Raw genomic sequence first — 57671 nt, forward strand, 5'->3', positions numbered from 1 at the left:
CGGCACCCTGCCAGCGCGTCGCCTGCCAGGACCGGCCGGTCGCGGCCGCGACGTCGGCCAGGGCGGCCCGAATGCCGGCCAGCGCCGCCGCGGTGTCGGGGGTTCCGGTGCCGACCGTCGCCTGCAGCTCGCGAAGGGATGCGGTCAGACCGGCCACCAGGGCGCTCGCCACCGGTTACGTTCCGATTCGCGAAATACTCTGTCCGACATGATGTTCGGCGGAGTCGTACGCTTTCGCCGCGCTGCCCGCCACGTGCCTCGCCGCCGCACATCGCTCGGCCAGTTCGGTGGCATGGCGGGCCTCCTGCAAGAGAGCGTCGTTGAGCGCAGCGAGAAACCCCGCCCCGACCGTGCCGAACGCGTCGGCCGCCACCCTCGAGGCCAGCAGGTTGGCCGCCACCGAGGTGAGGTCGTCGGCGTGAGCCCGCTGGGCGACGCTGAGCTCGTGAATGTCGGATGTATCGGCGATCACGGGAGGTATGACGTCGGCCAGACCGGTCAGGTTCCATTAGGGTTCGCCGCATGGACGTCCGCGTTGTCGATCACCCCCTCGCCGCCGCTCGGCTGACCACGCTGCGCGACGAGCGCACCGACAACGCCGGTTTCCGATCGGCGTTGTGCGACCTCGCGTTGATGCTCGTCTACGAGGCCACCCGCGACGCCGCGTCGACGCCCGTGCCGATCCGCACGCCGATGGCCGAGACCGTCGGCTCACGCCTGGCGTCACCCCCGCTGTTGGTGCCGGTGCTCCGGGCGGGTCTCGGGATGGTCGAGAAGGCGCACCAGCTGATCCCCGAGGCGAAGGTGGGCTTCGTCGGCATGGCCCGCGACGAGGAGACCGCCCTGCCCACCCCGTACCTGGAGTCGCTTCCCGACGATCTCAGCGCCACGCCGGTGCTGGTGCTCGACCCCATGCTCGCCACCGGGGGCTCGATGGCGCACACCCTGGGTCTGCTGCACGACCGCAACGCGGTCGACGTCACCGCGGTGTGCGTGGTGTGCGCACCGGAAGGCATTGCGGCACTTGAGAAGGTGTCGCCGAACCTGAAGTTGTACACCGCCGCCATCGACGACGGTCTCAACGAGGTGTCCTACATCATGCCCGGACTGGGAGACGCGGGGGACCGTCAGTTCGGGCCGCGCTGAAGCAGGCCGACCACGTCGTCCCGGAGGGCGGCGAGCATCGCGGCGGCATCCGCCCGGGCGGCGGTGACGTCGTCGCGCGGTGACAGTCGAATCTCCAGATACGCCTTGACCTTCGGCTCCGTCCCCGACGGACGGACGGCGACGCGTACCGACTCGCCGGTGTAGATCAGCGCGTCCGTGCGGTCGCGTCCGGAGCGCGTCAGCAGGTCGGTCACCGCCACCGGTTCGTCGGCGAGCCGAGTGGGGGGATGGGCACGAAGGCGCTCGACGAGGGCCGCGTCCGCAGGCACCGACACCGCGGCGGTGGTGTGCACGCCGTGCCGACGGGCGAGTACGTCCAGCGCGTCGGGCACGGTGCGGCCCTCGTCGCGGAGCACCGACACCAGGTCGCAGACGAGCACGGCGGCGCTGATCCCGTCCTTGTCGCGGACGGCACCGGGGTCGACGCAGTGGCCGATCGCCTCCTCGTAGGCGTAGACCAGCGTGCAGCCCGGAAGGTCCTCGTCGGCGCGCGCCAGCCACTTGAACCCGGTCAGGGTCTCGGCGTGCCGCGCGCCGTGGTGCGCGGCGATGGCGGCCAACATGCGCGACGACACCACGGTGCTGGCGACCATGCTGGCCGCCGTCACCTCGCCGGGATCGATCTGCGACAGGATGTAATCGCCTAGCAGCCAACCCGTTTCGTCGCCGGAGAGCATCCGCCACCCGGTCGGTGTCGGAATGCCGACGGCACACCTGTCGGCGTCGGGGTCCAGGGCGATCGCGACGTCGGCGTCCACGTCGGCCGCGAGGGCCAGCAGCAGATCGGTGGCCCCGGGCTCCTCTGGGTTGGGGAAGTCCACCGTCGGAAAGTCGGGGTCGGGGGAGTACTGCTCGGTGACGACGTGGACGTCGTCGAAGCCCGCCTCCCGCAGTGTCAGAAGAGCGGGCTCCCCGCCGACGCCGTGCATCGGCGTCAGGGCGATCCGGACGTTGCCGGTGCCCCGCCGCACGCTCGAGGCTCGGCGGACGTAGTCCCCGATTAGGTCGGTGGTGGCCGGCGCGACCTCGGTGCGGGCGACGTCGGCAGGAGCCTCGGCCATGGCCGCTTCGATCTCGCGGTCGGTGGGCGGGACGATCTGCAGGCCGCCGTCGAGGTACACCTTGTAGCCGTTGTCCGACGGCGGGTTGTGCGACGCCGTGATCTGCACCCCGGCCACGGCGGTGAAGCGCCGGACGCCAAAGGCGACGACCGGCGTTGGCGCGGGATCGGGCAGCAGGACGACGGAGAAGCCCGCGGCGGCAAGCACTTCGGCGGTCGCCAAGGCGAAGTCGTCGGAGTTGTGGCGGGCGTCGCGGCCCACCACGACCGTCGACCCGCCGAGGCCGCGGTCGTTGAGGACCGTCGCCAGCGCCCACGTCGCCGACGTCACCGTCTCGACGTTCATGCCTCCCGGCCCCGGGCGCATCGGTCCGCGAAGCCCGGCGGTACCGAAGGTGAGACGTTGCGGGGAGGGTTCGGCCATGGGGCTCATTGTGCCGTCACCACCAGGCGTCATCGCTCTTCGCGCAAGCGCTCATCGGGTCTCACGCTCTTCGCGCAAGCGCTCATCGCCGTCGGCGAGCTTGCGCAGTACCGGCGCCACCAGCATCAGCAGGTTGAACTCCAACTCGGTCAGCGATTCGCGCATGGCGGAGTTGAGCCACTCGTCGCGCTCGGCCCGGTCCTGCTCGAGGAGGCGCATGCCGTCGTCCGTCACCTCGATCAGCTGGCGGCGTCGATCGTCGTCGTCGGTTCGGCGAGCCACCAGGCCGCGTGCCTCCAGATGGTTGATGCCGTCGGTCAGCGATTGCACGCGGACGTGCATGCGGGTGGCGAGCTCGGCCGGGGTCGTGACGCCGGCCCGGCTCACCTCGCCGAGGACCTGCTGCTGGCTCAGCGTCAGGCCGTTGTCGCTGCGGTGGCGGCGAAGCTGGCGGGTCAGGGCCATGATGGATTCCCGCAGCTCGGTCGCATTAGCGGTACTGGAGCGCATTACCAAGTTATACCTTGGCATTGGCCAATCTACTGCCAGGTTGAGATCATGAAATCACAAGCGCATACTTGTCTTCATGTGGAAGTGGGTGCTGCTCGTCGCGGTCACGGTCGCGGTGACCGTGCCGCTGGATCTGATCGGTGTTCCCTCCGCGGCGCTGTTCGCCGCGCTGATCGTCGGCATCGTTCTGGCGCTCGTCTCCCTCGCGCCGGCGGGCGTCCCCCGCAAGGCGGGCATCGCGGCCCAGGGCGTGCTGGGCGTCTACATCGGCACGATGGTCCACCGCGACGCGCTCACGGCACTCGGGTCGGACTGGCCGATCGTCCTCGGCGTTGCGGTGTCCACGCTGGTGCTCAGCATCGGCGCGGGCGCACTGTTGGGCTTGCACCGCGACATGAGCCCGCTCACCGGATCGCTGGCCCTGGTGGCCGGCGGTGCCTCCGGACTCGTCGCGATCGCCCGTGAACTCGGCGGCGACGATCGCGTCGTCGCCGTGGTGCAGTACCTGCGGGTGGCGTTGATCACCGCGTCGATGCCCGTCGTGGTCACCGTCGTCTATCACGCCGAGAAGTCCGGGCACGCCGCCGCGCCGGCCACCCAAGGCGACTCGGCGCCGTGGTACCTGAGCATCGCGATGCTGGTGGTGATCGTCCTCGTCGGGGCCACCGCCGGCCGGCTCGCCCGAATGCCGGGATCGGGGCTGCTCGGTCCCATGGCCGTCACCATCGCCCTCGAACTGACCGGGACGTCGTTCGGGCTCGCGGTGCCAATGGCCCTGGTGCAGCTCGGCTACGCGGTGATCGGGTGGCAGGCCGGTGTCGCGTTCACCCGCGAATCCATGCGTGCGATCGGTCGTGCCCTACCGGCGGCCCTGAGCCTCATCGTCGTGCTCAACGTGGCGTGCGCGGGACTTGGCGTCCTCCTGGCCCACGTCACCGGCATCAGCATGCTCGAGGGCTATCTGTCGACGAGTCCCGGTGGCATCTATGCCGTGCTGGCCACGGCCGTCGAGACCGGCTCGAACGTCACGTTCATCGTCGCCGCGCAAGTCGTGCGGGTGCTGCTGATGCTGTTCGCCGCGCCGCTGATCGCCCGCGGACTGTCGAAGCTCACGCAGCGTCCTCACACGCGCGCGAGCACCTCCGACAGCAGGGAACCCATCCGCGTCGCCGACTGACGGCCCGCGTCGAGCACCTCGGCGTGGCTCAACGGCGCACCGGTCATGCCTGCCGCCAGGTTCGTCACCAGCGAGACGCCGAGCACTTCGGCGCCGCCCGCGCGCGCGGCGATCGTCTCGTGCACCGTCGACATGCCCACCATGTCGGCGCCGAGCGTCCGCAGCATCCGGATCTCCGCCGGTGTCTCGTAGTGCGGGCCGGGCAACCCCGCGTACACGCCCTCGGCCAGGGACGGGTCGACCTCGCGGGCGAGCGCCCGAAGGCGGGGCGAGTACGCGTCGATGAGGTCGACGAACTGCGCACCCACCAGGGGCGAGCGCGCCGTCAGGTTGAGGTGATCGCTTATCAGCACCGGCTGGCCCACCGCGTGATCCTCGCGTAGTCCGCCCGCCGCGTTGGTGAGCACCACGCTGCGTACGCCCGCCGCGCAGGCCGTCCGCACCGGATGCACGACGTGCCGCAGGTCGTGTCCCTCGTAGGCGTGGATCCGGCCGAGCAGCACCAGGACTCGCGTGCTTCCGACCGTCACCGCCAGCGCCTGGCCGCCGTGACCCGCCGCCGACGGCGGGGTGAAGCCTGGCAGCTCGGCCATCGGCACGACCGCCGACGGGTCGCCGAGCTCGGCGGCGGCCGGCGCCCATCCCGAACCGAGGACGACGGCGACGTCGAACGCGTCGACGCCGGTGCGGACCAGCAGTGCGGCCGCGGCCTCGTCGGCCAGGGACTGTGGGTCGCTCGCTGCAGTGGTCACGGCGGGAAAGCGTACCGGCGGACAGGGCGACGGCGCCGAGACTGCGCCCACTGCGGAGAAGTGCGAGTAGCCGTCGCGGTGAGCGCAGTCTCGGCGTCACGGTCGGTGATGAGCGCTTGCGCGAAGAACAAACGGTCGGTGATGAGCGCTTGCGCGAAGAACAAACGGTCGGTGATGAGCGCTTGCGCGAAGAACAAACGGTCGGTGACTTGCGCGAAGAACAAACGGTCGGTGAGATACTGCTCCGATGCCAACCGCCACAGCGTCGACGATCGTCGAGGACGTCGTGCAGCGACGTCGTGGCGACCTCGTCGAGCTGTCCCACTCGATCCACGCCGAGCCGGAGTTGGCATTCGCCGAGCACCGCAGCTGCGCCAAGACCCAGGCGCTGGTCACCGAACGTGGCTTCGAGGTCACGCCCGGGGTGGCGGGGCTGGACACCGCGTTCCGCGCCGTCTTCGGCAGCGGCTCACTGGTCGTCGGCATCTGCGCGGAATACGACGCGCTGCCCGGCATCGGCCACGCCTGCGGACACAACATCATCGCGGCCTCCGCGGTCGGCACGGCCCTGGCGCTCGCCGAGGTCGCCGACCAGCTGGACCTGACCGTCGTCCTGCTCGGCACCCCCGCGGAGGAGGCCGGTGGCGGCAAGGCGCTCATGCTGGAGGCCGGCGTCTTCGACGACGTCGTGGCGACGGTGATGCTGCACGCCGGGCCGATCGACATCGCCCGCGCGCGCTCGCTGGCACTGTCCCAGGTGGCCGTGGAGTACCTCGGCCGCGAAGCCCATGCCGCCGTTGCGCCCTATCTGGGCCTGAACGCCGCCGACGCGATCACGGTGTCGCAGGTGGCGATCGGGCTGCTGCGTCAGCAGCTTGCGCCGGGTCAGATGGTGCACGGCATCGTGACCGACGGCGGCCAGGCCACCAACGTGATTCCGGCGCGCACCGAGATGCATTACACGATGCGGGCCAACGACTCCGGATCGCTGCAGGAGCTCGAGGCCAGGATGTCGGACTGCTTCTTGTCCGGTGCGGTGGCCACGGGCTGCGGTCATCAGGTCGAGTCAACCGAACCGTCCTACCTCGAGCTGACGCCCGACAAATGGCTTGCCGACGTCTTCCGCGCCGAGATGGTGCGTGTGGGCAGGACGCCCGTCGCCGCGGAGTTCGAGGCGGCGCTTCCGCTGGGCAGTACCGACATGGGTAACGTCACGCAGTTCATGCCGGGCATCCATCCGATCGTCGGCATCGACGCCGACGGCGCTTCCATCCATCAGCAGGCGTTCGCGGCGGCTGCCGCCGGACCGAGCGCCGACAAGGCCGTCATCGAGGGAGCCGTCATGCTGGCCCGCACCGTCGTGGAGCTCGCCGAGACACCCGCCGAGCGCGACAGGGTGCTCGAGCTCAAGGCGGGGCGGGCTCGCTCGTGAGCATTCAGGATTCGACCAACGCGTGGCTGGCGGCTCACTACGACGAGCTGGTGGCCTGGCGACGACACATCCATCAGCACCCCGAGCTGGGGCGCCAGGAGTTCGACACCACGCAGTTCGTGGCGTCGCGGCTGGCCGACGCCGGTCTGAACCCCAAGGTGCTGCCGGGCGGCACCGGCCTGACGTGTGACTTCGGGCCCGAGCACGCCCCGCGAATCGCACTGCGCGCCGACATGGACGCGCTGCCGATGGCCGAGCGGACGGGGTTGTCGTTCGCGTCCGTGACGCCGGGCGTCACACACGCCTGTGGTCACGACGGTCACACGGCGGTGCTGCTGGGCGCGGGGCTGGCGCTGGCGTCGGTCCCGGAACTCCCCGTCGGGGTGCGACTGTTGTTCCAGCCGGCCGAGGAGTTGATGCCCGGCGGCGCCATCGACGCGATCGCCGCCGGCGCCCTGAACGGGGTGTCGCGGATCTTCGCGCTGCACTGTGACCCTCGTCTGGAGGTCGGCAAGGTCGCCATCCGCCCGGGACCGATCACCTCGGCGGCCGACCAGGTCGAGATCACGTTGCACTCACCGGGCGGCCACACGTCGCGTCCGCATCTGACCGGCGATCTGGTGTACGCGCTGGGCACCCTGATCACGGGCGTCCCCGGTGTCCTGTCGCGGCGGGTGGACCCGCGCAACAGCACCGTCATGGTGTGGGGCGCGGTCAACGCGGGCGTCGCGGCCAACGCCATCCCGCAGACGGGCAGCATCGCGGGCACCATTCGCACCGCGAGTCGCGAAGCCTGGGTAGCGATGGAAGAGCTTGTCCGCGAGATCGTTTCGTCGCTGCTGGCCCCCCTGCAGGTGCAGTACAGCGTGCACTACCGCCGCGGCGTGCCGCCGGTGGTCAACGAGTCGGTCTCGACGCGGATCTTCACCCACGCCATCGAGGCCATCAGCCCCGACGCCCTGACGGACACTCGCCAGTCCGGTGGCGGAGAGGACTTCTCCTGGTATCTCGAGGACGTCCCCGGCGCCATGGCCCGACTCGGCGTGTGGCCGGGCGTCGGCCCCCAACTCGACCTGCATCAGCCGACCTTCGACCTCGACGAGAGGGCGCTGGGCGTGGGCGTTCGGGTGTTCGCCAACATCATCGAGCAGAGCGTCGGACTCACCGACGGCTAGCGCTTGGCTACGTGCCGGGGCCGATGTTGCGTGCCGGCCGGGTGCGCAGATCGTGTACGTATTCCGGTGGTGCGCCTGCGATCTCGGCCGCCTCGGACATCACGCCGAGGTAGCGGGCCGAGGGAATCCCGCCCTCCCAGGCGTCGACGACGTAGAGCCAGGCCAGCACCGGATCGGTGCTGGTGTCGGAGGATTCGCGGTGCACCCGGCAACGGATCTTCTTGTGGAAGCCGAGCTCCGAGCCCTCCCACCGGTCGAGGTTCTCCTCGTCTTCCTTGGTCATGTCGTACAGGACGACGAAGACCTTCGACAGGGGATCCTCGACGAGGGTCGCCAGGGCTCCCTCCCAGCTGAGATCCTCGCCACCAAAGGTCAGTCGCCACCCATGTATCCACCCCGTCCCCGCCATCGGCGAGTGGGGTGCACGCTGCAACATCTGCTCCGGATGCATGTTCGATCCGTAGGCGGCGTAGATCGGCACGGCGGTAAGCCTAAGGGGTCGATCTACGCCCAGTCGGTTAACCACCGGGTTGAGTTGGACACAGCAGACTAGGTTGGTCCCGTGGCTACCCGCATCGTGATCATCGGCGGCGGGCCCGCCGGGTATGAGGCTGCACTCGTCGCCGCGGGCCGCGGCCCCGACGTCGCGCAGGTCACCATCGTCGACTCCGACGGCATCGGCGGCGCTTGCGTGCTGTGGGACTGCGTCCCCTCGAAGACGTTCATCGCCTCGACCGGCGTGCGCACCGAGCTGCGGCGTGCCGACGGACTCGGCTTCGACATCAAGATCGAGGACGCCAAGATCTCGCTGCCGCAGATCCACAACCGGGTGAAGACGCTGGCCCGGTCACAGTCCGCCGACATCGGCTCCAACCTGCTGCGCGAAGGCGTGTCGATCGTGCACGGTCGCGGCGAGCTGGTCGACGACATCCCCGGCATGGCGCACCACCGGGTGAAGGTCACCACCCCGGACGGCAAGGTCGGCGTGCTGAAGGCCGACGTCGTGTTGATCGCGACCGGCGCCCGTCCCCGCGTCCTGCCCAACGCCGCACCCGACGGCGAGCGAATCCTGAACTGGCGTCAGCTCTACGACCTCTCCGAGCTGCCCGAGCATCTGGTCATCGTTGGCTCGGGCGTCACCGGGGCCGAGTTCTGCAGCGCCTACACCGAGTTGGGCGTCAAGGTCACCGTGGTGGCCAGCCGCGACCAGATCCTCCCGCACGAGGACTCCGACGCCGCCGCCGTGCTCGAGGAGACCTTCAACGAACGTGGCGTGAAGCTGGTCAAGAACGCTCGGGCGGACTCGGTGACCCGTTCTGGCAACGGCGTCGTGGTGGCAATGGCCGACGGCCGCAAGGTCGAGGGCAGCCACGCGCTGATGACGGTGGGCTCGGTCCCCAACACCGAAGGCCTCGGCCTGGAGAAGGTGGGGATCGAACTGAGCCAGGGCAACTACCTGTCGGTGGATCGCGTGTCGCGCACGTCGGCGGCCGGCATCTACGCCGCGGGCGACTGCACCGGGTTGCTGCCGCTGGCCTCGGTGGCTGCGATGCAGGGCCGCATCGCGATGTATCACGCGCTGGGGGAGGGCGTGTCGCCGATCCGGCTGCGCACCGTCGCGGCGGCCGTGTTCACCAGGCCGGAGATCGCCGCGGTCGGCGTCCCGCAGACCGCGATCGACAACGGGACGGTCCCGGCCCGCACGCTGATGTTGCCGCTGACCACGAACGCCAGGGCGAAGATGTCGCTGCTGCGCCGCGGCTTCGTGAAGATCTTCTGCCGCCCGGCCACCGGTGTCGTCATCGGCGGCGTGGTGGTCGCACCCATCGCCTCGGAACTGATCCTGCCGATCGCGCTCGCCGTCCAGAACCGGATCTCGGTGACCGACCTCGCGCAGACGTTGTCCGTGTATCCGTCGCTGTCCGGGTCGACGGTCGAGGCGGCTCGGCGGTTGATGGCTCACGACGATCTGGACTGAAGGCACGTAGGCTCGGAACCGTACCCCTACCGACGAGTAACGAGAAGGTGCATGGCCGTGAGCGACGCTCGTGAGCGAACCATCGGCGCAGTCGACCCGATCCCCGGTCCTGGCAACGGCCAGACCCTCCTCGGCCCCGAGTGGCGAGCTCAGGCGTGGGAACGTCTCGGCAGCGAGCAGTTCGACGTCGTAGTCATCGGCGGTGGCGTCGTGGGCGCAGGGGCGGCACTCGATGCCGCCACCCGTGGGCTGAAGGTGGCGCTCGTCGAGGCTCGCGACTTCGCCTCCGGCACGTCGAGCCGCTCCTCGAAGATGTTCCACGGCGGTCTCCGGTACCTGGAGCAACTCGAGTTCGGACTGGTCCGCGAGGCCTTGCACGAACGCGAGCTGTCCCTGACGACGCTGGCCCCTCACCTCGTCAAGCCGTTGCCGTTCCTGTTCCCGCTCACCCGACGTCTATGGGAGCGGCCCTACGTGGCGGCGGGCATCTTCCTCTACGACCAGCTGGGCGGCGCCAAGTCGGTGCCGGCCCAGAAGCATCTGCTCAAGGGCGGTGCGCTGCGCCTGGCGCCCGGCTTGAAGCGCAGTTCGCTGATCGGCGGAATCCGCTACTACGACACCGTGGTCGACGACGCCCGGCACACGATGATGGTGGCCCGGACCGCGGCTCACTACGGCGCGGTGGTGCGAACCTCGACGCAGGTCGTGTCGCTGTTGCGCGAGGGCGACAGGGTCACCGGTGTGCGCGTGCGCGACTCGGAGGACGGTGCGTCGACCGAGGTTCGCGGACACGTCGTCGTCAACGCCACCGGCGTCTGGACCGACGAGATTCAAGCCCTGTCCAAGGAGCGCGGCCGATTCCGCGTGCGGGCGTCGAAGGGCGTGCACATCGTGGTGCCGCGGGATCGCATCGTCAGCGAGGTCGCGATCATCCTGCGCACCGAGAAGTCAGTACTCTTCGTGATTCCGTGGGGCACGCACTGGATCATCGGCACCACCGACACCGACTGGAACCTCGACCTGGCGCATCCCGCTGCCACCAAGGCCGACATCGACTACATCCTCGGGACGGTCAACACCGTGCTGGCGACGCCGCTGAACCACGACGACATCGACGGTGTCTACGCCGGCCTCCGTCCGTTGTTGGCGGGGGAGAGCGAGGAGACCTCCAAGCTCTCGCGCGAGCACGCCGTCGCGACGCCGTCGCCCGGCCTCGTCGCGATCGCCGGCGGCAAGTACACCACCTACCGGGTGATGGGCGAGGACGCCATCGACGCGGCCAGCGTCTTCGTCCCGACCCGGGTGGCGCCGTCGATCACCGAGAAGGTGCCGCTGATGGGGGCCGACGGCTACTTCGCCCTGATCAACCAAACCGAGCACGTCGGCGCGCACTACGATCTGCACCCGTACCGCGTCCGGCATCTGCTGGACCGCTACGGTTCGCTGATCGGCGAGGTGCTGGCGATGGCGGAGGGTCGACCAGAACTGTTGGCGCCCATCACCGAAGCGCCGGTGTACCTCAAGGTCGAGGCCTACTACGCGGCGGCGGCCGAAGGTGCGCTGCACCTCGAGGACATCCTGGCGCGACGCATGCGCATCTCCATCGAGTACCCGCACCGCGGGGTCGACTGCGCCCGTGAGGTCGCCGAAGTCGTTGCCCCCGTGCTGGGGTGGAGCGCTGAGGACGTGGACCGCGAGGTGAACACGTATCGGGCCCGTGTCGAAGCCGAGGTGGTGTCGCAGACTCGTCCCGACGACGAGTCGGCCGACGCACTGCGTGCCGCCGCGCCCGAGGCGCGAGCCGAGATCCTCGAGCCCGTGCCCTTGACGTGAGACAACCTGCGCCCCTTCCGGTTCGGGACGGTCTCGGACCGGTGCGGGTGCGGTTGCGCGGCGGTGCCGTGCTCGTCGAACTGGCCAACCGGTTCGGTGAGGCTGCGGCGGCGAAAGTGCTTGCCGGAGAGGTGGTCTGCGCCGACGGAACCGTCGTCGGCGCGGCGACGGTCCTGCCCCCGAATGCGGACGTCTACCTGTACCGCGACCTGCCCGACGAGGTCCCCGTCCCGTTCGACGTTCCCGTGCTGTATCGAGACGAGAACGTCGTCGTCGTCGACAAGCCACACTTCTTGGCGACCATGCCGCGGGGCGGACACGTCGCCGAGACGGCGCTGGTGCGGCTGCGGCGCTCGCTCGACCTGCCGGAGCTCTCGCCGGCACATCGACTGGACCGGTTGACCGCGGGGGTGCTGCTGTTCACGGTGCGCCGTGAGGTCCGCGGCGCCTATCAGACGATGTTCGCGCGCGGCGAAGTGAGCAAGAGTTATCTGGCCCGGGCGCCGGTCGATCCGTCGCTGGCGTTACCCGTGGTGGTTCGTAGTCGAATCATCAAGGAACGCAGCCGATTGCAGGCGTTCGAGGAACCTGGCGAGCCGAACTCCGAGACGCTGGTCGAGCTGATTTCCGGCGACGGACTGTACCGGTTGACGCCGCGTACCGGCCGCACCCACCAGCTGCGGGTGCACATGGCGTCGCTGGGGTTGCCCATCGACGGTGACCCGTTGTACCCCGAGGTGCTCGACGTCGCGCCGGACGACTTCACGCGGCCGTTGCAACTGCTGGCCCAGCGCCTAGAGTTCGACGACCCGGTGACGAAGGTGCGCCGATCGTTCGAGAGCGCCCGGACGCTCTGACGCGACGTGTTCTACTGACCGTCGTGGATCGCACTGCATTCGACGCACTCTTCGACATGACCGGCCGCACCGTCATCGTGACGGGCGGCACCAGAGGCATCGGGCTCGCACTGGCGGAGGGCTTCGTGCTTGCCGGCGCGAACGTCGTGGTGGCCAGCCGCAAGGCAGCCGCCTGCGAGGAGTCGGCGGCCCACCTGCGCAGCCTCGGCGGCCGGTCGATCGGCGTACCCGTCCACGCGGGCGACGTCGACGGCCTCGACATCCTGGTCGACAGCACGCTCGCCGAGTTTGGCGGCGTCGACGTCGTGGTGAACAACGCCGCCAACGCGCTGGCTCAACCGCTCGGCGAGATGACCGTAGAGGCCTGGGCGAAGTCCAACGACGTCAACGTGCGCGGCCCCGTCTTTCTGACGCAGAAGGCGTTGCCGCACTTGAAGAAGAGCGACCACGCCGCGGTACTCAACATCGTGTCGGTCGGTGCCTTCGGCTTCGCCGCCGACCTGTCGATGTACGCGGCGGGCAAGGCGGCGCTGATGTCGTACACCCGCTCGATGGCCGCGGCCTTCGTCGGTGACGGCATCCGGGTCAACGCCATTGCGCCCGGCCCGGTCGACACCGACATGATGCGCAACAATCCGCAGGAAGCGATCGACGGCATGACCCGCGGCACGCTGATGAAGCGGTTGGGGACCCCCGACGAGTTGGTCGGCGCCGCTTTGCTGTTGTGTTCGGACGCAGGCAGTTACATGACCGGAACGATGATCATCGTCGACGGCGGTGGAACCCCCCGCTGACGGGACCCCGTCCTCGGCGCGAGCGTGCGTGTCTGCACGCCACACGCCGGGTGAAAGCCGCACTTTGCGCACGCTCGTGGGGCGACTAAAACCCTTGTGCTACCTCGGTGTGGTGTGTCCGCTAGGACAGCTGACCGCGTGCTCACGTCGCGGGCGGTCGCATCGACGGTCCGGGTTCCCCTCGTGCGACCGCCCGTCACGATGTGCGCTGCGGATCTCTCCGGCCGAAGGTGGTGTCCCGGTTCCCTTCTTGAGACCGTCCCATGGGAATGTGCGCTTGGCGGAGCTCTCCGTCGAAGGGTAGGTGTGTCCGCCTTTGAGCGAATTGGCGTTGGCTGAATTCCCCTGCGTCACATGAGTTTCACTAGCCACAGCCCGGATTTCTTGTCGGTGGTTCGTACTAATGTTCGAGTATGAGTTCGGATCGGGTCACCGCGGCGGTCGCCTCGCTGATGGCCGCCGTCACCGAACTCGCCGACCTGAATTGTGACCAGTTCACCCACCTCGAATTGGTGGAGTTGCTGGGGGAACTGGAAACGGTGACCTGGCAGCTGCCGACGGTGGGGCATCGGGTGATCGCCCGGCTGCAACGCGAAGCCTCCCCGGTGAAGCTCGGGGTGAAGTCGTTGGGGTCGGTGCTGACGCAGCGGTTGCGGATCTCGGGCAAGGAGGTCCGGCGCCGGCTCAGTGAGGCCGAGGATCTCGGGCCGCGGACCACGCTCAACGGGCAGCCGTTGGACCCGAAGCTGGCCCCTACCGCCACTGCGCAGCAGTCCGGGGCGATCGGACCGGAACACGTGGCGGAGATTCGGTCGTTTCTGGGCAAGCTGCCGACGTGGGTGGACCCCGAGGTTCGGGAGCTCTCGGAGAAGACGTTGGTGCACATCGGATCCTCCACGGGGCCTGAGGAGGTGAAGAAGGTCGCCGAGAAGCTGGCCGCCGCGATCGACCAGGACGGACCCGAACCCGACGACCGGGACCGGGCGCGGAAACGATTGTTGACGATCGGACCCCAGCAGGCCGACGGGATGAGCCGCATCACCGGGCTCCTGGACCCCGAAGCGAGGGCGACCCTGGAGCCTATCCTCGCCAAGCTCGCCGCCCCCGGCATGTGCAACCCGGAGGACTGCGAACCCAGAACCTCCGGCACGCCCTCACAGGAGCAGGTCGACGCCGATGACCGCAGCGTCGGGCAACGCACCCACGACGCCCTCATCGCCATCGGACGGTCGGTGTTGAGTTCGGGCGAGTTGGGTCAGCACAACGGGTTGCCGGTCACCGTCATCGTCACCACCACCCTGCAAGACCTGGAAGCCGCCCGCGGCAGCGGTGTCACCGGTGGTGGCAGCCTGTTGCCGATGGCCGATCTGATTCGGATGGCGTCTCACGCCCATCACTACTTGGCGGTGTTCGACAAACATACGAACGAAGCCCTCTACCTCGGCCGCACCAAACGCCTCGCCTCAGCGGGACAACGGATCGTGCTCCACGCGCGGGACCGTGGGTGCACCAAACCCGGCTGCACGGTGCCTGGGTACGGGACGCAGGTGCACCATATGACCGGGTGGGCCAAGGACGGGCAGACCAACATCGACGACGTCACCTTCGCCTGCGGTGGGGACAACCGCCTCGCCGAACACGGCTGGACGGTCCAACTCCGCGACGGTGTGGTGGAGTGGATCCCACCCCCGCAACTCGACGTCGGGCAAGCCCGAATCAACTACCTCCACCACCCCGAACGACTGTTGGTCACATCCGACGGCTGACGTCGTCGAGGAAGTCGACGAGGTGGTCGGCCATCACGCCACCTGAGCTGTGCCCGACCCCGGGTACCAGGTGCAGTCGGGCGGCCGGCCACTTCTGCGCGAGCTGCCAGGGAATCTCCGACGGGCAACTCAGGTCGAGGCGGCCGTGGATCAGCACCGCCGGCAGGTGGGTGATGCGCCCGACGTTGCGCAGCAGCTCCCCGTCGGGCAGCCAGGCGGCGTGCCGCCAATAGTGGGTCACCAAGCGCGCAAAGCATATTCGGTATGCGGGGTCACCGTAGCGGGCCGGCGGCGGGCGGGTTCCGTCGACGTCGACGTGGCTGGCCTCCCAATCGCACCAGTCCCGGGCCGCCTTCTCGCGCACCCGCACATCCGGGTCCGCGAGCAGGCGGGCATAGCCGTCGGCGAGGCTGCCGCCCCGGTCCTCCTCGGGCAGTTGATCGCGAAAGCGCGACCACGCTTCGGGGAAGAGTCGGCCCACGGCCCGGGTGATCCACTCGACTTCGGCTGGCCCGGTAGTGGTTACGGCCGTCAGCGCGAGGGCGGTGACGCGGTCGGGATGCCGCTCGGCATAGGCCAGCGACAGCGTCGTGCCCCAGGACCAGCCTGCGAGCAACCAGCGTTCCACCCCGAGGTGCTCCCTGAGCTGCTCCATGTCCGCGAGCAGATGATGAGTCGTATTGGTCGCCAAGTCCACCGCGGCATCGGCGGCATGGGGCGTGCTGCGGCCGCATCCGCGTTGGTCGAAGGCGATGATGCGGTATCGCTCGGGATCGAACGACCGCCGCATCCCCGGCACGCACCCCGACCCGGGACCGCCGTGTACGAGCAGAGCTGGTGCGCCATCGGGGTTTCCGGATGTCTCCCAATGGATCTGGTTGCCGTCACCCACCTCCAGCAGTCCCGACGCGTAGGGTTCGACGGGCGGATGGGCGGCCATCAGCTCTTCCTGTGGTTCGTGAAGTCAGAAGTCGCCGCCGTCAGTTCACCGGTAGTGGTCGACAGGGCCTGGCTGCGGTTCTCCAGGTGAAACGCCGCCTGGAGGGCGGGTGCCTCGAGGTTCGCCCACAACACTTGCTTGGTCGACTCATGGCCGAACATGCCGTAATTGCATAGGGTTTCGGCAATGATCAGTGCCTCGTCCAGATCGAGGCCCGAGCAGAATCCGCGGGCTGCCCCGGTCATGACCGCGACGTCGGGGCGCGGGCGGCTCAACTCGAGATGCGGCATGGTGCTCAACCCTATTCGCGGTCCTCAGTCGCTACTGTGCCATCCGCTGATCCCCACGATGATCATCCGTAGCTGCTTGACCGCGGTGTGGCGGATCTCGTCGAGCGCGGCCTGATCGGGCGCGTCTTCGATGGCCTCGGCGATCACGATCATCGAGTTCACGAACAGGCTGGACAGGATGTTGAGGTCTTCGGCACTCCACGCGTTCAGGCCCGGAAAGCGGGTGAGGTCGATGGCCAGTTCCGAGGTGATCAGTCGAATTTCGGTGCGGATGGCGTACCGCAGCACGGTGACGCCACTGTTGCGTTCGCGGGCGATGAATCGCCAGTGCTCACGGCGTTCGGCGACGCCTGCGACCAGGATGTCGACCGTCGACTCGATCACTCGGCTGGGGTCGAGCTTGCCGGCTCGGGCGCCGCGCAGCATGTCGCGCAGGGCGCGGAACGATTCGTCGATGAGGACGAGGCCGAGCGCCTCCATGGAGTCGAAGTGCCGGTAGAAGGCGGCGGGCACGATGCCGGCCTCGCGGGTCACCTCGCGCAGGCTCAACGCGCTGAAACTGCGTTCCTCGAGCAGCCGCAGTGCGCCGGCCACGATCGCGCGGCGGGTGGCTTCCTTGCGTTCTTCGCGGGTCAGCGTGTCCCGGGAGCGAGAGGACCCCGACCGTCCCGACCGGGAAGATCGTGAACTGGGCGTACGTTCGTTCACCGTTGTGAAACCTACCACAACCTGGTCAAAGCTATTGACGGTGCCGTCCGAAGAAGCGCACGGTGTACACATGTTCACTCAAACGAAGACGCTGAGCCTGCGGGACCGGTTGTTGCGGTCGCCGCTCGTCGACCTGCTCACCGGACCCCACGGCGTCGATCGCTACACGGAGCTCGTCGAGCCCACGTGGACGTTGGGGGACTGCCGCGCCAAGGTGGTCGCGGTCCGCAGGCAGACGCCCCGCAGTGTGACCCTCTTGCTCGAACCCAACGCGGCCTTCGCGGCCGGTCCCGCTCTTCGCGCCGGGCAGCACGTCAACCTCACGGTCGAGGTCAACGGACGTCGTCAGGTCCGCTGCTACTCACCTGCCAACGCCGAGGGGGACCGGCTCGTCGAACTGACCATCGGCGTGCACGACGCCGGTGTCGTGTCCCAGCACCTCTTCCGCAATGCCAGGCCCGGCATGGTCGTCGGACTCGACGTCGTCGGCGGTGACTTCACGCTGCCGATGGAGCGTCCCCGCAACGTCCTTTTCGTGTCCGGCGGCAGCGGGATCACCCCGGTGCTGTCGATGCTGCGGACCTTGATCCGCGAAGACGAGGATCGCGACGTCACCTTCATCCACTACGCCCGCACCCCCGAGGAGGCGTGCTATCGCGCCGAGCTGGCCGATGTCTCGGGTGTTCGGATCCTGCACGGTTACTCGCGGACGTCCGGGGCCGGTGATCTGACCGGTTACTTCGGACCGGAGCACCTCGTCGACGCGCCGACTCCGGATGCGGTGTTCGTCTGCGGGCCGCCCGCGCTGGTCGACGCCGTCCGCGCGCACTATCCGGACGCGAGCTTCGAGAGCTTCGTGCCCCCGGTGTTCGAGGTTCCGGCGGAGGCGTCCGGAGGAACCGTGGCATTCGCCGACAGCGGCGTCGAGGTGACCGACGACGGACGCTCGCTGCTCGAACAGGCCGAGGCCGCGGGGCTTTCGCCGCAGAGCGGATGCCGGATGGGCATCTGCCACACCTGCACCCGTCGCAAGACCAACGGCGCGGTCAAGAACCGCATCACCGGCGCCGTCTCGGCGGCCGACGAGGAGGACGTGCAGATCTGCGTCTCCGTCCCCGTCGGTGACGTCGAACTAGCCCTTTAATCCAATCCCACCGAGAAGGAGATCGCCATGACCGCCATGCTCGAGAAGCCCACCGCCGACATCGAGGCCGACGTCGCAGACGTACTGCCCGCACCCATCCGGCAGGCCATCACCAAGGTCGTCGGCGGCAAGCCCGTCACGATGACCCCGGAGATGGCCGACGCCTTCGGCGCCGAGCTCGACGCCCTGCGCGAGCGCGTCGTCGCCGACCTTGGCGAGCGCGACGCCACCTACATCCGCCGAGTCATCAAGGCGCAGCGTGCCCTCGAGGTCGGCGGCCGGGCGATGCTGTTCGCCGGCGTCCTCCCGCCCGCCTGGATCGCGGGCACCGCGATGCTGGCCGTGTCGAAGATCCTCGACAACATGGAGATCGGCCACAACATCATGCACGGGCAGTACGACTGGATGGGCGATCCCGCGCTCGCCGGCCGCAACTTCGAGTGGGACTCGGCCTGCCCCAGCGACCAGTGGCGCCACTCGCACAACTACATGCACCACACCTACACGAACATCGTGGACATGGATCGCGACATCGGCTACGGCATCCTGCGGATGAGCGAGGACCAGCGGTGGACGCCGTACTACTACGGCAACCCCGTCTACGCGTTCCTGCTGATGGTGCTGTTCCAGTACGGCGTCGCGCTGCACGAGCTGGAGACCGAGCGCATCCGCTCCGGTGAGATCAGCATCGCCGACAAGCGCGAAACGCTCATCGGCATCTGGCGCAAGGTCAGGCGCCAGACGCTGAAGGACTACGTGGCCTTCCCGCTGCTGGCCGGTCCGTTCGCGCCGTGGGTGTTCACGGGCAACCTGACTGCCAACCTGATTCGCAACATCTGGTCCTACGCGATCATCTTCTGCGGTCACTTCCCGGACGGGACACAGGAATTTACCAAGGAGGAGACCGCGAACGAGACTCGCGGCATGTGGTACTTCCGGCAGATCCTCGGCTCGGCCAACCTGACCGGCGGAAAGCTGTTCCACGTGATGAGCGGCAACCTGTCCTTCCAGATCGAGCACCATCTGTTCCCCGACATCCCCGCGTTCCGGCATGCCGAGATCTCGCAGGAGGTCCAGGAGATCTGCGAGCGATACGGCATTCCCTACAACAAGGGTCCGCTGCCGCAGCAGTTCGCCACCGTCGTGCGCAAGATCTGCAAGCTCGCGCTGCCCTGGAACTAGCCGCGCGAAGGGGCGGTGGCGTAGCGCCGGCGCAACCGCTTCTCGCTGCGCGGATTGACTGCAGCCAAACCGATTTCGCCGCCGTAGTGAGCGAGCACCCGGGGATCCATCACCCGGCGCCACAGCGGCGGGAGGCCCGCCAGTATCAGCATTGCGGCATAGCCGGCGGGCAGTTGGGGAGCCTCGTCGTCATGGCGCAGTGCTTGGTACCTGCGCGAGGGGTGTGCGTGGTGATCGGAGTGTCGCTGCAGATGAAACAGGAGCAGGTTGGCGACCACGGTGTTGTTGTTCCAGCTGTGTGAGGGACGCACACGTTCGTAGTGTCCGTCGGGACGCCGCTGCCGCCGCAGCCCGTAGTGCTCGATGTAGTTGATCGCCTCCAGCAGGGCAACCCCGACGATGGCCTGGCCCAGCAGCCACGGCAACACGCCGGGTCCAAAGGCGACGGCGAGCGCACCGAACAGCGCGGCCGTCACGAGCCAGGCGTGGAGCGCGTCGTTGCGAATGTTCCACACGGAGAGTCCCAGCCGTGCCAAGCGCTTGCGTTCCAGCTGCCACGCGGACCGCACACCGCCCGTCACCGACCGGGGAATGAAGGCCCACAGACTCTCTCCCATCCGCGAGCTTGCCGGGTCCCCGGCAGTGGCGACGTTGATGTGGTGTCCCCGGTTGTGCGCGACGAAGAAGTGTCCGTAGCAGGCCTGGGCGAGTGCGATCTTGCTGAGCCGCTGCTCGACCCTGGCTCGCTGATGGCCCAATTCATGCGCGGCGTTGATGGCGATGCCGCCGATCCCGCCGATCGTGATCATCAAACCGACGCGGTCGACGGTGGCGAGGGTGACTCCGCCGCCGCCGCTCCACAGCCAGCAGGCCAGCACCAAGGACACGTACTGGATCGGTAGGTACAGGTAGGTGGCCCACCGGTAGAAGCGGTCGTTCTCAAGGCGCGCCAGCGCGCTGTCGGGCGGGTTCTCGGAGTCCGGGCCCACTGCGTAGTCGAGTACGGGGAGTACGCAGAACGTCAGAATGGGGCCGAGGTACCAGAACACCCCGACACCGGTCGTGTATGCACCCAGCCACGCCAGTGGAAACACCGCGGGGACCACTAGGCCGAGCAGCCACAGGTGCCGTTTCGGGTCTCGCCAGGGCGCCATCGCACGTGCTGCCTCACCGGGTTGGCTAGCCAGCCGATGGTACGTCATGCCACCCCCCCGATCACATTGCGATTCGCGTGGCTAGTTAACTTACGTTTGCGTGGATAGTAGCTTAAGGTCGTGTACGTGCTCGGGTATCCGCTCGGTATTCACGCACTGACCGTTGCCGCAATCGGCCGCGTGCCGTCGACGGTGGGTGCTGTCTTGAACGAGGGCGGTTGCGCTGCAAGCAATTACATCTTCTCGCCGATGTAGTAGGCGCAGGTGACGCCGTCTCGTGGCCCTGCCGAGTGGGAATGCCCGGGTTTCCGAACTAAAGGTATGAATTGATCATGAATAAATATCGTGTTATCGGACAGCTAACACAGCAGCGCAATAGCACGTCGTCAGGTCGGGCCGAGGACATGAATTGCCGGGCGTTGCTCGCGGGTGCCATTCACGGGGTGGGTCGGAATCGTCGGGCGTTCCTGGCACGGCCGGCCCAGTGACTGCTTTTTCTCGTCGTCGTTTCCTCTATGGCACCGCGGCCGCTGCGGCGGCGGGAGTCGGCGCGGTGGCATGCGGCACGAAGCAGGATCAACCACCGCCGGTCCCGCGCGACCACCACTCGGCCATCGTCGTCGGCAGCGGCTACGGCGGCGGGGTGTCGGCGCTGCGCCTCGGGCTCGCGGGGGTCGACACCTTGATCCTGGAAAAGGGCCGGCACTTCGACACTCCGGACGCGGACGGCAAGCGCTTCTCCAGAATGGTGCCGCCCGACACCCGTGCGAGCTGGTTCACCGTCGTCCCCCCGAGCCTGGTTCCCTCGTTCCAGGGCATCTCGGTCGCAGACGTCGTCAAGCAGGTCCCGTCACCGCAGCCGGTTCAGGCCGGGGTGTGCGAGAACCTTACGTTTGGCGCTCACAACGTTTTTCGCGGGGTCGGGGTCGGAGGTGGCTCGTTGATCAACGCCGCGATCGCAGCCGTGCCGACTCCGGGACAGCTTCAGGAGGCGTTTCCCGACATCGCCCCCGCAGAGTTTCTCGACACGTACATCCCGCGGGCCAGGGACACGCTGCGAATCAGTTACCGAGACATGGACTGGTTCGAACAGACGCCGTGGTTCCAGTTCGCGCGGACCGGACGGCAGTACGCAGCGGCGGCCGGATACGGGGTCGACTACAACGGAAGCGCCTATTCCTTCGACTACATGCTGCAGGAAGAGGCCGGTACCGTTCCGCGTTCGGCCTTCGACCTCGAACAGCAGTATGGAAACAACCACGGCAGGTTGGGCAGCGTCGACGTGACCTACGTCGCCGCGGCGCTCGCGACGGGAAAGGTCACCCTGAGCCCACTGACCGAGGTGACCGGCATCCGGCGCGAGGCTGGCGGCGAATGGGTGGTGTCGACCCGAAGGATCGACCGGTGGGGCAAGGAGCTCGAGCGACGTGAATTGGGTTGCGACAAGCTGTTCTTGAGCGCGGGTGTGCTGGGCACCAATACGATCCTGATGCGCGCCAGGGAGTCCGGCGGGTTGAACGATCTCAGCGAGGAGATCGGGCGCGGGTATGGCAACAACGGCGACGTCATGGTGGCCCACCACCTTCAGGACACCGACCCGTCCGGGGCTCAGCAGTCCTCGCTGGGGATGATCAACCTCGACGGCCGCGACGATCCGGACAACCCGGTGTACGCGAGCATGTTCTCCATCCCGCTGCCCGTCGAGACGCACACACTGGGTTACTACGTCATGGTCAAGACGGGCGATCGCGCCACCATGTCCTACGACGCGACGTCCGACTCGATCGACGTCGACTGGCCGCAATCGCACACCGACAACCTGGTGGGGCGGGCTCAGACGGTGTTCGACAAGGTGACTCAGGCCAACGGCGTCGAGTACCGCGATGACGTGTTCGACGGCAAGGTCTTCGCGCCGAACACCGTGCACCCACTCGGCGGTTGTGTCCGCGGTGCTGCGACGGATGCCTTCGGCAGGGTGAAGAACTACGACAACCTGTACGTGAACGACGCTTCGCAGCTACCCGGGTACCTCGGGTGCAATCCCTACATGACGATCACGGCTCTCGCCGAACGCAACATCGAAGGCGTCCTGCAAGGGCGTACGTGATCGGCGTCGTCCCTCACGTCTGGCAGACCGGGCACCAGAACGAGATCCGCTCGGTGCCGGTGACCTGAGCGCGGTCGGATTCGATCGTCGTCCCGCAGCGCCGGCACGGCCGTCCGACGCGACCGTAGATCCACAGGTCGGCACCCGATCTGGTGTTGCCGGTGGTGGTGCGGTTGACCCGGGAACGATTCAGCCACAACATGTCCCGGGCCCGCTGCACGATCCGCAGCGGATCCTTCACCGCGCTCACCGGTGAACTGGGCAGGCGCCCCGACACGAAGCACAGTTCGTTGGCATAGACGTTGCCGACGCCCGCCATCACCCGTTGGTCCAGCAGTGCCTCGGCCAACGGGCGATCCGGATCCGCCATCAGGTTCGCTGCGGCCGTCCTCGGTTCCCAGTCGTCGCCCAGCAGGTCCGGACCCAGATGGGCGACGGAGTCCATGTCGAGGTCGCGCCGCAAGACCTCCAGCACTCCGAGGTCGACGCCGGCGGCCCGAGAGTCCGCGGTTTCCAGGATGATCCGCACCTTGTGCTGAGGCACGCGGCGGATCTGACCGTCCAGCAGCCATGCGCCGTCCATCTTCAGGTGGGAGTGGATGCTCGCATCTCCCACGCGGATGAACAGGTGCTTGCCGCGACTGAGCACCTCGTCGACCACCTGGCCGGTGAGATCCACGGTGGCGAACTTGGGCACCCGCACGTCACACCGCGTCAGCGTCTTGCCGACCAGGGCGGTCCGCAACTTGTCCGCGGCGCGGAAGACGGTGTCACCTTCTGGCATGGGCTGAAACCTACCCGCATCGCGCTGTGTTACACCCGCGTGTCGGCGGTGAGGTCCGGATAACCGAAACGTATTCCTGCGATGACCATTCGGAAACGTGCGGCTTCTCTAATGGGACCAAGCCGATCACGTCCGGCCTGCCGGCAGCGTCGCCGAGTTCCCGAAGAATCTCACCGCAAGAATCCTGGAGTCCGCCATGTCGTTTGACGATTCGATCGCCGAGAAGATCAAGACCTCCCTCGCCGAAATCCCGCACCCGTCGTTGCCCAAGGGGTCCAACATCTACGGCGGCACCAAGATCTTCCCCGACTACCAGGCCGAGGAGGGCGAGAGCTACTTCACGCTGGTGCACGGGATCGCCCACGAATCGTCGGTCAGCTTCGTCGCCGTGCTGCAGGCCACCAGGGCGCTGCGCAAGGGCTTCGAGTCCGCCCTCTACTTCTACGGGCCCGGTTCGATCAACTGCCTGGCCACCCGCGGCTTCCCGAAGACCGGCGACTCGGGGTTCCCCGGCGAGCAGAACATCAACGACTCGCTGGCGACCTTCATCGCCGAGGGCGGCACGGTGTTCTGCTGCCGGTTCGGTCTCGCGCTGCACGGCGGACGCGAAGAGGACCTGATCGAGGGCGTCATCCCGGCGCACCCGCTCGACGTTCAGGACGCGCTCATCTACTACGCGCGCAAGGGCGCGATCGTCAACTCCACCTACATGGTCTAGGCGGCTCGCGATGACGAAACTCGCAGCGGTCGCGGCGAACTTCACCCGCGACCTGGAACAGAACTACGCGCTGATCGACTCGCTGGCGCGGGAGGCCCGGGACGCGGGCGTGGATTTCATGGTGTTGCCCGAGGCCGCCATCGGCGGGTACCTCTCGTCGCTGGGCAACCACGGCGACACGGTGAAGACGACGAACCGGTCACTGCCGCCGGCCATCCGCGTCGACGGCCCCGAGATCGCCAGGGTGCAGCAGATCGTCGGCGACCTGGTGGTCGCCATCGGATTCTGCGAACTGGACGCCGACGGCGAAACCCGATACAACGCAGCGGCGGTGCTCGACGGCAGCCGGGTGTACGGCACCTACCGCAAGGTTCACCAACCCCTCGGTGAGGGCATGTCGTACTCGGCGGGCTCCGACTACGACGTGTTCGACACGCCGGTCGGCCGGGTGGGGCTGCAGATCTGCTACGACAAGGCCTTCCCCGAAGCCGCTCGCATCATGGCGCTCAAGGGCGCCCAGATCATCGCCAGCCTGTCGGCGTGGCCGGCGGCTCGAACGGCGACCGCGGAGAACCTGCAGGACGACCGGTGGACGTATCGGTTCAACCTGTTCGACGCGGCCCGAGCGCTGGACAACCAGGTGTTCTGGATCGCCTCCAACCAGAGTGGCACGTTCGGCTCACTGCGGTACGTGGGCAACGCGAAGGTAGTCGACCCTGGTGGAAACGTGCTCGCCACAACGCTTCTCGGCAGCGGAATGGCGGTCGCCGACGTCGACGTCGACGGAACGTTCCGCGCCATGCGGGCGGGCATGTTCCATCTGCGCGATCGCAGGCCCGACGTCTACGGACCGGTCGCCGCGGCCGACGGCGTCGACCAGTGGCAGGAGCTGGCCCATGCCTGAGATGACGTTCGACGTGCGATGGCCCGACGGGCGGGTGCAGCGTTGCTACTCGCCGAGCCTGGTGATGCACGACTACCTGACCTCCGGCTCGGACTACACCGTGGCGGACTTCGTCGACCGGTCTGCCACGGCGTTGCACGAGGCCAGTGAACGCGTGCGCGCGAAGTTCGGTTTCGCGTGCACCTCGGCCGCCTCCACCACGGAGCACATCCTCGCCGCGGCAACGGAATTCCCCGGTGACGCGACGATCCGCGTCGTCGGCATGCACCCAGGACTGGAGACGACGTCATGACGGGAGAACACGTCGCCGTCGCGGTCGTCGGCGGCGGTCAAGCCGGCCTGTCGGTGAGCTGGTATCTGCTCAAGGCGGGCGTCGACCACGTGGTGCTGGAGGCGCAGACCCCGGTGCACGCCTGGGCGGACACCCGCTGGGACAACTTCACCCTGGTGACGCCCAACTGGCACTGCACGTTGCCGGGTTACGCCTACGACGGTGCCGACCCCGACGGGTTCATGACCCGTGACGAGGTCGTGGCCTGGCTGGACGGCTGGCTGCAGACCTTCGAGCCGCCGCTGCGCACGCACACCCGCGTCACAACGTTGCGTCGGCGTGCCGCAGGCGGTTTCGAGCTGACCCTGGACACCGCGGCGGGCCAGCAGACGCTCACCTGTGATCACGCGGTCGTGGCCACCGGCGGCTATCCCATCCCCGTCCTGCCGGCGTTCGCGGCGTCGCTGGACGGCTCGATCACCCAGATCCACTCCGAGCAGTACCGCAATGCGGACCAGCTCCCCGAGGGGGCGGTGCTGGTCGTCGGCACCGGCCAGTCCGGCGCCCAGATCGCCGAGGACCTCCACCTGGAGGGCCGCCAGGTGCACCTCGCGGTCGGCAGCGCCCCGCGGGTCGCCCGGTTCTACCGCGGTCGTGACTGCATGACCTGGCTGGCCGACATGGGGCTCTACGACAAGCCCGCCCCCGAGTATCCCGGCGGCAAGGCGGCCATCGAGAAGACCAACCACTACGTCACCGGTCGCGACGGTGGGCGCGACATCGACCTGCGCCGCTTCGCCGCCGAGGGGATGCGGCTCTACGGCACGCTCGGCGGCGGCAAGGACGCCCGGCTGACCTTCGAGCCGTCGTTGCGAGGTGCCCTCGACAAGGCCGACGCGACCTACAACTCGATCTGCGCCGACATCGACGCGTTCATCGAGCGCGAGGGAATCGACGCCCCGCCGGCCACCCGATACACCCCGGTGTGGGGGCCCGATGCCGAGGTCACCGAGCTCGACCTTGCCGCCGCTGGCGTCACCAGCATCGTCTGGGCGATCGGCTACCGGCCCGACTACCGCTGGATCGAGGCCAGCGCCTTCGACGGCGCCGGACGGCCGATGCAGAACCGGGGTGTCACCGAAGTCGAGGGCCTGACCTTCGTGGGCCTGCCGTGGATGCACACGTGGGGTTCCGGTCGGTTCCTCGGCGTCGACCGCGACGCCAGGCACATTGCCGAGACGATCATCGACGATCTTCGACACCAGAACGCGCCGCGGCTCGCCGTGGCCCGCTGAGAACGAGGGAAGCCATGTCCGTCTCCACCCGCGTCGACCTCACTCTGCTGGGGATCCGGGGCCGCCCGCCCGTCAGCCGTACCGCCGGCGCCGGCCCCAGCGCCGACGGTCACCTGATGATCGACGGCAGCGCCGCCGCGATCCCGCTGAATCCCAAGAGCCCCTTCGTCTTCGACGGCAGCCGCGTGCTGCTCGACGGCGAGGACTCGGGCCTCGAGGTCGGCGTGATCGACCGTCCCAGGTTCTACGATCTGCAGACCGCCGAGGGCATCTCATATGACAAGATCGCCCGGCTGCACGGCCGAGACGTGTTGGCCACCACCGTCGTCCAGACGTGTATCCGCTACGGCGTCGACGACCGGTGCCGGTTCTGCTCCATCGAGGAGTCCCTGCGGTCTGGTGCCACGACGGCGGTGAAGCGTCCGCACGAGTTGGCCGAGGTGGCCGAGGCCGCGGTGCGTCTGGACGGCGTCCGCCACATGGTCATGACGACGGGCACCTCGGCGGGCACCGACCGCGGCGCCCGGCATCTGGCCCGGTGCGTGCGCGCGGTGAAGGCCGCGGTGCCCGGGCTGCCCATCCAGGTTCAGTGCGAGCCGCCGGCCGATCTGGCGGTGCTGACCGAGTTGCGCGACGCGGGTGCCGACGCGATCGGCATCCACGTCGAATCCCTCGACGACGAGGTGCGCCGTCGGTGGATGCCGGGCAAGGCGACGGTGCCGCTGCCGCAGTACCGGGAGGCGTGGCGGGAGGCCGTCCGCGTGTTCGGCCGCAACCAGGTGTCGACCTATCTCATCGTCGGGCTCGGGGAAGACCCCGACGAATTGGTGGCCGGGGCAGCAGAACTCGTCGAGATGGGGGTCTACCCCTTCGTGGTCCCGTTCCGTCCGCACCCCGGCACGCTGGCCGTGGACGTCGACGACGCCCACGCGCCCGACGCGGCGACCGTCGAGAAGGTGTCCAGGGAGGTCGCCAACGTGCTTCGGATGGCGGGGATGTCCGGGGCCGACCAGAAGGCCGGCTGTGCCGCGTGCGGGGCGTGCGGCGTGCTGCAGAGCGTCGGCGGGTGACGGGCGTGGAGACGCTGTCGATTCTCGCCGGTACCCGCGCTCACGCCGGTCCCAAGGCGGGCTTCCTCATCCGCCGGGCGGACGACGGTGCCGACGTGACGGTCTACCGCAGGCTGCGCCACGAGGCCTTCGTCGTCGACCAGCACCTGTTCGCCGGTAGCGACGCCGACGACGTCGACGACGATCCGCGCACGGTGGTCCTGGTGGCCGTCGCCCCGGACGGCACGGTGCTGGGCGGCGTGCGGCTGGCCCCGAGATGCGAGCCCGACCTCGGTTGGTGGTCGGGCAGCAGGCTCGTCACCAGCGGGGCGGCGCGGGCGTCGGGGGTCGGTCCGGCGCTTGTCCGCGCGGCGTGCGCTCACGCCGAGTCGGCGGGCGTGCTGCGCTTCGACGCGACGGTGCAGCGGCGATACGCGGCGATGTTCGACTCCCTGGGATGGGAGGACCACGGCGATTGCCTGGTGGCGGGCCAGCCACATGCGTTGATGCGGTGGCCGCTGCACCGGATGCAGCGGTTGGCCGACGCGACCAAGTCGTTTCTGGGTGACGCCCTGGCGCCGCTGCGTGCGGTCCCCGGCGGCCTTGGGCCCGACGGCTTCGTCGGCGACGACGGCGTGCCGCTGCCCGACAGCGATCTGGTGGCGGCGTGTGATGCAATCATCCCGTCCATGGTGGAACGCGATCCGGAGTGGGCGGGGTGGTGCTCGGTGCTGGTCAACGTCAACGACCTGACGGCGATGGGCGCTGCGCCGACCGGATTGCTCGACGCCGTCGGGGCACCCACCCGGTCGCTGCTGATCCGCATCGTGCGCGGCATCGCGAAGGCCTCGGAGGCGTGGCGGGTACCGGTGCTCGGCGGTCACACTCAGCTTGGGGTCCCCGCCTCGTTGGCCGTGACCGCCTTCGGCCGGACGTCGAGTCCGATCCGCGCCGGCGGCGGCTCCGCTGGCGACACCGTGCGTCTGACCGCAGATCTGGCCGGTCGGTGGCGCCCGGGTCACCATGGCAGGCAATGGGATTCGAGTAGCACGCGCACTGCCGACGACCTCGCGGAGTTGGCCGCGCTGGTGGCGCGGATGGCGCCGCGGGCGGCGAAGGACGTCAGCATGGCCGGTGTGGTCGGCACGGTGGGAATGCTGGCCGAGGCCAGCGGCACCGGCGCCGAATTGGACGTGGCCCGCATTCCCCGGCCGGCCGGCGCCGACATGGGGGCGTGGCTGACGTGCTTTCCTGGATACGCGATGCTCACCGCGGACCGCGCCGGGGCTCCGCCGCCGCCCGTGCCGCCCGGCGTGGTCACCGAGGCGTGTGGCGAGCTGACCGGTCGGCGTGGGGTCCGGTTGAGGTGGCCCGACGGCGTCACCACGACCGCGGTGGCGGCGGACGTCACCGGGTTGGGAAGGGCCTGACTTGGGACTCGTGACGATCGGTGCGGTCGCGGCGCACTTCGGCCGCGACCTGGACCGTGGCGTCAGCAAGGTGGTCGGCATCGTGGACGCGGCCGCGCGCGACGGCGTGGAGCTGCTGGTGTTCCCCGACGCGTGCCTCGGCGGATACATCGGCGACCTCCGCGCTCCCGACCCCGACGACCGGCCACCCGCCTTGGACCCCGACGGGCCGGAGATCGCGGCGGTGATCGCGGCGGCGGGTCCGATGACGGTCTGCGTCGGGTATGCCGAGCAGGCGCTGGGTGGGCGATACAACGCGGCGATCTGCGTCTCGGGCGACGGCGTTCTCGGGCACCACCGCAAGGTGCACCAGCCGGCGGGGGAGTCGTTGGCGTACTTGGCCGGCGACTCGTTTGCGGCCTTCGACACCCCGATCGGCCGGCTCGGGATGCTGATCGACTACGACAAGACGTTTCCAGAGTCCGCCCGTGCGTTGGCGCTCGACGGCGCCCACGTCATCGCCGCGCTGTCGGCGTGGCCGGCCAGCGTCACGGATCGGGCGTCCCGGCTGCCCGCGGATCGGCAGGCGCGGCTGTTCGACCTCTACGACTGCGCCCGAGCGGCGGAGAACCAGGTGGTCGTCGTCTCGTCCAACCAGACGGGGGTGATGGGGGCGCTGCGGTTCCTCGGCCAGGCGAAGGTCGTCGGTCCCGGTGGGGACGTGTTGGCCAACACCGGTTCCAAGGGCGGCCTGGCCAAGGTCACCGTCGACGTCGAGGCCGAGATTACCCGCGCCCGAAAGGTGTTGAACCACATCGCCGAACGTCGGGTGGACGCCTACGGCGTCGGTGCCGGAAGCTGACCCGATGCGCGTCGCACTGCTGACCTATTCGACGAAGCCGCGCGGAGGCGTCGTGCACACGCTGCACCTGGCGGAGGCGCTGGCGGCGACGGGCGCCGACGTCACGGTCTGGTCGCTGGCCCGTCAGGGCGACCGTGGCTTCTTCCGCGACGTCGACCCGCGGGTGCGGGTGCGGCTGGTGGACTTCGCCGACCGGGGCGAGGAATCGGTCACCTCGCGCATCGTGCGGTCGATCGACTTGCTGCGGGAGGCGTTCACGCCGCAGGCCTACGACGTCGTGCACGCGCAGGACTGCATCAGTGCCAACGCGGTGGGGCGCTGCATCCGGACGATCCACCACCTCGACCAGTTCACCACGCCCGTGCTGGCGGACTGCCACGAGAAGGCCGTCGTCGAACCGTACGCACGCATCTGCGTCTCCGAGGCGGTGGCCGCCGAGGTGCGGGCCGGCTGGGGGTTGTCGCCGACCGTCATTCCGAACGGCGTTGCGGCGCAACGGTTCGCCGCCGCGGCCTCCGACGACCCGGGCGCCCAGTCGCGGCGCGGGGAATGGCGGCGTCGGCTCGGGCGCTACGTGTTGGCGGTCGGGGGCATCGAGCCACGCAAGGGCACCGTCGACCTGGTGGACGCTCATCACCTTCTGCGGCAACGCGTCCCCGACGTCGGGTTGGTGATCGCCGGGGGCGAGACGCTGTTCGACTACCGCGACTACCGGGCCGAGTTCGAGCGCAGGTGCGCCGACCTCGGCGTCGAACCGCTCATCCTCGGCGCGGTCGACGACGACGACCTGCCGAGCCTGGTCGCCGCGTCGGCGGTGTTCGCCTTCCCGTCGACCAAGGAGGGCTTCGGGCTGGCCGCGATGGAGGCGCTCGCCGCCGGCCGTCCCGTCGTCGCCCGGGATCTACCCGTGCTGCGCGAGGTCTTCGGTGACACCGTCGGCTACGGCGCGACGCCGGCCGCGTTCGCGCGACTCATGGCCGACGCCATGGCGCACCGCACGGATCCGGGGCCGGGACGCGCCCTGGCGTCGTCGTTGACGTGGGCGGCCGCCGCGAGCCGTCACCTCGAGTTCTACGCGGCCCATCCGATGCCGGGCTAGCCAAGACCGGTCATTGTCAGCGAAAGGTCCCACAGCCGTTCGGCATTCGCGGGGTCGAGCGCGTACCTCGCGACCCCGCCGCGGCCGGGCCCGGTGCGGCGGTCGACGACCGGGGCTTCGTTGCAGTCCTCGAAGTACCGACCGCCGACACCGTCGAGCAGGGGCGAGGCCGCCAACAACGTCGACGTCGCGGCGCCCTGCTCGACGGTCTTGAAGTCGGTGCCCGCGGCCCGGAACGCCGTCAGGGCTTGCTCGGCGTAGTCGGCGGGGAGGTGACGCTGCAGCGGGGTGGAGATGCCGCCGGGCATCAGCGCGTTGGCGAGGATGCCGTCCGCCTTCCAGCGGCGGGTGGCCTCGACCGCGAAGAGCACGTTGGCCGTCTTCGACTGGCCGTACGCGGCGAAGGGGTCGTAATCGCGGAACGCGAAGTCGACGTCGTCGAACACCACCGGTGAGCGCAGGTGACCCGACGAGCTCACCGAGACGATGCGTGCGCCACCTTCCGAGGCGAGCGCGTCGTGCAAGCCGACTGCGAGCGCAAAGTGTCCGAGGTGGTTGACGGCGAACTGCATCTCGTGACCGCTGGCGGAGATGGTCAGCTCCTGGATCGCCATCACCCCGGCGTTGTTGACCAGGATGTGCAGCGGCCCGCTCCAGGACGCGACGAAGGCGTTCACGCTGCCCAGATCGCCGAGGTCCAGCGCCGCCACGTCGACGGTGCCGCCGATGTCCGTGGCGACGCGATGCCCCGCCTCGACGTCACGGACGGCCAGCGTCACGTGGGCGCCGGCACCGGCCAGGGCGCGCGCGGTCTCGACGCCGATGCCGGACGACCCCCCGGTGACGATCGCGCGACGACCCGAGAGGTCGACACCGGCGATCACCTCCGCGGCGGTCGACGCGAATCCGAACGGGGTGCGTAGTGGGGTGTCGGTCACGACTGTGCCCAACCCGTCTCAGGGCGTCGATGTTCCCGCGTGGCCGCAGGCAATGCGTCCGTCAGGCGGGAATCGACGTCACCCGCGCGGCGGTCCTCTGATGGCGGTGCTGACGTTCGACCACGGCGAAGTAGAAGGCGTAGGCGAACGCGCAACTGGTGAACAGGCTGGCGACGAAGAACAGCCACGGCCGCCGGATGCCCCGTCGGTGCCCGTCGACGATGGTGAACAGGGGAAGCAGGACGACGTTGACGATCGTGTAGTCCTGGCTGGCCGACGCTGCCGCGGGGTTGACGTAGCCCAGGGCGATGAACTGCTGCCAGCTGCCGGGGCCCCAGAACGGGTTGCCGCCGGCGACGGCGTACTGGTCGACGAACTGGTGGTTGAAGAAGTAGCCAAGCGCGATGGACGCGACGCCGACGACGTAGAACGCGATCTCCAATGCCGAGAACGCGGGCCCGTCCGCGGGACGGGTGAAGACGTGCGGGTTGGCGCGGACGATCCACAGGATGACGAGGACACCGAGGATGGCGTGGACGATCAGCGAGACCATGTCCCGAGTATGGAACCCGGCCGTCGAAGTTTTGTCACTTTTGCCATTCCGGCGGCATCAGTGGTGTTTCAGTCCGTCGATCATCAGGGTGAGCGTGAAGTCGAACCTGTCGTGCCCCTCGCCCGCGGTGAGTTCGGCGGCGTACGTGGACGTGTGGGGAAATCTCGCGGCCGGCAGGGTGGCGAACCGGCGACGCAGCTCGTCGCGGTCGAGCACCCATGCGGTGTCGTCGTCGGCGGCCCGCTGACGCGCGATGGACGCCTCCAGGCAGTACGAGGCCACGTACAGGAAGAGGGCGTCGATGGCCCAGGCGGCGGCTTGGGGCGCGATGCCGCCGGCGAGCAGGATGGCCAGCATCCCCTCGTTGACGCGGACGATCTCGAGGTCGGTGGGCGCCATGGCCAGCGCGGCGCGGGAGATGCCCGGGTACCGCAGGTACTGGTCGCGCATCTGCGTGCACACGCTGCGAATCTGATCCCGCCAGGTCGCGGGGTCGGGATCGGGTAGGTCGAGCTTGGCGCACAACCGGCCCATCAGCAGCTCGTCGAGGTCGGCCTTGTTGACCACGTGGGCGTAGAGCGACGCGGGACCGGTGTCGAGGGCATCCGCCAGTCGGCGCATCGTCAGCGCCTCGAAGCCCTCTGCCGCAACGACTTTCAGGGCGGTGTCGACGACGTGCTCCGGTGTCAGCGGAGTCTTGCGGCGCCGCGGTCGTGCGACGTCGGAGGCCCCGGGACTGGGCGGCTGATGGCGTGCCGCGCGTCTCTCCTTGGGATTCACCCGCTCAGCTTAACTTGACACGAACACCGTTCGCTAATAGAACGGTGTTCGTGAACATGATCTCGAATCGGAAGGCCGGTGTGATCGTCGTCGGAGCCGGTCCCGTCGGTTTGGTCCTCGCCGCGGAGCTGGCGCTCGCCGGAGCCGACGTCCTGGTGCTGGAGCGGCTGACCGAGCCGGACCAGGCGGTGAGGGCACAATCGGTCAACGTTCCGACGGCCGAGGCGCTCGACCGCCGCGGACTGCTGCCCGCCGCCGAGGGGCCTGCCCCGCGGTTCACCGGTCACTTCGCCGGGATGGTCCTCGACCCCGACCTCGTCGACTGGTCCGATCCCGACGTGGTGGCGCACACCGCCGCCGACCGATGCCGCATGATGGCGCAACCCTGGCTGGAGGCGCTCCTCGCCGAACACGTCGCACGCCTCGGCATACCGGTGCGCCGCGGCGTCGAGGTCACCGCGCTGGACGACACCGGTGACGGCGTGCTCGTGGGCACCTCGGCGGGGGCGATGCGCACCGGGTGGCTGGTGGGGTGCGACGGCGGGCACAGCACCGTGCGCCGCCTCGCCGGCATCGAGTTCCCCGGGACCGAACCCGAATTCACCGGATACCAAGCGGTCGTCGACGTCGACGACCCTGCGAAGCTCGCGGACGGTTGGGTGTGGTCGGCCGACGGGGTGTACCGCTACGGGCCGCAGCCGGGCCGGGTGGTCACTCTCGAATTCGGTTCGGCCGGTGCACGATTGGCCCGCGCCGATCGCGCTTCGCCGGTCACCCTCGACGAGGTGCAGGCCAGCCTGCGCCGGACCTCGGGTACCGACGTCACGGTGACGGCCCTGCGCGCCACGCCGACCCGCTGGACCGACAACGCCCGCCAGGTCGCGGACTACCGATCGGGCCGCGTCCTGCTGGCCGGCGACGCCGCGCACGTACACCCTCCGTTCGGCGGCCAGGGCCTCAATCTGGGGATCGGCGACGCGATGAATCTCGGGTGGAAGCTGGGCGCCGTGGTGGCCGGACGGGCGCCCGAGTCGCTGCTCGACACCTACGACGCCGAGCGTCGGCCGGTCGGCGCCTGGGTGCTGGATTGGACGCGCGCGCAGACGGGCCTGATGCGGGGCGACGCCAAGTCGGCCGCTCTCCGCGGGATCGTCGCCGACCTGCTGGGCACCCCGGCGGGCGCGACCTACGCGGTCAAGAAGATCTCGGGGGTCACGCAGCGCGTCGGCCCGGCCGGCGACCACCCGCTGGTCGGGGCGCTGGTGCCCGATCTGTGGCTAGGCGACGGCTCCCGGCTGGTCGACCACGGCCACGGCGGCGGTTTCCTGTTGCTCGACCGCACGCCAGACGGCGCGTTCAGTCGCGTCGCCGCGCCGTGGGCCACGGGCGTCACGGCCGTCCCGGACGCCGGCGGGACGCCCACCGGCGTGCTCGTCCGGCCCGACGGCGTGGTCGCCTGGGCCACCGACACCACCGACGACGGGGGCCTGGTCGGCGCGCTGCGGCGATGGGCGGGAGTTCGATGACCGCCACGACCACACTGCCGCTGCGGCGTGCGGTGCCGGTGCTCGTCGTGGTCTTGATCGCCGACCTGATGGACCTGCTGGACACCACGATCGCCAACCTCGCGGGCCCGTCGATCCGCGCGGACCTCGGTGGCGACGAGACCACGCTGCAGTGGGTGCTCGCCGCATACACCACGACCCTGGCGATCGGGCTGGTGACGTCCGGCCGCCTGGGGGACATCCTCGGCCGACGACGGCTGTTCCTGGCCGGGATGGCCGGCTTCACCGTCGCCTCGCTGGCCTGCGGGTTCGCGCCGGGGGTGGCGTCGCTGATCGCTGCCCGCGCGGTGCAGGGCCTCGCCGGGTCGGTGATGATTCCGCAGGGCTTCGCCCTCGTGAAGGTGGTGTTCCCCCCGGATCGGTTGCGCGCGGCGTTGATTCCCTTCGGGCCGATCATGGGCCTCGGCACCGTCGCCGGGCCGATCCTGGCCGGCTGGTTGCTGCACCTGGACCTGTTCGGCAGCCAGTGGCGGGCCATCTTCCTGGTGAACGTGCCGATCGGCGTCCTCACCGTGATCCTCGGTTGGTTCCTCTTGCCGAAGCATGCCGGTGAGGACCCGGATCTACGCGTCGACCTCGGTGGAGTGGCCCTGCTCACCCTCGCCTCCCTCCTGCTAATCGTGCCCTTGGTCGAGGGTCGCGAATTCGGTTGGCCCACATGGTCGTTCGTCATGTTCGCGGCCGCTCTGTTGGCTACGGCACTGTTCGTGACGTGGGAACGCCGCAGCAGTCATCCGGTGCTGCCGCCGTCGCTCTTCGCCCGGCGCAGCTTCGTGGTCGGACTGGTGATCACCGGTGCCTTCTTCGCCTCCTTCACCGGCTTTCAGCTCGCCGTGAACCTGCTGCTTCAGCTCGGGCTGGGTTGGACGCCGCTGAACACCGGAATCGCCCTCATTCCATGGGCATTGGGCACCGCGATGGCCATCGGCCTCAGCGGCGCCGTCCTCGCCGAGAAGTTCGGCCGCAGCTCGATGCAGGTGGGGCTCGGGGTCGCCGCGGCAGGCCTGATGGGCCTGTGGTGGATCCTCGGCCACGCCGGCGGGCAGTTCAGTGCCTGGTCGGCGGCGCCCGCTCTGCTGATCATCGGGTTCGGGTCGGGCCTGGTGTTCGTCCCGAGTTTCGACTACATCCTCGGCGATGCGACCGTGGAGGAGGCCGGCGCGGGTTCGGGAATGCTCAACGCGGTGCAGCAGTTCGCCAACGCCATCGGCTTTGCGGCCCTCGGCACCCTCTTCTTCGCCCGTGCCGACGCCGGCGGCAGGGATGCGATCTTCTCGGCAGCCGAGCTCGTCATCCTGGTCGCCACGGCGCTGTACGTAGTCACCCTGCTGTTGGTGGGGTTGCTGCCCAAGCACATTGGGGTGTCGGAGCCAGTCGCGGACGCTACATCCCGCTGATCTTCACCGTCTGCTCGGCTTGCTGGCCCATCAGGGTGGTGAACGCCTCGAGCACCACCTCGCCGTCGTCGTTGGTGCAGACGTTCCTGGTCACCACGATGTCGGCGCCGAACCGTTCGTCGACGGAGTGGATCTCCAGCCGGGCACGCAGTCGGTCGCCCGCGTAGATCGGCCGGTGGTAGACGAAGCGCTGGTCGACCTGGACGATGTTCATCGTCTCGATGCCGACGTCCACGGCGCGGAAGAAGTCCTGCTGGACGAGCAGGGCGTACACCGCGGTGAACGTCAGCGGCGCCATCAGCGCGGGGTGGCCGAGCTCGGACGCGTCGTCCTCGTCGTAGTTGGCGCCGTCGGCGGACTTGACGGCCTTCGCATACTCGCGGATCTTCTCCCGGCCCACGACGAAGTAGTCGGGGTAGTGGTGCACCATGCCGCGAATGTCGGTCTTCAGAGCCACGAGACACCTCCGGTGGCGTGCCTGGTGGCGAAGGGACGGCGACGGGGTTCTAGGTCAACTGCCTTCACGACGTTCAATTCAAGCAAATTATCTAGCGCAGCTCATCTTGAGCCCGTGAGCTGCGGTGACGACGCGGCCCCAAGCTCCTCAGCGCAGTCGCAGGCCGCGGGGGGTCCGGGAGAAGCCGCTGGCGGTCAAGGCGTCCTGGACCGCAACGTGCTGCGGGCCCGCCCCGGTCTCCAGGACGGGAACGCCGTTGATGCGTTCGACCAGGAGGGCCCGTAGCCGCCCCGCGCCGACCAGCTCGACCAAGGCCGTCGCGGCGGCGGCATGCGCCTCGGCGTCGGGCGTGAAGGCCAGCAGTGACCGGCCGCCGCGCTCGAGGAACCAGGTCAACTCCCCGTCGACCAGAATCACCAACGCGCCGGCCTTGCGGCCCGGCCGGTGTCCGGTGTCGGCTTCCGTCGGCCACGGCAGTGCGGCGCCGTAGGGGTTCGCCGGGTCGGCGGCCGCGAGCACCACCGCGTGATACTCGCGACGTTGGCGGTCCAGGTCGTCGAGGTACGTGCGCAGCCGGTCGACCGTGGACGCCACCGCGAATTGGGCGCCGCCGAGTGATTCGACGAAGTAGCCGCGCTGGCACCGGCCCACGTCCTCCAGAGCGGTGAGCACCTTGTACAACATGGCGAACCCGCCGGGCGCACCTTCCGATGCGCCCTTGGTGAGCACGCCATAACGGTTGAGCAGGAGCTCCGCGGTGAAGTGCGCCCGGATCGTCGAGTCGGGCTCGGGGTGCGGCAGCGCCGACCAGCGGCCGGCGACGGTCGCGTCGGTGGTGCGGGTCTGAGCGTGGGCGACGCTGTAGCGGCTCAACCGAGGCGGTCGTTGGCGCTGTCGATGGGCGCCACCCCGTTTCCCCGATCCCGCGAGCAGGGCGCGCACGGGGGCGAAGGTGTCACCGGTGATCCGGCCCGCCCAGATCAGTTCCCACAGCGCGGCCTTCGTGTCGGCTTCCGACGCACCGGCGGTGAGTTGTCGGAAGAAGTAGGCACCGCCGTTCCCGAGGGTGTCGAGGACCTCGCGGTGCACGTCGGTGAGGTCGAAGTCGGTGGGGGTCCCGAGGCTCAGCGGAGCGGTTTCGGCGCTGTGGAAGGCGATCCAACCGTCACCGCTGCCGATTTCACCGGCGCCGGACCACGTCACCTCGCCGGCGGCGAGCAGTTCGTCGAGCATCGCTGGCTGATAGTTGCGCACCCGTTGGCCGAACACCAACGGCTCGATCGCCGAGGCGGGGATCGGCACGCCGGACAGCTGCTCGATCACCGACGCCAATCCGTCGACGCCCAGGCTCTTCTCGACGCCGACCTGCTGCCAGGCGGGCAGGAACCTGGCGTATGCGGCGGTGCTGACCGGTTCGACCTGGGCCCGCAGCGCGGCCAGCGAGCGTCGCCGCAGGATTTTGAGAACGTCTGCGTCGCACCATTGTTCGGTGTCCGCCGGTGCGGCGGTGGTGAATTCGCCGCGCACCAAACGCCGGTCGGACGACATCCGGCCCAATACGTCGGCGGTCACCCGCAACCCGAGCCCGAAGCGTTCGGCGGCGTCGGCGGTGGTGAACGGACCGCGGGTGCGGGCGTATCGACCGAGGAGCTCGCCGAGCGGATCGGCGACCGATTCGGTGAAGCTGGCCGGAATGCCGACGGGTACGGCGATGCCCACGCCGTCGCGCAGCAGTCCGATGTCCTCGATTGCGACCCACCACGTCCGGCCGGCGAAGGACACCGTCAGGGCGCGCCGGCTCGCCCGCAGTCCCTCCAACCAGCCGCCGACGTCGTCGACGGTCGACCGCTGCGCCACTTCGACGTCGGTGAGCGGCCCGAGGAGACGCAGCAGGTCGGCCACCCCCTCGGCGTCGCGCACCATCCTGTCCGCGGCGAGGTGCTGCAGCTGCGCGACGGTCGACTCGATCACCTTCTGGTCGAGCAGCTCTCGGAGCTCGACGCGTCCGAGCAGCTCGGCCAGCAGCGTGCTGTCCAGCGACAGGGCCGCCGCCCGCCGCTCCGCCAGCGGACTGTCGCCCTCGTACATGAAGGCCCCGACGTAGCCGAACAGCAGCGACGCCGCGAACGGCGACGGGGTGACGGTCTCGACCTCGAGGATGCGAATGCGCCGCTGCGCAACGCGACCCATCAACTCCCTCAGCGTCGGAACGTCGTACACGTCTTGCAGACACTCGCGGACCGTCTCGAGGACGATGGGGAAGTCCGGGTACTTGCGGGCGATGTCGAGCAGCTGCGCCGCGCGCTGGCGCTGATGCCACAGTGGCGAACGCTTGCCGGGGTGGCGTCGCGGCAACAGGAGCGCGCGGGCGGCGCACTCCCGGAACCGCGACGCGAACAGTGCCGAGCCGCCCACCTCGTCGGTGACGATCGGGTCGATCTCGTCGGCGTCGAAGACGAAGAGTTCGGCACCGGGCGGGGTGTCCTCGGTGTCGGGCAGGCGCACGATGATGCCGTCGTCGGAGGCCGTCGGCTTCTCGTCGATGCCGTAGCGCTCGCGCAGCCGTCTGGCCACCGCCAGCGCGAGCGGCCCGTGTACCCGCAACCCGTAGGGGGAGTGCAGGATCACGCGCCAGTCGCCGAGTTCGTCGCGGAAGCGCTCGACGACGAACGTGGTGTCGGTGGGGACGGTGCCGGTGGCCTCCTTCTGGTCGAAGATCAGCTGCCAGAGGTTGTCGGTGGCAAAGTCGTTGAAACCCATTGCCGCACAGCGTGCGTCGAACTTCTCCCGATTCATGCCCGCCAGTTCGCCGGTGAACGCGCCGATGGCGGCGCCCAGCTCGGCGGGTCTGCCCACTCCGTCGCCACGCCAGAAGGGCAGTCGGGCGGGTTGCCCGGGGGCGGGCAGCACCAGCACCCGGTCATGGGTGATCTCGGTGATGCGCCAGCTGGTGGCGCCGAGTGAGATGACGTCGCCCGGACGCGACTCGTACACCATTTCCTCGTCGAGTTCGCCCACCCGCGAGGGCTTGTCGGTGTCGGCCGAGGACGCCAGGTACACGGTGAACATCCCACGGTCGGGGATGGCACCGCCGGAGGTCACCGCCAGCCGCTGGGCCCCCGGCCGTGCGGTCAGGGTGCCGGCGTCGCGATCGTAGACCAACCGGGGCCGCAACTCCGCGAACTCCGTGGAGGGGTACTTTCCGCTCAACAGGTCCAGCGTCGCCTCGAACGCGCTGCGCGGCAACGTGGCGAAGGGGGCACTGCGCCGCACGGCGTCGAACCAGCGATCGGCGTCCAACGGCTCGAGAGCGGCCGCGGCAACGGTGTGCTGGGCCAGGATGTCGAGTGGGTTGGTCGGCACCCGCATGGTCTCGATCTGCCCGGCGAGCATGCGCTGGACCGTCACGGCGCAGTCGATGAGGTCGGTGCGATGCTTCGGGAACAGCACGCCCTCGGAGATCTCGCCCACCTGGTGGCCCGCGCGGCCGATGCGCTGCAGGCCGCTGGCCACCGAGGGCGGTGACTCCACTTGGATGACGAGGTCGACGGCACCCATGTCGATGCCGAGTTCGAGGCTGGAGGTGGCCACGACGGCCTTGAGTCGGCCGGTCTTCAGATCGTCCTCGACGATCGCCCGCTGTTCCTTGCTGATGGATCCGTGGTGGGCCTTGGCCAAGAGCGTCTCGGCGCCCATCGCCACGCCGCTGCCCATCATCTGGGCGGGAAAGCCGCCCCCGACCTTCGGATTGGGCGTCTCGACCAGCTCGGTTCCCTGCCGCTCGGCGTGAATCTCGTTGAGCCGAGCCGTGAGTCGCTCGGCCAGCCGCCGGGAGTTGGCGAACACGATGGAGGAGCGGTGCGACTCGATCAGGTCGACGATGCGTTCCTCGACGTCGGGCCAGATGCTGTTGTTCTCGAGATTGGCCATGTCGGGCACCGGAACCTGGACCGACAGGTCGAATGTCTTGGCGGCCATGGGCGCCACGATGGTGGTGGGGGACTGGCCGGACAGGAACCGGGCGACCTCCTCGGGTGGCCGGACGGTGGCCGACAGCCCGATGCGCTGGGCAGGCCGGTCCATCAGCTGGTCGAGCCGCTCGAGGGACAGGGCCAGGTGGGCGCCGCGCTTGGTGGCCGCGACGGCGTGGACCTCGTCGACGATCACGGTCTCGACGTCGGTAAGGGTCTCCCGGGCCGCCGAGGTCAGCATCAAGAACAGCGATTCGGGCGTGGTGATGAGGATGTCGGGTGGCCGGGCGATCATCTCGCGGCGGCGATTGGGTGGGGTGTCACCCGAGCGAACGCCGACGCTGATGCTCGGGGCGAGATCTCCCCGACGTTCTGCGACGCGGCCGATGCCGGTCAGCGGCGTGCTGAGGTTGCGTTCCACGTCGACGGCGAGTGCCTTGAGCGGGGAGACGTAGAGCACCCGGGTGCCCGTCTTGGTTGCCCCCTCCCTGGGGACCGACGCCAGTCGATCGATGGCCCAGAGGAACGCCGCGAGTGTCTTGCCCGACCCCGTCGGGGCGATGACCAGGGTGTTGTCGCCGTTGGCGATGGCCTCCCATGCCTCGGTCTGGGCGGCGGTCGGTGCCGCGAAGGTACCGGTGAACCACTCCCGCGTCAGGTCGCCGAAGCGGGCCAGCGGTGCTGCCGGTGCTGCGGACTTGCGGGCCATCTAGCCATAGTGCCCGCACCCACCGACACGACACCGTCCCCCGAGCCATTTCGGGCGCGGTGGTTCTCCGTCAGCGCCGGGGGACGCCCTCGAGGATGAGGTCCACCGCGGTCTCGACTCGTTCCGCGGCTCGCTGGAAGGTCATCGTGCCCGCCGCCGCCTGAATCAGGGCTCCGGAGAACACCAACTCGAGCGTGGCGATGACTTCGGGCCACGACCCGGGGCCGACGGCGGAGGCGATGAGGCGATGGATCTCCAGCCCGATCTGCTCGCGGGCCCGGTCGGCGGTCGGCCCGCTGTCGAGAAAGACCGCGGCACAGGCCGACGCTATCGCGGGTTCCTCGGAGACGACCAGCATCATGTGGCTGAGTTGCTCCGCGACCCGGGTGAGCGAGCCGTGAGTGGCGGCGGTGCTCAGCGCGACCCCACGGATCCGACGAAGGCACGTCTCCACGACCAGTTCGTCGGTGCAGGAGAACAGCTGTTCCGCGGTGGCGGGGGGCACGCCGGCCCGCGCGGCCACCTCGCTGACCGCGAGGGCGTCCAGCGAGGACTCGCGCAGCATGTCGACCGTCGCTTCGATCAACTTCGTCGACGCCTCGGCGTTGAACCGTTGGCGGCGCCGGACCTCCAGCTCGGTCACGCCCGACGAATCATTGCTGGACATGTGTCCAAGGTATCCGTGCCCGGCTGCCCTGGGCAAGCTGGTGCAAAAGCCCAGCCGATGCGGACATTTCGCCGATCGGCCACCACGGCCCGTTCTTCTACCCGTCCCCCGTGGTTCCTGGCGCAGGACCGAACCAGACATATGTCCAGGACGTGGGTGCCGGCTGATCCTGCGCTGTGGCTAAGCTGTGGACGCCAGTCACCTCCGCACGGAGTAGGGAACCCGGTGCGACTCCGGGACTGACGCGCAGCGGTATGGGGATGACGAGGCGGGCCTCTCGGATCGTCGAGAGCCACTGGAAGCGACGCTTCTGGGAAGGTGGCCCGCCGAGGACGACCCCCGAGTCCGAAGACCTGCTGGCGCCTGCGGTCCTCCCCGCAGGCTACTCATCGGGTCTCGCTGACTGGACCCCTGACGCAAAGGCTCGTCATGCGTTCACTCCGTCGTGCGTCGATCACGACGTCCCTTCTCGCGGTGGCACTGGCCGGGTGTGGTCCCGCCGCCGAACGACTCTCGGCCGCACCGCAGTCCGGCTATCCCGTCACCGTCGACGACTGCGGGCGCACGGTCACCCTGGAGCGCCCGCCGGAACGGATCGTGTCCCTCAACCAGGGCAGCACCGAGATGCTGCTGTCGCTGGGCGTGGCCGACCGGGTGGTCGGCACCGCCGGCTGGACCGATCCGATCCGACCGGCACTCGAGGCCGACAACGCCGGCGTCCCGCGACTGGCAGATCAGGCGCCGTCCTACGAAGCGGTGTTGAACGCCCAGCCCGACCTGGTGACGGCCTCGTTTCCGGACACGCTCGGCCCCGGCGGTGTCACGACGCCCCACGAGCTGAACCGACTGGGCGTGCCGTCCTACGTATCGGCCGTCGAGTGCACGAAGGAGGCGGGCAGCTCCGACGGAGCGCGGTCCGAGACGCTGGAGCTCGACGCCGTCTTTCAGGAGATCCGAGACCTGGCGACCCTGGTCGACCGTCGAGACGAGGGTGACGCCATCATCGCCGACATGCAGGACCGCGTCGCTCGCCTGTCGACGGCCAAGGCCACCGACGGCACGACCGCGATGTACTGGTTCGCCAACGCCGAGTCGCCCTATCTGGCCGGTTGTTGCGGAGGGCCGGGCATCATCTCGCGCACCCTCGGACTGACGAACGCGTTCGACGACGCCCGGGAGGATTGGCCCCAAATCGGCTGGGAGACCGTGGCGCAGCGCAACCCCGACGTGCTGATCCTGGGCGACCTCACCCGCAAGAGTCAGACCGCCGAGAACGCCGCCGCCAAGATCGCGTTTCTCGAGTCGAACCCCGTCACCCGGGAGATGACGGCGGTCAAGAACAAGCGCTTCGTCACGCTGGCGGGAGCCGAGCTCAACCCGTCCATCCGCATCGTGGACGCCATGGAGGCCGTGGCGGACGGCCTGCGCCGACACGGCTTGACCCGCTGACCGATGGTCACGTTGCGACGACGCACCCCGCTGGCCGTCGTGTGGCCGGTCGGGGCGATCATGCTGGTCGTCTCGATCGCTGCGGCGACCACCGTCGGGCCGTCCGACCTGGGGCCGTCCGACGCCTTCGCGGTGGTGCTAGAGCGGCTCGGCGGTCCGAGATCGCAGTTGACGATGCTGCACCAGAGCATCATCTGGGATCTGCGACTACCGCGCGCCGTGCTGGCGGCGGCGTGTGGTGCGGGGCTGGCGCTGTGCGGTGTGATTCTGCAGTCGTTGCTCCGGAATCCACTGGCCGATCCGTTCATCCTCGGCGTGGCCTCGGGTGCGTCGACCGGCGCGGTGTCGATCGTCGTGCTCGGCATCGGTTCGGGGACAATCGGTTTGGCAGCCGGCGCCTTCGTGGGGGCAGTCGTGGCGTTTGGCCTCGTTCTGGTGCTCGCGGTGGCGGCGGGCAGCGGCATGGACCGGATGATCCTGGCGGGAATCGCCGCCACCCAACTCTTTTCGGCGCTCACGTCGTTCATCGTGTTCACCTCCGCAGACGCCGAGCAGACGCGGGGTGTGCTGTTCTGGCTGCTTGGTTCGCTCAGTAGCGCCTCGTGGAACGACGTGGCACTGTGCGGCGTGGTGGTGGCCCTCGGGGCGGCGGTCTGCTGGGCGTTCGCCTCGACGCTGGACGCCTTCCTCTTCGGGCAGGACGCCGCCGCGGCACTGGGGGTGTCGGTGGTCCGGGCCCGGATGGTCTTGCTTGTGGTGACGGCCCTGGTGACCGCCGTCATCGTGTCCACCTCGGGCGCAATCGGTTTCGTCGGTCTCGTCCTTCCGCATGCGGCACGCGCTCTGGTGGGCACCCGGCATCGGGTGTTGGTGCCGACCGCGACGATCCTCGGCGCGATCTTCCTGGTCTGGGTGGACACGGCGGCTCGCCTCGTCATCGCGCCGCAGGAGCTGCCGGTGGGGGTCGCCACCGCGATCGTCGGCGTGCCCGCGTTCGTCGTCATCCTGCTTCGGCGCAGGAGGGTCGCGTGAGTCTGACTGCCGATCGCGTGTCCTGGCGGATCCGCGACGAGCTGATCGTCGACGGCGTCGACGTCTCCGTCGCGACCGGCAGCACGGTCGGGCTGCTCGGCCCGAACGGCTCCGGCAAGTCGTCACTGCTGCGGTTGCTGGCGGGATTGCGCCCCACCTCGTCGGGAGTCGTCCGGCTCGACGACCTCGGCGTGGCGGACCTGAGCCGCCGCCGACTCGCCCGTCGGCTCGCGGTGGTGGACCAGGACGTCACCACCGACCAGGACCCGACGGTCCGTGACGTGGTGGACCTCGGTCGTCTTCCGCACCGTCCGGCATGGGCTCCGATGTCGGCCCGGGATCGCCACGTCGTCGAATCAGCCGCTGCCACAACGGGAGTTGCCAACCTGCTCGAGCGACGGTACTCGACTCTGTCCGGAGGCGAACGTCAACGCGTGCAGATCGCCAGGGCGCTGGCGCAGGAGCCGTCGGAGCTGTTGCTGGACGAACCGACGAATCACCTCGACATCCGGCACCAGCTCGAGCTGCTCGAACTGGTGGCCGCGGCGGACACCACCACCGTGATGGCGCTGCACGACCTCAACTTGGCGGCGACCTACTGCCACGAGTTGGTGGTGCTCCGCCGCGGCCGCGTGCACGTGGCGGGACCGCCGGCCGCCGTCCTGACACCCGAGGTAATCGCCGAGGTGTACGAGGTGGAGGCGACGGTGGTCCTGGAGGACGGCCGGCCGAACATCAGGTTCGGCAGGCCGATTACACAGACCGGCCGCGTCGGCCCGCCTCGACCAGGGGTGCGCGCCTAGCCGACGACGACGGGTGCGACCGAGAACCCCGGCGGCGCCGACGCACCGAGCACTTCCCGCAGCCGGTGGCCGAGTCGGTCGAGTCGGTCGCCGTCCATGCGGCTGCTCGGTCCGGTGACGCTCACCGCCACGGGGCGTCCCGTGGGTCGGCGCAGGGCCACGCCCACACAGCAGATTCCGGTTTCGTTCTCTTCGCGCTCCATGGCGAACCCGCGCATCCGGGCCTCGCCGACGGCCCGGCGGAATCTGTCGACCACGACCGGCTCTGCGTCGGCGGTGTACGCCGACAGCTGCGCGTCGGAGGCGCCCTCGCCGGCCACCATCGCACGCCCCAGCGCGGTGGTGAGCACGCTCACCTGGCGGCCGACCCGGGACCACACCCGCAATGCCCGGTCGGGTTCGACCTTGTCCAGATAGAGCACGTCTCGCCCCTCGAGGATGCCCAGGTGCACCAGTTCCTGGACCTCTTGGCAGATCGCGAGCAGGGTGGGGCGGAACAGCGTGGGCAGGTTCTCCTCACGCTGGAACCGCTCGACCAAAAGCGCTGGACGAGAACCCAATCGGTAGCGTTGGTTGTCGGCCTGTTCGGCGAAGCCACGGTGCTGCAATGCTTGCAGTGTTCGGTGGGCCGAGGCCTTGTTCAGCCCGCTCGCCTCGACGACGTCGCGCAGCGCCATGCCCTCGGGTCCGGCCTCGGCCAGCAATTCGACCAGTGCGAGGGCCTTGTCCACGCTGCCGACGGGGGAGGGCGAGTCGCCATTGGTCATCTCGTTCCCCTCCTCTTGCGGCGTCATCGAGAGCTTGGCACATCGCGATGGTGACGCTTGACACACATGTGAGCCGCGTGTCACTGTGGTTCGCATAACGATACACCCGGTTCACAATGCGGAACGTTTAACGCGGAAGGACACGATGCTCAGACTGTCTCGTCAGACCACCCCGACGGGCGCCGTGCTCGGCGCATCGGCCGGCGACGCCTCGGGCATGGTCCACCTGGGTCTGGGCAATTTCCACCGGGCCCACGCCGCGGTCTACACCGCGCAGGCCCTGGCAGCCGAGCCCGGCCAGTGGGGGATTCACGGCTTCGCCAATCGGTCCCGCGACGTCGTGACGGCGATGCGCGACCAGGACGGCCGCTACAGCGTCCTGGAGTTGTCCGAGACGGGTCGCCGGGCCGCCGTCGTCGACGTCCACCGCGGCCTCGGGGTGCTCGCCGACGAACCCGAGGCGTTCGTCGCCGCCGTGGCCGCCCCGGCCAATCGCATCCTCACCCTCACCGTCAGCGAGGTCGGATACTGCCGCTCGCCACGCCACGGCCGTCTCGACGTCGACCGCGACGACGTCCGCGCCGATCTCGCCGACCCCGCCCACCCCCGCAGCACGATCGGACTCGTCGCCCGCGGCGTGGCCGTCCGCGCCGAGGGAGGCGCCCCGATGACCGTGTTGTCCTGTGACAACCTGCAATCCAACGGACACGTCACCCGTGCCGTCCTCACCGAGTTCCTGCACGCGAGCTCCGCCTCCGACGACGTGCTGACCTTCGTCCGCGACCACGTCACGTTCCCGAACTCGATGGTCGACCGAATCGTGCCCTCGACCACCAGTGGAACCGTCGCCGACGTCGGCGAATTGCTCGGCGTCGACGACCGCTGCCCGGTGCCCGCCGAAGACTTCACCATGTGGGTCCTGGAAGACGAGTTCGCCGCTGGTCGGCCCGCCTGGGAGCGCGCCGGAGCGATCCTGAGCGACGAGGTCGAAGCCTACGAATTGGTGAAGCTGCGCCTGCTCAACGGCTCTCACTCCCTGATCGCGTATCTCGGGATCCTCGACGGCCGCGGCACCATCGCCGACGCGTGGGCGCAGCCGTTCGTTCGTGACGCGGTGCGGGCCTGCATCTCGCGCGAGTACCTGCCGACCATCTCGCTGCCCAGGGGTTTCGACGTCGACGCCTACGTCGACTCGCTGTCGCATCGCTGGGCCAACACCGCACTCGGTCACCGGACCTCACAGGTCGGCACCGACGGTTCGGTCAAGCTGCTGCAGCGCGTGCCAGAGCCGGCGTTGATTGCGTTGCGCAACGGGAGGACTCCGCATCTGCTGGCGTTGACCGTGGCCAGCTGGATCGTCTCCGTCGCCCCGCCTCCCGGCGTCGACGCCGGCCCCTACGCCGACGAGATCCGGGAACCCGCTCGAGACGGGTTGGCCGAGGCGACCCGCGGGACGTCCGGCCCCCGCGACCACGCAATGGCCGTGCTCCGTGGCGGATTCCTGCCCGACGACCTCGTCGCCCACGACGCGTTCGTCGACCGGGTGGCCGATCTGGTCGAGGTCATCGCCCACAGTGGCATCCGCGCGGCGGCCCGGGAGGCCGTCGAGGCGGCCGACGACAGGAGGATGTCATGAAAGCTCTTGCCATTCACGGCAAGGAGGACATCCGTTGGGAGGACCGGACCGAACCGGAGCCCTCCGATGGTGAAGTACGACTGCGTGTCGGGTACGTCGGGATCTGCGGATCGGATCTGCACTACTACTTCCACGGAGCCAACGGCGAGAACGTCGTCCGGGAGCCGTTCACCCCAGGCCACGAGTTGTCGGCGGTCGTGGACTTCGACCCGTCCGGCCGCTACCCGGCGGGCTCACCGGTGGCGGTGCACCCCGCGCGTTACGGGGCGCCGGTGGCCGGCTTGCACGAGCGTCCCCACCTGCGGCCGGGAGGCGACTACCTCGGCAGCGCAGCCACGTTCCCGCACCGCCAGGGCGGTGCGGCCGAACTGCTGATCGTCGAAGACCACATGATCCGTGCGCTACCCGAGGGACTGCCGCTCCTGCGGGCCGCGTTGGCCGAGCCGCTCGCCGTCGCGCTGCATGCGGTCAACCTGGCCCCCGAGCTGTCCGGCCGCCGGGTTCTGGTAATCGGCGCCGGCCCCATCGGCCTCCTGGTCGTCGCGGCCGCGGCCGAACGCGGTGCCACCGACATCGGTGTCACCGATCTGCGTCCCGAGCCGCTGGATCGCGCAGTCGCCCTGGGCGCCAACCACACCGCACTCGTCGGCCGCGATCGCGTCGACGACGAGTCCTACGACGTCGTCTTCGAATGCTCCGGGGTCGGCGTCTCGGTCACCCAGGCCGTGCGGGCCGTCCGGCGGGCCGGCACCGTCGTGCAGGTCGGCATGCTGCCGAATGCCGAGATCGGCGTGAACCTCGCACCGATGCTGGCCAAGGAGGTCAGCCTGATCGGTGCCTTCCGCTTCTCCACCGAAATCGACGACGCCATTGCGCTTCTCGCCGTCTCCGACCGCTTCGACGCCGTCATCTCACACGTGATCCCGGCGGCTGACGCCGTGAACGCCTTCGCCGTGGCTCGAGACGCCTCGGCGTCGGCCAAGGTCATGCTCGAGCTCTGAAATCCCGTCCACTGCAACGTTGCAACCATCCCGAGGAACGTCTATGACTACAGCACAAACCCCCGAACCGCGCGCGGACGAACATCCGCCGGTCGCCCAACGCAGCACCGCCGACCTGGTCCGGGCCGCCGTCTCCGGATGGTTGGGCACCGCACTGGAGTTCATGGACTTCCAGCTCTACTCGCTGGCGGCGGCGTTGGTGTTCAGCCAGCTGTTCTTCTCCGGCGAGAGTGCCGGGATGGCCGTGGTTCTGTCGATGGCCACCTATGGCGTCGGGTACATCGCCCGTCCCCTTGGCGCCATCTTCTTCGGTCGGCTCGGTGACCGCATCGGACGGCGAAAGGTGTTGTTCTACACCATTCTTCTGATGGGCGCCGCCACCACGTTGATCGGCGTCCTGCCGACCTATCAGCAGGTGGGCGTGCTGGCACCCATTCTGCTGGTGGCGCTGCGACTGCTGCAGGGCTTCGGGGCCGGCGCTGAGATCAGCGGTGCGGGCGTGATGCTCGCCGAGTATGCACCCGTCAAGCGGCGCGGTTTCGTCGCCTCCCTGGTGGGCCTCGGCACCAACTGCGGAACGCTGTTCGCCTCGGGCATCTGGGCGATCCTGCTTGGCGTGATGGTCGAGAGTGACGTCATCGCCTGGGGCTGGCGCATCCCGTTCATCGCCAGCGCCATCGTGATGGTGTTCGCGGTGTGGGTGCGGTTGAACCTCAAGGAAAGCCCTGTCTTCGAAGAGCGCGAGGACGTCGTCGACGGGCGGGCGATGTCCCGCGAGGAGATATTGGCCCAAGCCGGGCAGGTCGAAACCCGGACCGTGGAAGCGTTGCAGCGCAAGCCGATCAAGGCAACCGCCGTGGCGTTCTTCCTTCGATTCGGCCAGGCCGGCAACTCGGGGCTGATCCAGACCTACCTCATCTCGTTCATGACCCTGACGCTCGCACTGCAGAAGAGCCTCAGCGCCAACATCGTCATCGTGTCCTCCCTCGTCGGATTCCTCACCATCCCTCTGATCGGTTTCCTCGGAGACAAGTTCGGCCGACGCAGGATGTACATCATCGTCATGTCGTCCGCACTGGTCGTCGTCGTTCCCGCCATGATGGCGATCGACTCGAAGAACCTGCTGTGGGTGTTCATCGGCTACGTCGTGCTCCACAACGTCGCAGTGCTCAGCCCGGCCTCGCTGGAGAACGTGTCGATTCCCGAGATCTTCGGTTCCCGCAACCGCTACACCCTCACCGCCGTGGTCCGAGAGATCGCCGCGGTGATCGCCACCGGTATCGGACCCGTCCTCGTCGCCGCCTGGGTGGCCGCCACGACGGGCAGCCCCATCCCGATCATGGTGATGCTGGTGCTGTACTCGCTTGCGGCGCTGATCGTCGCCGTCTGGGCCAAGGACTGGACCGGACGCGACCTCACCGACCCGCTACCCGCCATGTGACGGAATTGAACCGAAACAGCCTCCGTCACAACGAAAGAGAATCATGACCATCCAGAGCATCGACGTCAACGTCTGCAGTCCGGGCCGCAACTTCGTCACCCTCAAGGTCGTCACCAGTGACGGTGTCGTCGGGTGGGGTGACGCCACGCTCAACGGGCGCGAACTGTCCGTCGCGGCATACCTGTCCGAACACCTGGCCTCCATGTTGATCGGTCGCGACGAAGATCGGATCGAGGACACCTGGCAGTACCTCTACCGCGGTGCCTACTGGCGCCGCGGGCCGGTGACCATGGCCGCGATCGCCGCGGTCGACATGGCGCTGTGGGACATCAAGGCCAAGAAGGCCGGGGTACCGCTGTACCAGCTGCTGGGCGGCGCCAGCCGCGACCGCGTTCGGGCCTACTGCCATGCCTCCGGCACCGACTATCCGGCGCTCAAGGACGCCATCAGCGGCTACCTCGACGCCGGGTACACCGCGGTGCGCGTGCAGACGGGGGTTCCCGGGCTCGGGCAGATCTACGGGGTGTCCACCGCGAAGGCGGGCGGCCGATACGACTACGAGCCGGCCCACCGCGCCGCGGACGGAAGCGCGGCGACCGCGCCCATCGAGGAGGTCTGGGACACCCGCGCCTATCTGTCGCACATGCCCTCGGTGTTCGGCCGCATCCGGGAGGACTTCGGTACCGGAGTTCGGATACTGCACGACGGGCACCATCGAATGACACCCATCGAAGCCGCGCGGTTCGCGAAAGACGTTGAACCCTATGACCTCTTCTGGCTGGAGGACTGCACACCGGCCGAGGATCAGGCGGCGTTGCGCTTGGTGCGTCAACACTCCACCACGCCACTGGCCATCGGCGAGGTGTTCAACTCGGTCTACGACTACCAGACTCTCATCACCGAGCGGCTGATCGACTACGTGCGGTCTGCGGTCACGCACACCGGCGGAATCACTGCGATGAAGAAGCTGCTGGACTTCGCGGGCATCTACGGCATCAAGTCCGGCATGCACGGGCCGACGGACGTGTCGCCGGTCGGGATGGCGGCAGCGCTGCACCTCGACATGGCGATCCACAACTTCGGCATCCAGGAATACATGCCGCACAGTGACCTCACCCTGGACGTGTTCCGCACGTCGTACACGTTCGATCGCGGCTTCCTGCATCCTGGCGACGCGCCAGGCCTTGGTGTCGAACTCGACGAAGAAGCCGCCTCGGCCTTCCAGTACACGGCGGCGTACCTGCCAGTGAATCGACTGCAGGACGGGACCGTTCATGACTGGTGACACGCTGACCCCGGTACGGCTGGACCTCCCGGCTCGCACCGCGGCCGCCAAGCTCATCGTGGTGGTGCGGGCGTCGGACGCGGCCGACTACGACGGGGTGCTCGACGTGTTGGTCGAGGCCGGAATCCGCAGTGTCGAACTGACTCTCACCACACCGGACACCTTGGCGCGGTTACCCGAGCTGCTCGAACGATTTGGCGACGTCGCCGACGTCGGCGTCGGCACCGTGGTCGACCGCGCACAGGTGGACGCCGCCGTCCGAGCCGGGGCGCACTACCTCGTCACCCCCGTTGCGGACCCCGATCTGGTCACGGCGGCCACCCGCGCCGGGGTGCCCATCGTGCCCGGCGGGCTGACGCCGACCGAACTGTTCGGCGCATGGCGCGCCGGTGCTGCGGCCGTGAAGATCTTCCCGGCCAACGTGGTTGGCCCCGGCTACCTGAAGGATCTGCGCGGGCCGTTCCCCGGCATCGCCGCGGTTCCCTCCGGTGGCGTCGACCTGGCTGGCGCCGCGGCGTGGCTGAAGGCCGGTGCGGCAGCGGTCAGCGTCGGCGGTCCGCTGCTCGGCGACGCGCTGCGCGGCGGTGACCTGGCCGCCCTCCGAGACCGTACGTCGCAGTTCGTGTCCCTTTGCGGGGAGACGACGTGAGTGCCCGGGTCGCCACCCTTGGCGAGACCATGGCGTTGTTGCGCACTCGCGACGTCGGGTCGCTGCGGCACGTCTCGGAGATGGTCCTCGGCATCGGTGGAGCCGAGAGCAACGTGGCAATTGGGCTGCGCCGCTTGGGCGTCGACGTCACGTGGCTCGGCCGGGTCGGCGACGACCCGCTCGGGGAGCGGGTCACCCGTGAGATTCGCGCCGAGGGGGTGGACGTCCGGGAGGTCGTCGACGCCGACGCTCCCACCGGGTTGATGCTCAAGGAGCGGCCGTCGTCCAGCTCCACCGCGGTGTTCTACTACCGCGCCGGTGCGGCCGGTTCGCGACTGCAGCCCGAGGACCTGCCGCCCGGCTGGGTCGAGGACGTCGAACTGCTTCACGTCACCGGCATCACCGCGCTGGTGTCCGACAGCGCGCGGGATTGCTTGCTGGCCGCGGTGAGTCGTGCGCGGGCCGCCGGTGTCCGGGTCAGCTTTGACGTGAACTACCGGTCGACGTTGGCACCGCCCGACGTCGCCGGTCCGCTGCTGCGCAAGATCGCCGAGAACGCCGACCTGGTCTTCGGGGGCGCCGACGAACTGCGGTTGCTGTTTCCGGACGGGGACGCCACCGAGGCCGCCGAACGCCTGGTGCACGGCGGCTGTGGCGAAGTGGTGGTGAAGAACGGAGCCGACGGGGCCGCCACGCATTGCCCCGGCGAGGTCGTGAACGGCCCCGGCTTCTCGGTGGACGTGGTCGACACCGTCGGTGCGGGTGACGCATTCGTGGCGGGCTACCTCAGCGGACTCCTGCAGGGTGTGGACGTGCCCGGTCGGCTGCACCGTGCCAACGCCTGCGGAGCCATGTTGTGCATGACGCCGGGGGACTGGGAGTCGAGCCCGACGTTGGGCGACGTGGAGCGGTTCTGCCAACCGGGCACCGATCCCGTCCTGCGATAGCGCGGGAAGTGGGTCAGGCGTAGCCGACCCAGCCACGGAAGGTGAACGCGGAGAAGAACTGCGTGACGCCGGTGAAGCCGGCCTCTTCCAGGACGGCCTGGTCCTCGTCGGGGTTCAGCGCCGGCATGTGGTGGCGGAGCATGGTGCCGGCCCTTTCCACGTGGGCTGGTTCGACCCCCGAGGCGGCAAGGTATGCCTCGTGACGTGTCAGCCACAGCTCTCGCTCGGCCGGGTCGCCCTGCCGATAGCTGACGTGCATGACCACGAGCGGTGCGCCGGGCCGCAACCGCCGGTGCACGTCGGAGAGGGTGTTCACGCGCTCATCGCGATCGATCAGATGCAGGAGCAGCAGCGCCGTCGCGGCGTCGAACGGTCCATCCGGCGCGTCGTCGACGTAACCCCGGTGCACGCTCATCCGGGTCGCAAGCGGCCCAAGGGTGGTCATGGCGAGGTCGAGCATGGCCGCCGATGGATCGACGGCGAGGAACGTCCAGTCGGGATGCGCTGTCGCCAGGGCCTTCGTCTCGAGCCCACCCCCGGCCCCCAGCACCAGCACCCGGGCATCTTCGGGCGTCCCCTCGGCGAGCAGCACTGATGCCATGGTGTGGACGTCGTGGTAGCCGGGGACCGCCTTGGCGGCCTGTTGGGGATAGGTGGCCACCAGAGCGGGATCGGCGAAACCATGTGGAGATTCGGCATTCATGTGGGCTATCGTGTCGCCGTTTTGCGTGATGTGGCAAGTAACTTTGCCAATGTGGCAAGTCCTGACGGCTGCCGACGTCACGTATGTCGGAGCGACGTTCGGAGGCGGGCTGGCACTTTGGCGTACGACGATCGGGTGTAGAGCGAAATCATCCCGCCCCATGATCATTTGCGGTACCAGGGCGTGTGGTAGAGCTCGCCTTCGGCGTAGCCCTGAATCAGGGCGAGGATCAGGTCTTTCGCCTCGACGAGTTGGGCTAGGAAACCGTCCCTGTTGTCGGCGGGATGTTCGGCGCCACCGGCCGCTTCAGGGTGACGACCTGGTCCACGTCCACGTCCGCGTCCCCGGCCGCCGACCGCCTTCACTCGTCGATCACTGCAGGGCGATCGGCACGAGGGCCAACAGACCAGGGACGATCAGCGCCAGGCTGCCGGCCAACGCCAGCAGTCGGCGGAACAATGAATCTTGGTATTGCACAGCGCTGTTGCCGATGATCAACGTGCCCGCGACGTGGATGGGGTTCATCACCATGAGTGCGGCGGGAACGCATACCGCGGCGGCGACCCAAAAGACGACCTGGCTGTGGGCGAAGGCACCGAACGCGATCGGCATGACCAGACCCAGGACGCCGAGGGTAGAGCTCTCGACGTTGCACAGCAGGGCCGTCAGATACGCGAGCACCAAGATCAGCAGGGCACCGGTTCCGAGGTGACTCAGCAGACGTCCGATCGAATCCATCGTTCCGATCTGTTGAAGCAGACCGAGATAGGTCAACAATCCGCACAGCAGCAGGATCGAGTTCCACGGGATGCGGGTCAGCAAGGTCCGCTCGTCGGGTCGGAACACGAATTGCTGCAAGACCGCCACGCACATGGCGGTGACGCCGACGTCGGTCTTGAGGACGACGACGAAGAAGACGAACACCAGCAGCCCGACGCCCGAACAGACCATGTAGGCAGTGCTGGAGTGCGACCGTTCGTCACGCGGCTCGCTGGGGAGGGGCTCGATCTGGGAGCCGGGACCACGACGCCGGCCCAGGGCGTCGAGCGTCTGCAGCGCCAGCACGACCACGACGGCGACGCCCACTGATACTGCCCACAAGCCCCATCCGGGATAGCTGACACCCGCCTTGGTGGCTGCCGCCCGCACGACCGCGCCCGTCGGATTCAGCGGCGACAGTCCGGCGGTGTTGGCGCCGATGACGACCGCCAGCTCGGACATCAGGAACGTTCCGCGGTAGCGGCTGCTCACCTGGGCCACCATCGGTACCATAAAGGCGATCACGGCCGTCGAGAACGCGCCCGCGCTGGACAGCGCGCTGGCGATGACGAATCCGGCCCACGGCAGCAAGACGCGTCGGTTACCGACTGCGCGATAGACCCGGTCGACGAGCCATCCCAATGCGCCGCTGCGGTCGAGGTGGGCGAATAGCAGCGAGACTCCGGCGATGAGGACGAAGAGGTCGCCGGGAAAGGCGGTGTACATGGACTTGGCAGGTAGGCCCGACAACGCGAGAACCGGGAGCGCTGCCCCCAGTGCCAGTACGCCGATGTTCATCCGTCGCGCGATCGCCAGGACCAGGACGACGAGCAACAGTCCGATGGCCAAACCTTGAGCTGGGGTCACCGTGTTCTCCCGTCGTGGTCGGCGCGGTCACGCTAGCCGATGCGAGGTCCGGCGGAGTCCGCACCCCGAGAACGTCCAGGCAATCCCCAGCAAGGACGGCTGTCGGCCCGGCGACGCCGACGTAGGTCGTCGAGTCGTGGTGTCGCATCCGCCGTCTCGTGGCGGCGTGATCCGGAGCGGCCCTCGTGCGGTGTCGGCCAATCAGTGCAGGAAGTCCGATACCAGCTCGACGAAGGTGGCCGGGTCGTCGTCGTGGACGTAGTGACCGGCGCCGGGGACCTCGGCCCAGCGCACCAGCGGTTGACGTCGGACCATGTCGGCGCAGATGCTCTCCGGCAGGAAGTCCGACTGCCCGCCGCGGATCACCAGGGTGGGGCAACGGAGCGATTCGACGCACTCCCACAGGTCGACCGGACCGGCGGGATCGCCGCTGAGCCGGGCCGCACCGATGCCTTCCATGTCGAGTTTCCACCCCCACCGTCCGTCTCCCAGCGGGCGGACGGTGTGCGCGACGCGGGAGGCAAGTGCCTCGTCGCTGATGGCCGGTCGAATGCCGCGCCAGTAGGCGTGCACGGCCTCCAGCGACTCGAAGTCGGTTGGTGTCGAGGTCATCTCGCGGATCACCCGGTCGGCCCCCGCCGTCGCGGTCGACGATCCGGGGCCGAGGTCCTCGACGACGAGCTTGCTCACCCGGTCGAGATGACGGGCCGCGTAGGCATACCCAACCGAGCCGCCCATCGAGTGTCCGATGACGGCGAACCGGTCAAGGCTGAGGTGGTCGACGAGGGCCTCCACGTCGGAGACGTAGGCGCCTGTGAAGTAGTCCCGTGTGGGGTCCCAGTCGCTGTCGCCGCGGCCGCGGAAGTCCGGCGCGACGACCAGATGGTCGCCGGCCAGCGCAGTCGCGACGGTGTCCCAGGTGTGGGCGTAGCTGCGCAGTCCGTGCAGCGCCAGGACCGGTGGCGAGGCGGCGTCGCCCCATGTGAGGTACCGCTGGTGCAGGCCGTTGAGGAGGACGGTGGTGCTGACAGGTGGCTCCACGACGTCAGTGCAGGCCGTCGTCGCCGCGGATCGCGGCGGCGTCGAGCCCACCGAGACGGGCATGCAGTCGGCCCCGTGAGGCGAACGCGAAGGCGATCACTACCTCGTCGGCGCGCGGCGCGTCACCGTAGCTGACCGACACCGTGTCGTAGTGCGACCGGACGTACAGCGCGTCCTTGTGAGCCAGCGGAATGTCGACGGTGGCTCCGGGGCCCGCGACCTTGCCGGTGGACGGTACCCACGACTTGCCGCCCCCGATGGCTTGGCGCACGGGATCGGCGAATGTCTGTGTCAGAAAGGCGTTTCCGTGCTCGTACTCGCCGCCGATGCCGACCATGGCCGCCTTGCCGTAGCTCTGGACGCCTGCTGTTCCGGCGGCCTCCCTGGCTCGGCGCCCGAACTCGTGGCCCAACTCCTCTGAGCCGTCGACGATGTCGCCGAGGTCGGCGCTGAAGCGATTGGCGTAGGGATTGTGGATCGCCGCGGAGACGACGAACTTGCGCACCGGTGCGCCGTCGGGCAGCTGCCCCGTCTCGTTGGCAAGGGTCTCCTCGACGTGGAGGAACCACTTGCGGATGTGGTAAGCGCCAAAATTGTCACTGGGCACGGTCTTTTGATCCTTCCGATGTGAGATGGTCAGCGGTCGTAGAGCGGTTCGAGGTCGATGGGTGTGCTTGGCGCGTTGTGCTCGCCAAGCACGCGTTGCCCCTCGGCGTCGTCCGCGATGGTCTCGGAGAAGAACTCGAAGCGATTGCCGTCGGGATCCTCGAAGTACAGGCCGATTCCGACGCGATGGTCGGTGGTCTTGACCACCTCCACCCCCTTCGACAGCAGCATCGCGTACAGCCGCCGCAGCTCGTCGACGTCTCCTTGGATCTCGAGGCCGTAGTGCTGCATGCCGAGGCCGCCCTGTTGCGCGCCCTCCTCGGCGCGGATCAGGGCCAGGTCGTGGTGTTTGCGGCCGAACGAGAGGAACACCCACTGCGGTCCGCGCGCGGTGATCTTCATGTTCAGCACGTCGGCGAACCACTGCCCGGAGGCTTCCGGGTCTCGGACGTACAGCGAGAGGTGGGTGCGCACGACGACGGGCGTGGCGGTGGACGTTGGAACGGTTTCGGTCATGGTGACTCCGGTTCGGTCGACTTAGTGGTGAACGGCAGGCGGGTCGGCGGCGACGGCCGGAGTCCACGCCACGTCGGTGATCTCGGGGAAGTCTCGCCACTCCTTGGTGAAGCTGCGGCCACCGTCGGTGGACCGGAACAGGTTGCCGTACTTGGTGCCTGCGAAGACGAGGTCCGGATCGCAGGCGTGCTGGCCGAAACCCCACACCGTCGACGTCGCCGGGACGTCGAGGGTGGCCTCGGTCCAGGTCTGGGTGAGGTCGTCGGATCGGAAGATCCTCGTGGTGGTGCC

At 68.8% G+C, this 57671-nt stretch carries 55 protein-coding genes, 1 pseudogene and 1 riboswitch (1 of these 57 running past the window's edge); of the genes and pseudogenes, 31 read left to right on the plus strand and 25 right to left on the minus strand.

Annotation, left to right across the window (positions count from 1 at the left end; translation table 11 throughout):
* Nucleotides 1-175 precede the first annotated feature (175 nt).
* Nucleotides 176-472: a hypothetical protein gene (locus H7J06_RS08210; RefSeq protein ID WP_264038240.1), complete on the minus strand. Its 297-nt coding sequence runs from the start codon at nt 470-472 to the stop codon at nt 176-178.
* A gap of 50 nt (nt 473-522) precedes the next feature.
* Here H7J06_RS08210 and upp point away from each other — a divergent pair, with 50 nt between their 5' ends.
* Entirely contained in the window at nt 523-1146 is a 624-nt protein-coding gene (gene upp, locus H7J06_RS08215) for a uracil phosphoribosyltransferase (RefSeq protein WP_264038241.1), read from the plus strand.
* Here the strand turns inward: upp and H7J06_RS08220 are convergent.
* Nucleotides 1128-2684: a phospho-sugar mutase gene (locus H7J06_RS08220; RefSeq protein WP_372515269.1), complete on the minus strand. Its 1557-nt coding sequence runs from the start codon at nt 2682-2684 to the stop codon at nt 1128-1130. The two genes, upp and H7J06_RS08220, sit on opposite strands and share 19 nt — an antisense overlap.
* An 18-nt stretch (nt 2685-2702) precedes the next feature.
* Nucleotides 2703-3161, minus strand: coding sequence for a MarR family winged helix-turn-helix transcriptional regulator (locus H7J06_RS08225; protein WP_264038243.1), 459 nt, complete (start codon nt 3159-3161; stop codon nt 2703-2705).
* Nucleotides 3162-3237: 76 nt separating this feature from the next.
* Between H7J06_RS08225 and H7J06_RS08230 the strand changes: the two genes are divergently transcribed.
* Entirely contained in the window at nt 3238-4338 is a 1101-nt protein-coding gene (locus H7J06_RS08230) for an AbrB family protein (RefSeq protein ID WP_264038245.1), read from the plus strand.
* On the opposite strand, the gene H7J06_RS08235 is transcribed toward H7J06_RS08230, so the two are convergent.
* Nucleotides 4284-5090 carry a purine-nucleoside phosphorylase gene (locus tag H7J06_RS08235; RefSeq protein WP_308205730.1) on the minus strand — a complete coding sequence of 269 codons (807 nt, stop codon included), beginning with the start codon at nt 5088-5090 and terminating at the stop codon, nt 4284-4286. The genes H7J06_RS08230 and H7J06_RS08235 overlap by 55 nt on opposite strands.
* Nucleotides 5087-5344 carry a hypothetical protein gene (locus H7J06_RS08240; protein ID WP_264038246.1) on the minus strand — a complete coding sequence of 86 codons (258 nt, stop codon included), beginning with the start codon at nt 5342-5344 and terminating at the stop codon, nt 5087-5089. The genes H7J06_RS08235 and H7J06_RS08240 overlap by 4 nt, the downstream gene beginning before the upstream one ends.
* Here H7J06_RS08240 and H7J06_RS08245 point away from each other — a divergent pair.
* Nucleotides 5338-6522: a M20 family metallopeptidase gene (locus H7J06_RS08245; protein WP_264038247.1), complete on the plus strand. Its 1185-nt coding sequence runs from the start codon at nt 5338-5340 to the stop codon at nt 6520-6522. The two genes, H7J06_RS08240 and H7J06_RS08245, sit on opposite strands and share 7 nt — an antisense overlap.
* Nucleotides 6519-7697, plus strand: coding sequence for an amidohydrolase (locus H7J06_RS08250; RefSeq protein WP_264038248.1), 1179 nt, complete (start codon nt 6519-6521; stop codon nt 7695-7697). Before H7J06_RS08245 ends, H7J06_RS08250 begins: the two co-directional genes overlap by 4 nt.
* Nucleotides 7698-7704: 7 nt before the next feature.
* Here the strand turns inward: H7J06_RS08250 and H7J06_RS08255 are convergent, their stop codons facing one another.
* A complete protein-coding gene (locus H7J06_RS08255; protein WP_264038249.1) occupies nt 7705-8178 on the minus strand; it encodes a gamma-glutamylcyclotransferase family protein in 474 nt (157 codons plus the stop codon).
* A gap of 81 nt (nt 8179-8259) precedes the next feature.
* Here H7J06_RS08255 and H7J06_RS08260 point away from each other — a divergent pair, with 81 nt between their 5' ends.
* The 5 genes from H7J06_RS08260 to H7J06_RS08280 all read left to right on the plus strand — a co-directional run bounded on the left by H7J06_RS08260 (nt 8260) and on the right by H7J06_RS08280 (nt 14925).
* On the plus strand, nt 8260-9675 hold the full coding sequence (locus H7J06_RS08260; RefSeq protein WP_308205731.1) for an NAD(P)H-quinone dehydrogenase: 1416 nt from the start codon (nt 8260-8262) through the stop codon (nt 9673-9675).
* A gap of 57 nt (nt 9676-9732) precedes the next feature.
* On the plus strand, nt 9733-11508 hold the full coding sequence (locus tag H7J06_RS08265) for a glycerol-3-phosphate dehydrogenase/oxidase (protein WP_372515270.1): 1776 nt from the start codon (nt 9733-9735) through the stop codon (nt 11506-11508).
* Entirely contained in the window at nt 11505-12365 is an 861-nt protein-coding gene (locus H7J06_RS08270) for a pseudouridine synthase (RefSeq protein WP_264038250.1), read from the plus strand. The genes H7J06_RS08265 and H7J06_RS08270 overlap by 4 nt, the downstream gene beginning before the upstream one ends.
* A 23-nt stretch (nt 12366-12388) precedes the next feature.
* Complete coding sequence (locus H7J06_RS08275) at nt 12389-13159, plus strand: SDR family NAD(P)-dependent oxidoreductase (protein WP_264038251.1); 771 nt, start codon at nt 12389-12391, stop codon at nt 13157-13159.
* Between the two features lie 413 nt (nt 13160-13572).
* Complete coding sequence (locus tag H7J06_RS08280; RefSeq protein ID WP_264038253.1) at nt 13573-14925, plus strand: HNH endonuclease signature motif containing protein; 1353 nt, start codon at nt 13573-13575, stop codon at nt 14923-14925.
* Here H7J06_RS08280 and pip read toward each other — a convergent pair.
* From pip to H7J06_RS08295, 3 genes and pseudogenes are all read right to left on the minus strand, one after another.
* Nucleotides 14909-15865 (minus strand): prolyl aminopeptidase, encoded by a 957-nt coding sequence (gene pip / locus H7J06_RS08285; protein ID WP_264038254.1) that lies wholly within the window; start codon nt 15863-15865, stop codon nt 14909-14911. The two genes, H7J06_RS08280 and pip, sit on opposite strands and share 17 nt — an antisense overlap.
* Nucleotides 15865-16071, minus strand: a pseudogene (locus H7J06_RS08290) (enoyl-CoA hydratase/isomerase family protein); the annotation flags it as partial. The gene pip and the pseudogene H7J06_RS08290, both read right to left, overlap by 1 nt.
* A gap of 108 nt (nt 16072-16179) precedes the next feature.
* Nucleotides 16180-16863, minus strand: a complete 684-nt coding sequence (locus tag H7J06_RS08295) for a TetR family transcriptional regulator (RefSeq protein ID WP_264038255.1) — start codon at nt 16861-16863, stop codon at nt 16180-16182.
* Between the two features lie 70 nt (nt 16864-16933).
* Between H7J06_RS08295 and H7J06_RS08300 the strand changes: the two genes are divergently transcribed.
* Entirely contained in the window at nt 16934-18007 is a 1074-nt protein-coding gene (locus tag H7J06_RS08300; RefSeq protein ID WP_264038256.1) for a ferredoxin reductase, read from the plus strand.
* A 141-nt stretch (nt 18008-18148) separates the two neighbouring features.
* Nucleotides 18149-19189, plus strand: a complete 1041-nt coding sequence (locus tag H7J06_RS08305; protein WP_264038760.1) for a fatty acid desaturase family protein — start codon at nt 18149-18151, stop codon at nt 19187-19189.
* Here H7J06_RS08305 and H7J06_RS08310 read toward each other — a convergent pair.
* A complete protein-coding gene (locus tag H7J06_RS08310; RefSeq protein ID WP_264038257.1) occupies nt 19186-20343 on the minus strand; it encodes an alkane 1-monooxygenase in 1158 nt (385 codons plus the stop codon). The genes H7J06_RS08305 and H7J06_RS08310 overlap by 4 nt on opposite strands.
* A gap of 484 nt (nt 20344-20827) precedes the next feature.
* Between H7J06_RS08310 and H7J06_RS08315 the strand changes: the two genes are divergently transcribed.
* Nucleotides 20828-22450 (plus strand): GMC oxidoreductase, encoded by a 1623-nt coding sequence (locus H7J06_RS08315; protein WP_264038258.1) that lies wholly within the window; start codon nt 20828-20830, stop codon nt 22448-22450.
* 13 nt (nt 22451-22463) lie between these two features.
* Here the strand turns inward: H7J06_RS08315 and nei2 are convergent, their stop codons facing one another.
* On the minus strand, nt 22464-23234 hold the full coding sequence (gene nei2, locus H7J06_RS08320) for an endonuclease VIII Nei2 (protein WP_264038260.1): 771 nt from the start codon (nt 23232-23234) through the stop codon (nt 22464-22466).
* 196 nt (nt 23235-23430) lie between these two features.
* On the opposite strand from nei2, the gene H7J06_RS08325 reads away from it, so the two are divergent.
* The 8 genes from H7J06_RS08325 to H7J06_RS08360 are packed head-to-tail and all read left to right on the plus strand — an operon-like array spanning nt 23431 to nt 30841.
* Nucleotides 23431-23952 (plus strand): MSMEG_0572/Sll0783 family nitrogen starvation response protein, encoded by a 522-nt coding sequence (locus H7J06_RS08325; protein ID WP_142553523.1) that lies wholly within the window; start codon nt 23431-23433, stop codon nt 23950-23952.
* A 10-nt stretch (nt 23953-23962) separates the two neighbouring features.
* On the plus strand, nt 23963-24856 hold the full coding sequence (locus H7J06_RS08330) for a carbon-nitrogen hydrolase family protein (protein WP_264038261.1): 894 nt from the start codon (nt 23963-23965) through the stop codon (nt 24854-24856).
* Entirely contained in the window at nt 24849-25148 is a 300-nt protein-coding gene (locus H7J06_RS08335; RefSeq protein WP_264038262.1) for an MSMEG_0570 family nitrogen starvation response protein, read from the plus strand. The genes H7J06_RS08330 and H7J06_RS08335 overlap by 8 nt, the downstream gene beginning before the upstream one ends.
* Nucleotides 25145-26422, plus strand: a complete 1278-nt coding sequence (locus H7J06_RS08340) for an MSMEG_0569 family flavin-dependent oxidoreductase (RefSeq protein WP_264038264.1) — start codon at nt 25145-25147, stop codon at nt 26420-26422. The genes H7J06_RS08335 and H7J06_RS08340 overlap by 4 nt, the downstream gene beginning before the upstream one ends.
* Nucleotides 26423-26436: 14 nt before the next feature.
* A complete protein-coding gene (locus H7J06_RS08345) occupies nt 26437-27492 on the plus strand; it encodes an MSMEG_0568 family radical SAM protein (protein WP_264038265.1) in 1056 nt (351 codons plus the stop codon).
* Between the two features lie 5 nt (nt 27493-27497).
* Complete coding sequence (locus H7J06_RS08350) at nt 27498-28901, plus strand: MSMEG_0567/sll0787 family protein (RefSeq protein WP_264038761.1); 1404 nt, start codon at nt 27498-27500, stop codon at nt 28899-28901.
* Between the two features lies 1 nt (nt 28902).
* A complete protein-coding gene (locus H7J06_RS08355; protein WP_264038267.1) occupies nt 28903-29742 on the plus strand; it encodes a carbon-nitrogen hydrolase family protein in 840 nt (279 codons plus the stop codon).
* Nucleotides 29743-29746: 4 nt separating this feature from the next.
* Nucleotides 29747-30841 (plus strand): MSMEG_0565 family glycosyltransferase, encoded by a 1095-nt coding sequence (locus H7J06_RS08360; RefSeq protein ID WP_264038268.1) that lies wholly within the window; start codon nt 29747-29749, stop codon nt 30839-30841.
* Here the strand turns inward: H7J06_RS08360 and H7J06_RS08365 are convergent.
* The 3 genes from H7J06_RS08365 to H7J06_RS08375 all read right to left on the minus strand — a co-directional run bounded on the left by H7J06_RS08365 (nt 30838) and on the right by H7J06_RS08375 (nt 33112).
* Entirely contained in the window at nt 30838-31779 is a 942-nt protein-coding gene (locus H7J06_RS08365; RefSeq protein ID WP_264038269.1) for an SDR family NAD(P)-dependent oxidoreductase, read from the minus strand. The genes H7J06_RS08360 and H7J06_RS08365 overlap by 4 nt on opposite strands.
* Before the next feature lie 61 nt (nt 31780-31840).
* Nucleotides 31841-32332, minus strand: coding sequence for a DUF2834 domain-containing protein (locus tag H7J06_RS08370; protein WP_264038270.1), 492 nt, complete (start codon nt 32330-32332; stop codon nt 31841-31843).
* 57 nt (nt 32333-32389) lie between these two features.
* Nucleotides 32390-33112 carry a TetR/AcrR family transcriptional regulator gene (locus H7J06_RS08375; RefSeq protein WP_264038271.1) on the minus strand — a complete coding sequence of 241 codons (723 nt, stop codon included), beginning with the start codon at nt 33110-33112 and terminating at the stop codon, nt 32390-32392.
* Between the two features lie 56 nt (nt 33113-33168).
* Between H7J06_RS08375 and H7J06_RS08380 the strand changes: the two genes are divergently transcribed.
* Nucleotides 33169-34638, plus strand: coding sequence for an FAD-dependent monooxygenase (locus tag H7J06_RS08380; protein ID WP_264038272.1), 1470 nt, complete (start codon nt 33169-33171; stop codon nt 34636-34638).
* Nucleotides 34635-36074: a DHA2 family efflux MFS transporter permease subunit gene (locus H7J06_RS08385; RefSeq protein WP_264038274.1), complete on the plus strand. Its 1440-nt coding sequence runs from the start codon at nt 34635-34637 to the stop codon at nt 36072-36074. The genes H7J06_RS08380 and H7J06_RS08385 overlap by 4 nt, the downstream gene beginning before the upstream one ends.
* On the opposite strand, the gene hadC is transcribed toward H7J06_RS08385, so the two are convergent.
* From hadC to H7J06_RS08400, 3 genes are all read right to left on the minus strand, one after another.
* Nucleotides 36061-36531 (minus strand): (3R)-hydroxyacyl-ACP dehydratase subunit HadC, encoded by a 471-nt coding sequence (hadC, locus tag H7J06_RS08390; RefSeq protein ID WP_264038275.1) that lies wholly within the window; start codon nt 36529-36531, stop codon nt 36061-36063. The two genes, H7J06_RS08385 and hadC, sit on opposite strands and share 14 nt — an antisense overlap.
* A gap of 147 nt (nt 36532-36678) precedes the next feature.
* Nucleotides 36679-41211 (minus strand): ATP-dependent helicase, encoded by a 4533-nt coding sequence (locus H7J06_RS08395; RefSeq protein ID WP_264038276.1) that lies wholly within the window; start codon nt 41209-41211, stop codon nt 36679-36681.
* A 70-nt stretch (nt 41212-41281) separates the two neighbouring features.
* Nucleotides 41282-41878 carry a TetR/AcrR family transcriptional regulator gene (locus H7J06_RS08400; protein WP_264038277.1) on the minus strand — a complete coding sequence of 199 codons (597 nt, stop codon included), beginning with the start codon at nt 41876-41878 and terminating at the stop codon, nt 41282-41284.
* A 178-nt stretch (nt 41879-42056) separates the two neighbouring features.
* Nucleotides 42057-42253, plus strand: a riboswitch (cobalamin riboswitch).
* Between the two features lie 54 nt (nt 42254-42307).
* Between H7J06_RS08400 and H7J06_RS08405 the strand changes: the two genes are divergently transcribed.
* From H7J06_RS08405 to H7J06_RS08415, 3 genes are read left to right on the plus strand one after another with little or no spacing between them, the layout of a single operon-like run.
* Complete coding sequence (locus tag H7J06_RS08405; RefSeq protein WP_264038278.1) at nt 42308-43327, plus strand: ABC transporter substrate-binding protein; 1020 nt, start codon at nt 42308-42310, stop codon at nt 43325-43327.
* Nucleotides 43328-43330: 3 nt separating this feature from the next.
* Nucleotides 43331-44359: a FecCD family ABC transporter permease gene (locus H7J06_RS08410; protein ID WP_264038279.1), complete on the plus strand. Its 1029-nt coding sequence runs from the start codon at nt 43331-43333 to the stop codon at nt 44357-44359.
* Nucleotides 44356-45162: an ABC transporter ATP-binding protein gene (locus H7J06_RS08415; protein WP_264038280.1), complete on the plus strand. Its 807-nt coding sequence runs from the start codon at nt 44356-44358 to the stop codon at nt 45160-45162. The genes H7J06_RS08410 and H7J06_RS08415 overlap by 4 nt, the downstream gene beginning before the upstream one ends.
* Here H7J06_RS08415 and H7J06_RS08420 read toward each other — a convergent pair.
* Complete coding sequence (locus H7J06_RS08420) at nt 45159-45929, minus strand: IclR family transcriptional regulator (RefSeq protein ID WP_264038282.1); 771 nt, start codon at nt 45927-45929, stop codon at nt 45159-45161. The genes H7J06_RS08415 and H7J06_RS08420 overlap by 4 nt on opposite strands.
* A gap of 145 nt (nt 45930-46074) precedes the next feature.
* Between H7J06_RS08420 and H7J06_RS08425 the strand changes: the two genes are divergently transcribed.
* The 6 genes from H7J06_RS08425 to H7J06_RS08450 are packed head-to-tail and all read left to right on the plus strand — an operon-like array spanning nt 46075 to nt 52888.
* Entirely contained in the window at nt 46075-47565 is a 1491-nt protein-coding gene (locus tag H7J06_RS08425) for a mannitol dehydrogenase family protein (protein ID WP_264038284.1), read from the plus strand.
* Nucleotides 47562-48566 (plus strand): L-idonate 5-dehydrogenase, encoded by a 1005-nt coding sequence (locus H7J06_RS08430; RefSeq protein ID WP_264038285.1) that lies wholly within the window; start codon nt 47562-47564, stop codon nt 48564-48566. Before H7J06_RS08425 ends, H7J06_RS08430 begins: the two co-directional genes overlap by 4 nt.
* A gap of 43 nt (nt 48567-48609) precedes the next feature.
* Nucleotides 48610-50007, plus strand: a complete 1398-nt coding sequence (locus H7J06_RS08435; protein ID WP_264038286.1) for an MFS transporter — start codon at nt 48610-48612, stop codon at nt 50005-50007.
* Nucleotides 50008-50050: 43 nt separating this feature from the next.
* Nucleotides 50051-51292, plus strand: a complete 1242-nt coding sequence (manD, locus tag H7J06_RS08440) for a D-mannonate dehydratase ManD (RefSeq protein ID WP_264038287.1) — start codon at nt 50051-50053, stop codon at nt 51290-51292.
* Nucleotides 51282-51941: a bifunctional 4-hydroxy-2-oxoglutarate aldolase/2-dehydro-3-deoxy-phosphogluconate aldolase gene (locus tag H7J06_RS08445; protein ID WP_264038288.1), complete on the plus strand. Its 660-nt coding sequence runs from the start codon at nt 51282-51284 to the stop codon at nt 51939-51941. The genes manD and H7J06_RS08445 overlap by 11 nt, the downstream gene beginning before the upstream one ends.
* Complete coding sequence (locus H7J06_RS08450; protein WP_264038289.1) at nt 51938-52888, plus strand: sugar kinase; 951 nt, start codon at nt 51938-51940, stop codon at nt 52886-52888. The genes H7J06_RS08445 and H7J06_RS08450 overlap by 4 nt, the downstream gene beginning before the upstream one ends.
* Before the next feature lie 13 nt (nt 52889-52901).
* On the opposite strand, the gene H7J06_RS08455 is transcribed toward H7J06_RS08450, so the two are convergent.
* From H7J06_RS08455 to H7J06_RS08485, 7 genes are all read right to left on the minus strand, one after another.
* On the minus strand, nt 52902-53591 hold the full coding sequence (locus H7J06_RS08455; protein WP_264038291.1) for a class I SAM-dependent methyltransferase: 690 nt from the start codon (nt 53589-53591) through the stop codon (nt 52902-52904).
* 164 nt (nt 53592-53755) lie between these two features.
* Nucleotides 53756-53956 (minus strand): hypothetical protein, encoded by a 201-nt coding sequence (locus H7J06_RS08460; protein ID WP_264038292.1) that lies wholly within the window; start codon nt 53954-53956, stop codon nt 53756-53758.
* 7 nt (nt 53957-53963) lie between these two features.
* Entirely contained in the window at nt 53964-55217 is a 1254-nt protein-coding gene (locus H7J06_RS08465; RefSeq protein WP_264038293.1) for an SLC13 family permease, read from the minus strand.
* Between the two features lie 201 nt (nt 55218-55418).
* Nucleotides 55419-56258: an alpha/beta fold hydrolase gene (locus tag H7J06_RS08470; protein ID WP_264038294.1), complete on the minus strand. Its 840-nt coding sequence runs from the start codon at nt 56256-56258 to the stop codon at nt 55419-55421.
* A 4-nt stretch (nt 56259-56262) separates the two neighbouring features.
* Complete coding sequence (locus H7J06_RS08475; RefSeq protein ID WP_264038295.1) at nt 56263-56865, minus strand: amino acid synthesis family protein; 603 nt, start codon at nt 56863-56865, stop codon at nt 56263-56265.
* A 29-nt stretch (nt 56866-56894) separates the two neighbouring features.
* Nucleotides 56895-57380, minus strand: coding sequence for a VOC family protein (locus H7J06_RS08480; RefSeq protein ID WP_264038297.1), 486 nt, complete (start codon nt 57378-57380; stop codon nt 56895-56897).
* Nucleotides 57381-57401: 21 nt separating this feature from the next.
* Nucleotides 57402-57671 carry the 3' end of a WD40/YVTN/BNR-like repeat-containing protein gene (locus H7J06_RS08485; protein ID WP_264038298.1) on the minus strand. The gene runs 759 nt beyond the window's last position, so 270 of the gene's 1029 nt are visible here — the last part of the coding sequence; the start codon falls outside the window, past its right edge; the stop codon is at nt 57402-57404.

The sequence above is a fragment of the Mycolicibacterium hodleri genome, from assembly GCF_025822245.1.
GTDB lineage: Bacteria > Actinomycetota > Actinomycetes > Mycobacteriales > Mycobacteriaceae > Mycobacterium > Mycobacterium hodleri.

Coding starts and splice junctions, on each gene's coding strand:
- H7J06_RS08305 (WP_264038760.1), top strand. CDS start 18,149: ATGACCCCGGAGATGGCCGACGCCTTCGGCGCCGAGCTCGACGCCCTG.
- nei2 (WP_264038260.1), bottom strand. CDS start 23,234: ATGCCAGAAGGTGACACCGTCTTCCGCGCCGCGGACAAGTTGCGGACC.
- H7J06_RS08425 (WP_264038284.1), top strand. CDS start 46,075: ATGCTCAGACTGTCTCGTCAGACCACCCCGACGGGCGCCGTGCTCGGC.
- H7J06_RS08430 (WP_264038285.1), top strand. CDS start 47,562: ATGAAAGCTCTTGCCATTCACGGCAAGGAGGACATCCGTTGGGAGGAC.
- H7J06_RS08310 (WP_264038257.1), bottom strand. CDS start 20,343: ATGGCGCCCTGGCGAGACCCGAAACGGCACCTGTGGCTGCTCGGCCTA.
- H7J06_RS08400 (WP_264038277.1), bottom strand. CDS start 41,878: ATGTCCAGCAATGATTCGTCGGGCGTGACCGAGCTGGAGGTCCGGCGC.
- pip (WP_264038254.1), bottom strand. CDS start 15,865: ATGGCCGCCCATCCGCCCGTCGAACCCTACGCGTCGGGACTGCTGGAG.
- H7J06_RS08225 (WP_264038243.1), bottom strand. CDS start 3,161: ATGCGCTCCAGTACCGCTAATGCGACCGAGCTGCGGGAATCCATCATG.
- H7J06_RS08280 (WP_264038253.1), top strand. CDS start 13,573: ATGAGTTCGGATCGGGTCACCGCGGCGGTCGCCTCGCTGATGGCCGCC.
- H7J06_RS08455 (WP_264038291.1), bottom strand. CDS start 53,591: ATGAATGCCGAATCTCCACATGGTTTCGCCGATCCCGCTCTGGTGGCC.
- H7J06_RS08395 (WP_264038276.1), bottom strand. CDS start 41,211: ATGGCCCGCAAGTCCGCAGCACCGGCAGCACCGCTGGCCCGCTTCGGC.
- H7J06_RS08325 (WP_142553523.1), top strand. CDS start 23,431: ATGTCGTTTGACGATTCGATCGCCGAGAAGATCAAGACCTCCCTCGCC.
- H7J06_RS08405 (WP_264038278.1), top strand. CDS start 42,308: ATGCGTTCACTCCGTCGTGCGTCGATCACGACGTCCCTTCTCGCGGTG.
- H7J06_RS08345 (WP_264038265.1), top strand. CDS start 26,437: ATGTCCGTCTCCACCCGCGTCGACCTCACTCTGCTGGGGATCCGGGGC.
- H7J06_RS08370 (WP_264038270.1), bottom strand. CDS start 32,332: ATGGTCTCGCTGATCGTCCACGCCATCCTCGGTGTCCTCGTCATCCTG.
- H7J06_RS08300 (WP_264038256.1), top strand. CDS start 16,934: ATGTTCACTCAAACGAAGACGCTGAGCCTGCGGGACCGGTTGTTGCGG.
- H7J06_RS08410 (WP_264038279.1), top strand. CDS start 43,331: ATGGTCACGTTGCGACGACGCACCCCGCTGGCCGTCGTGTGGCCGGTC.
- H7J06_RS08330 (WP_264038261.1), top strand. CDS start 23,963: ATGACGAAACTCGCAGCGGTCGCGGCGAACTTCACCCGCGACCTGGAA.
- H7J06_RS08220 (WP_372515269.1), bottom strand. CDS start 2,684: ATGACGCCTGGTGGTGACGGCACAATGAGCCCCATGGCCGAACCCTCC.
- H7J06_RS08245 (WP_264038247.1), top strand. CDS start 5,338: ATGCCAACCGCCACAGCGTCGACGATCGTCGAGGACGTCGTGCAGCGA.
- H7J06_RS08335 (WP_264038262.1), top strand. CDS start 24,849: ATGCCTGAGATGACGTTCGACGTGCGATGGCCCGACGGGCGGGTGCAG.
- upp (WP_264038241.1), top strand. CDS start 523: ATGGACGTCCGCGTTGTCGATCACCCCCTCGCCGCCGCTCGGCTGACC.
- H7J06_RS08230 (WP_264038245.1), top strand. CDS start 3,238: ATGTGGAAGTGGGTGCTGCTCGTCGCGGTCACGGTCGCGGTGACCGTG.
- H7J06_RS08385 (WP_264038274.1), top strand. CDS start 34,635: ATGACCGCCACGACCACACTGCCGCTGCGGCGTGCGGTGCCGGTGCTC.
- H7J06_RS08420 (WP_264038282.1), bottom strand. CDS start 45,929: ATGACCAATGGCGACTCGCCCTCCCCCGTCGGCAGCGTGGACAAGGCC.
- H7J06_RS08480 (WP_264038297.1), bottom strand. CDS start 57,380: ATGACCGAAACCGTTCCAACGTCCACCGCCACGCCCGTCGTCGTGCGC.
- H7J06_RS08340 (WP_264038264.1), top strand. CDS start 25,145: ATGACGGGAGAACACGTCGCCGTCGCGGTCGTCGGCGGCGGTCAAGCC.
- manD (WP_264038287.1), top strand. CDS start 50,051: ATGACCATCCAGAGCATCGACGTCAACGTCTGCAGTCCGGGCCGCAAC.
- H7J06_RS08360 (WP_264038268.1), top strand. CDS start 29,747: ATGCGCGTCGCACTGCTGACCTATTCGACGAAGCCGCGCGGAGGCGTC.
- H7J06_RS08380 (WP_264038272.1), top strand. CDS start 33,169: ATGATCTCGAATCGGAAGGCCGGTGTGATCGTCGTCGGAGCCGGTCCC.
- H7J06_RS08435 (WP_264038286.1), top strand. CDS start 48,610: ATGACTACAGCACAAACCCCCGAACCGCGCGCGGACGAACATCCGCCG.
- H7J06_RS08445 (WP_264038288.1), top strand. CDS start 51,282: ATGACTGGTGACACGCTGACCCCGGTACGGCTGGACCTCCCGGCTCGC.